This window comes from Terriglobus saanensis SP1PR4 (assembly GCF_000179915.2).
GTDB classification, from domain to species: domain Bacteria; phylum Acidobacteriota; class Terriglobia; order Terriglobales; family Acidobacteriaceae; genus Terriglobus; species Terriglobus saanensis.
The window spans coordinates 747,470-805,140 of sequence record NC_014963.1; the positions used below are offsets into that span (position 1 = coordinate 747,470).

General features: G+C 60.1%; 44 protein-coding genes (2 of these 44 running past the window's edge). 22 read left to right on the forward strand and 22 right to left on the reverse strand.

Translation table 11 applies throughout. The features are described 5' to 3' along the window. The 5 genes from mutL to ACIPR4_RS03105 all read left to right on the forward strand — a co-directional run. A protein-coding gene (gene mutL, locus ACIPR4_RS03080) for a DNA mismatch repair endonuclease MutL (protein ID WP_013567187.1) crosses the window boundary here: on the forward strand, positions 1-1,839 show its 3' portion. Its footprint begins 129 nt before the window's first position; 1,839 of the gene's 1,968 nt are visible here — the last part of the coding sequence; its start codon lies off the left edge, out of view; its stop codon occupies positions 1,837-1,839. A 94-nt stretch (positions 1,840-1,933) separates the two neighbouring features. After that, positions 1,934-4,414 (forward strand): hypothetical protein, encoded by a 2,481-nt coding sequence (locus ACIPR4_RS21385; RefSeq protein WP_013567188.1) that lies wholly within the window; start codon positions 1,934-1,936, stop codon positions 4,412-4,414. Beyond that, positions 4,411-5,100, forward strand: a complete 690-nt coding sequence (cmk, locus tag ACIPR4_RS03095) for a (d)CMP kinase (protein WP_013567189.1) — start codon at positions 4,411-4,413, stop codon at positions 5,098-5,100. The genes ACIPR4_RS21385 and cmk overlap by 4 nt, the downstream gene beginning before the upstream one ends. Positions 5,101-5,284: 184 nt before the next feature. Beyond that, a complete protein-coding gene (locus ACIPR4_RS03100) occupies positions 5,285-5,485 on the forward strand; it encodes a cold-shock protein (protein WP_013567190.1) in 201 nt (66 codons plus the stop codon). A gap of 151 nt (positions 5,486-5,636) precedes the next feature. Continuing rightward, positions 5,637-7,340: a hypothetical protein gene (locus tag ACIPR4_RS03105; protein WP_013567191.1), complete on the forward strand. Its 1,704-nt coding sequence runs from the start codon at positions 5,637-5,639 to the stop codon at positions 7,338-7,340. Here ACIPR4_RS03105 and ACIPR4_RS03110 read toward each other — a convergent pair whose 3' ends face one another. Further along, the gene (locus ACIPR4_RS03110) at positions 7,341-8,291 is read right to left on the reverse strand and encodes a hypothetical protein (RefSeq protein WP_013567192.1); all 951 of its coding nucleotides are present in this window, start codon (positions 8,289-8,291) and stop codon (positions 7,341-7,343) included. It abuts the gene before it with no gap. Between the two features lie 77 nt (positions 8,292-8,368). On the opposite strand from ACIPR4_RS03110, the gene ACIPR4_RS03115 reads away from it, so the two are divergent. Genes ACIPR4_RS03115 through ACIPR4_RS03125 form a run of 3 tightly spaced genes read left to right on the forward strand, consistent with a single transcriptional unit; the run spans position 8,369 to position 10,916 of the window. Then, positions 8,369-8,695 carry a phage holin family protein gene (locus ACIPR4_RS03115; RefSeq protein WP_013567193.1) on the forward strand — a complete coding sequence of 109 codons (327 nt, stop codon included), beginning with the start codon at positions 8,369-8,371 and terminating at the stop codon, positions 8,693-8,695. A 36-nt stretch (positions 8,696-8,731) separates the two neighbouring features. Beyond that, a complete protein-coding gene (locus ACIPR4_RS03120) occupies positions 8,732-10,411 on the forward strand; it encodes an MFS transporter (RefSeq protein WP_013567194.1) in 1,680 nt (559 codons plus the stop codon). A gap of 49 nt (positions 10,412-10,460) precedes the next feature. Next, positions 10,461-10,916 carry an MEKHLA domain-containing protein gene (locus ACIPR4_RS03125; protein ID WP_013567195.1) on the forward strand — a complete coding sequence of 152 codons (456 nt, stop codon included), beginning with the start codon at positions 10,461-10,463 and terminating at the stop codon, positions 10,914-10,916. Between the two features lie 6 nt (positions 10,917-10,922). On the opposite strand, the gene ACIPR4_RS03130 is transcribed toward ACIPR4_RS03125, so the two are convergent. From ACIPR4_RS03130 to ACIPR4_RS03145, 4 genes are all read right to left on the reverse strand, one after another. Continuing rightward, positions 10,923-11,951: a zinc-binding alcohol dehydrogenase family protein gene (locus tag ACIPR4_RS03130; RefSeq protein WP_013567196.1), complete on the reverse strand. Its 1,029-nt coding sequence runs from the start codon at positions 11,949-11,951 to the stop codon at positions 10,923-10,925. A 129-nt stretch (positions 11,952-12,080) separates the two neighbouring features. Continuing rightward, positions 12,081-12,959, reverse strand: a complete 879-nt coding sequence (locus ACIPR4_RS03135; protein WP_013567197.1) for a DUF3034 family protein — start codon at positions 12,957-12,959, stop codon at positions 12,081-12,083. A 304-nt stretch (positions 12,960-13,263) separates the two neighbouring features. Next, positions 13,264-15,021, reverse strand: a complete 1,758-nt coding sequence (locus ACIPR4_RS03140) for a family 78 glycoside hydrolase catalytic domain (RefSeq protein WP_013567198.1) — start codon at positions 15,019-15,021, stop codon at positions 13,264-13,266. Positions 15,022-15,224: 203 nt separating this feature from the next. Continuing rightward, complete coding sequence (locus tag ACIPR4_RS03145; protein ID WP_013567199.1) at positions 15,225-16,118, reverse strand: SDR family oxidoreductase; 894 nt, start codon at positions 16,116-16,118, stop codon at positions 15,225-15,227. A gap of 155 nt (positions 16,119-16,273) precedes the next feature. Between ACIPR4_RS03145 and ACIPR4_RS03150 the strand changes: the two genes are divergently transcribed. After that, the gene (locus ACIPR4_RS03150; RefSeq protein WP_013567200.1) at positions 16,274-17,281 is read left to right on the forward strand and encodes an AraC family transcriptional regulator; all 1,008 of its coding nucleotides are present in this window, start codon (positions 16,274-16,276) and stop codon (positions 17,279-17,281) included. A gap of 145 nt (positions 17,282-17,426) precedes the next feature. Next, positions 17,427-19,079 (forward strand): GDSL-type esterase/lipase family protein, encoded by a 1,653-nt coding sequence (locus ACIPR4_RS03155; protein ID WP_013567201.1) that lies wholly within the window; start codon positions 17,427-17,429, stop codon positions 19,077-19,079. Between the two features lie 93 nt (positions 19,080-19,172). On the opposite strand, the gene ACIPR4_RS03160 is transcribed toward ACIPR4_RS03155, so the two are convergent. Together ACIPR4_RS03160 and ACIPR4_RS03165 are read right to left on the reverse strand one after the other, a co-directional pair. Beyond that, positions 19,173-19,496, reverse strand: a complete 324-nt coding sequence (locus ACIPR4_RS03160) for a hypothetical protein (protein WP_013567202.1) — start codon at positions 19,494-19,496, stop codon at positions 19,173-19,175. A gap of 68 nt (positions 19,497-19,564) precedes the next feature. Continuing rightward, positions 19,565-22,096 carry a 2-oxoglutarate dehydrogenase E1 component gene (locus tag ACIPR4_RS03165; RefSeq protein ID WP_013567203.1) on the reverse strand — a complete coding sequence of 844 codons (2,532 nt, stop codon included), beginning with the start codon at positions 22,094-22,096 and terminating at the stop codon, positions 19,565-19,567. A 230-nt stretch (positions 22,097-22,326) separates the two neighbouring features. On the opposite strand from ACIPR4_RS03165, the gene ACIPR4_RS03170 reads away from it, so the two are divergent. Continuing rightward, a complete protein-coding gene (locus tag ACIPR4_RS03170; RefSeq protein WP_041585898.1) occupies positions 22,327-23,607 on the forward strand; it encodes a glycosyltransferase in 1,281 nt (426 codons plus the stop codon). Between the two features lie 71 nt (positions 23,608-23,678). Here ACIPR4_RS03170 and ACIPR4_RS03175 read toward each other — a convergent pair whose 3' ends face one another. The 4 genes from ACIPR4_RS03175 to pgm all read right to left on the reverse strand — a co-directional run bounded on the left by ACIPR4_RS03175 (position 23,679) and on the right by pgm (position 30,535). After that, positions 23,679-26,954, reverse strand: coding sequence for a TonB-dependent receptor (locus ACIPR4_RS03175; RefSeq protein WP_013567205.1), 3,276 nt, complete (start codon positions 26,952-26,954; stop codon positions 23,679-23,681). A gap of 268 nt (positions 26,955-27,222) precedes the next feature. After that, a complete protein-coding gene (locus ACIPR4_RS03180; RefSeq protein ID WP_013567206.1) occupies positions 27,223-28,332 on the reverse strand; it encodes a YeiH family protein in 1,110 nt (369 codons plus the stop codon). Positions 28,333-28,356: 24 nt separating this feature from the next. Continuing rightward, positions 28,357-28,545, reverse strand: a complete 189-nt coding sequence (locus tag ACIPR4_RS03185; RefSeq protein ID WP_013567207.1) for a hypothetical protein — start codon at positions 28,543-28,545, stop codon at positions 28,357-28,359. A 346-nt stretch (positions 28,546-28,891) separates the two neighbouring features. Further along, positions 28,892-30,535, reverse strand: coding sequence for a phosphoglucomutase (alpha-D-glucose-1,6-bisphosphate-dependent) (pgm, locus tag ACIPR4_RS03190; protein ID WP_013567208.1), 1,644 nt, complete (start codon positions 30,533-30,535; stop codon positions 28,892-28,894). A 228-nt stretch (positions 30,536-30,763) separates the two neighbouring features. Here pgm and ACIPR4_RS22895 point away from each other — a divergent pair, with 228 nt between their 5' ends. Further along, positions 30,764-34,168: a DNRLRE domain-containing protein gene (locus tag ACIPR4_RS22895; protein WP_222829258.1), complete on the forward strand. Its 3,405-nt coding sequence runs from the start codon at positions 30,764-30,766 to the stop codon at positions 34,166-34,168. A 44-nt stretch (positions 34,169-34,212) separates the two neighbouring features. Beyond that, a complete protein-coding gene (locus ACIPR4_RS03200; RefSeq protein ID WP_013567210.1) occupies positions 34,213-35,721 on the forward strand; it encodes a glycoside hydrolase family 88 protein in 1,509 nt (502 codons plus the stop codon). A gap of 179 nt (positions 35,722-35,900) precedes the next feature. Here the strand turns inward: ACIPR4_RS03200 and ACIPR4_RS03205 are convergent, their stop codons facing one another. Genes ACIPR4_RS03205 through ACIPR4_RS03215 form a run of 3 tightly spaced genes read right to left on the reverse strand, consistent with a single transcriptional unit; the run spans position 35,901 to position 38,367 of the window. Then, positions 35,901-36,248: an Hpt domain-containing protein gene (locus tag ACIPR4_RS03205; protein ID WP_013567211.1), complete on the reverse strand. Its 348-nt coding sequence runs from the start codon at positions 36,246-36,248 to the stop codon at positions 35,901-35,903. Positions 36,249-36,265: 17 nt separating this feature from the next. After that, positions 36,266-36,643: a response regulator gene (locus ACIPR4_RS03210; RefSeq protein WP_013567212.1), complete on the reverse strand. Its 378-nt coding sequence runs from the start codon at positions 36,641-36,643 to the stop codon at positions 36,266-36,268. Between the two features lie 26 nt (positions 36,644-36,669). Beyond that, on the reverse strand, positions 36,670-38,367 hold the full coding sequence (locus ACIPR4_RS03215) for a hybrid sensor histidine kinase/response regulator (RefSeq protein WP_013567213.1): 1,698 nt from the start codon (positions 38,365-38,367) through the stop codon (positions 36,670-36,672). A gap of 78 nt (positions 38,368-38,445) precedes the next feature. On the opposite strand from ACIPR4_RS03215, the gene ACIPR4_RS03220 reads away from it, so the two are divergent. The 3 genes from ACIPR4_RS03220 to udk are packed head-to-tail and all read left to right on the forward strand — an operon-like array spanning position 38,446 to position 41,209. Continuing rightward, positions 38,446-39,684, forward strand: a complete 1,239-nt coding sequence (locus ACIPR4_RS03220; protein WP_013567214.1) for a NupC/NupG family nucleoside CNT transporter — start codon at positions 38,446-38,448, stop codon at positions 39,682-39,684. Positions 39,685-39,731: 47 nt separating this feature from the next. After that, entirely contained in the window at positions 39,732-40,571 is an 840-nt protein-coding gene (locus tag ACIPR4_RS03225; RefSeq protein ID WP_013567215.1) for a purine-nucleoside phosphorylase, read from the forward strand. Then, a complete protein-coding gene (udk, locus tag ACIPR4_RS03230) occupies positions 40,571-41,209 on the forward strand; it encodes a uridine kinase (protein WP_013567216.1) in 639 nt (212 codons plus the stop codon). Before ACIPR4_RS03225 ends, udk begins: the two co-directional genes overlap by 1 nt. Here udk and ACIPR4_RS21395 read toward each other — a convergent pair. Next, on the reverse strand, positions 41,124-41,978 hold the full coding sequence (locus tag ACIPR4_RS21395; RefSeq protein WP_013567217.1) for a lysophospholipid acyltransferase family protein: 855 nt from the start codon (positions 41,976-41,978) through the stop codon (positions 41,124-41,126). The two genes, udk and ACIPR4_RS21395, sit on opposite strands and share 86 nt — an antisense overlap. A 6-nt stretch (positions 41,979-41,984) precedes the next feature. Beyond that, positions 41,985-42,809, reverse strand: coding sequence for a GNAT family N-acetyltransferase (locus tag ACIPR4_RS03240; RefSeq protein WP_013567218.1), 825 nt, complete (start codon positions 42,807-42,809; stop codon positions 41,985-41,987). Between the two features lie 182 nt (positions 42,810-42,991). Between ACIPR4_RS03240 and ACIPR4_RS03245 the strand changes: the two genes are divergently transcribed. After that, on the forward strand, positions 42,992-43,486 hold the full coding sequence (locus tag ACIPR4_RS03245; RefSeq protein ID WP_013567219.1) for a DUF2062 domain-containing protein: 495 nt from the start codon (positions 42,992-42,994) through the stop codon (positions 43,484-43,486). Between the two features lie 3 nt (positions 43,487-43,489). On the opposite strand, the gene ACIPR4_RS03250 is transcribed toward ACIPR4_RS03245, so the two are convergent. Together ACIPR4_RS03250 and ACIPR4_RS03255 are read right to left on the reverse strand one after the other, a co-directional pair. Continuing rightward, the gene (locus ACIPR4_RS03250) at positions 43,490-44,443 is read right to left on the reverse strand and encodes a S1/P1 nuclease (protein ID WP_013567220.1); all 954 of its coding nucleotides are present in this window, start codon (positions 44,441-44,443) and stop codon (positions 43,490-43,492) included. Positions 44,444-44,673: 230 nt separating this feature from the next. Next, the gene (locus ACIPR4_RS03255) at positions 44,674-46,059 is read right to left on the reverse strand and encodes a nicotinate phosphoribosyltransferase (protein ID WP_041585899.1); all 1,386 of its coding nucleotides are present in this window, start codon (positions 46,057-46,059) and stop codon (positions 44,674-44,676) included. A 132-nt stretch (positions 46,060-46,191) separates the two neighbouring features. Here ACIPR4_RS03255 and ACIPR4_RS03260 point away from each other — a divergent pair, with 132 nt between their 5' ends. The 3 genes from ACIPR4_RS03260 (at position 46,192) to ACIPR4_RS03270 (ending at position 48,052) form a co-directional block, all read left to right on the forward strand. After that, positions 46,192-46,614, forward strand: a complete 423-nt coding sequence (locus ACIPR4_RS03260) for a hypothetical protein (protein ID WP_013567222.1) — start codon at positions 46,192-46,194, stop codon at positions 46,612-46,614. Further along, positions 46,607-46,795 carry a helix-turn-helix transcriptional regulator gene (locus ACIPR4_RS03265; RefSeq protein WP_013567223.1) on the forward strand — a complete coding sequence of 63 codons (189 nt, stop codon included), beginning with the start codon at positions 46,607-46,609 and terminating at the stop codon, positions 46,793-46,795. The genes ACIPR4_RS03260 and ACIPR4_RS03265 overlap by 8 nt, the downstream gene beginning before the upstream one ends. 192 nt (positions 46,796-46,987) lie before the next feature. Further along, the gene (locus tag ACIPR4_RS03270; RefSeq protein ID WP_013567224.1) at positions 46,988-48,052 is read left to right on the forward strand and encodes a 1,9-bis(guanidino)-5-aza-nonane synthase; all 1,065 of its coding nucleotides are present in this window, start codon (positions 46,988-46,990) and stop codon (positions 48,050-48,052) included. Between the two features lie 260 nt (positions 48,053-48,312). On the opposite strand, the gene ACIPR4_RS03275 is transcribed toward ACIPR4_RS03270, so the two are convergent. Next, positions 48,313-49,638 (reverse strand): thymidine phosphorylase, encoded by a 1,326-nt coding sequence (locus ACIPR4_RS03275; RefSeq protein WP_013567225.1) that lies wholly within the window; start codon positions 49,636-49,638, stop codon positions 48,313-48,315. Positions 49,639-49,640: 2 nt separating this feature from the next. Continuing rightward, a complete protein-coding gene (gene cdd / locus ACIPR4_RS03280) occupies positions 49,641-50,057 on the reverse strand; it encodes a cytidine deaminase (protein WP_013567226.1) in 417 nt (138 codons plus the stop codon). A gap of 87 nt (positions 50,058-50,144) precedes the next feature. Here cdd and ACIPR4_RS03285 point away from each other — a divergent pair, with 87 nt between their 5' ends. Both ACIPR4_RS03285 and ACIPR4_RS03290 read left to right on the forward strand, forming a co-directional pair. Beyond that, positions 50,145-54,947 (forward strand): DEAD/DEAH box helicase, encoded by a 4,803-nt coding sequence (locus ACIPR4_RS03285; RefSeq protein ID WP_013567227.1) that lies wholly within the window; start codon positions 50,145-50,147, stop codon positions 54,945-54,947. After that, a complete protein-coding gene (locus tag ACIPR4_RS03290; RefSeq protein WP_013567228.1) occupies positions 54,940-55,845 on the forward strand; it encodes an Fpg/Nei family DNA glycosylase in 906 nt (301 codons plus the stop codon). Before ACIPR4_RS03285 ends, ACIPR4_RS03290 begins: the two co-directional genes overlap by 8 nt. 21 nt (positions 55,846-55,866) lie before the next feature. On the opposite strand, the gene ACIPR4_RS03295 is transcribed toward ACIPR4_RS03290, so the two are convergent. Beyond that, entirely contained in the window at positions 55,867-57,051 is a 1,185-nt protein-coding gene (locus ACIPR4_RS03295; protein ID WP_013567229.1) for an acyltransferase family protein, read from the reverse strand. 32 nt (positions 57,052-57,083) lie between these two features. Further along, on the reverse strand, positions 57,084-57,671 hold the final stretch of the coding sequence (locus ACIPR4_RS03300) for a transglycosylase domain-containing protein (RefSeq protein ID WP_013567230.1). The gene runs 1,944 nt beyond the window's last position; only the last 588 of its 2,532 coding nucleotides appear in the window; its start codon lies beyond the right edge, outside the window; its stop codon occupies positions 57,084-57,086.

Genomic DNA, 57,671 nt, shown 5'->3' on the forward strand with positions numbered 1-57,671 from the left:
CGGGTGGACGTCGAAGCCGGTGGCCGCAAACTAATTCGCATTGAAGACAATGGTTCCGGCATGGTGCGGGACGACGCGATGCTGGCCTTTGAGCGGCACGCGACCTCGAAGCTGCGGAACTCCGAGGATCTGCTGTCGATCTCCACGCTGGGGTTTCGCGGAGAAGCGCTGCCTTCCATCGCATCTGTAGCGCGTGTGGAGATGGAGACGCGGGCGGCGGAGGACGAGGTCGGCACGCGGATCGAAATCAGCGGCGGCAATATGCTGCGTGTAGAAGATATCGGGCGTCCGGTAGGGACGACGCTTGCGATTCGCGACCTGTTCTTCAATACTCCCGCGCGCAAGAAGTTCATGAAGAGCGAATCGACGGAGCTAAGCCACGTGGCGGCGTTGGTGACACACTACGCTCTGGCGCATCCGGAGAAGCACTTCGAACTGCACACGACGACGCATGCTCTGCTGGTGGCCCCCGCGGTTCGGGATGCAGGCGAGCGGCTCTTTCAGATCTTCGGTGCGGAGACGCACAAGGCGATGATTCCCGCTGTGGCGGAGGTGGATTTCTCGCGTGTCGGTGTACCGGAGCCCCCACCGTGGAAGCGGGGTGAGGACTATGAAGCGCCCGCGCCGGGATTCCTGCGCGTGCACGGGTTTGTCTCGAAGCCGGAGCTGCAGAAGCTCAATCGCAACTCGATGTACTTCTTTGTGAATGGCCGCCAGGTGCGGGACAAGCTGATCCTGCACGCCATGGGTGAGGCCTATCGGAATGTGATCCCACCGACGAGCTTTCCCGTCGTTCTGCTCTTTCTGGAGATGCCTCCGCAGGAGGTGGATGTCAACGTGCATCCTGCCAAGACCGAGGTGCGCTTTCGGCAGAGCGCGTTTGTCCATGATTTTGTACGAGATACGGTGCGGAATGCCGTGATGAAGGCGCGTCCGGTGGCAAGTTTTGCCATGGCGCTGGAGACGGCTCCGCGCGCGAGCGAGAGTCTGCTGCTGGATGTCGGCGCGATGAGCGTGGGCACCGTGCCGTGGAGCGAAGCGCTCCCGGTGAATGGCGACAGGCAAATTTCGCAGAGCGAAAGAATTAGGGCCGGAGATGCCGAAGAATTTTCGCTCCGCGAAATTCAACTCCCGGCGATGCCGGTCAGGCTGGATTTCTCCGCTTCGCCTGCGATCTCTCCCTCGATTGCAGGACTGAACGCGGAACAGGTCGCCGAAGAGATGCGCGCTGCGGAAGAGACGCCCGTTACGCTGAACGCGCTGGCGAACCTGCGGCCTCTCGGACAGTTAAAGGAGTCCTTCATCCTGGCGGTGAACGAAGAAGGGTTGTGGATCGTCGACCAGCATGTGGCGCACGAGCGCGTGCTCTTCGAAAAGATCTTGAAAGCGCGGCAGGTGGAGCATGTGCAGCGGCAGCGGTTGTTGATGCCACTTCTGATCGATCTGCTGCCGGAACAGATGGCGGCGTTTGCAGTGATGGCCGAAGAGTTGGAGCGGAATGGCTTTGAAGCGGAGCCCTTCGGGCCGCGCACGCTGGCGGTAAAGGCGGCACCGGTGGGTTTGGAGGGTCGGCATCTGGAGCTGACCCTGGGCGAAGTTCTGCAGGTGGACGAGCGCGAGCGGCAGGCGGAAAACACTGAGGCGCGGCGGATGCGCGTGGCGGCATCCATCGCCTGCCACGCTGCGATCAAAGTAAATATGCCCCTGGAACCGGAAAAGATCGCCTGGTTGCTCGAAGAATTGGGCAAAACGGAGAATCCTATGAGTTGCCCGCACGGCAGACCCATCGCCTTGAGGTATTCTCATAAGGACATCCAACGCGCGTTTCAGCGCATTTAAATACGAGCAGGCCCCAAAGCCTGCATCTCTGGCCGAAGTTCCGTTGCGGGTTGTCTCCGCGATGGCCGGCGAAGACCGAAGAAGGACACCCCCCATGAGCACGAATGAGACGTTTACGCCGCGGCAATTATCAGCCGCGCGCAAAGCCCTGTGGCATCAGGACGGAACCGCACTGTTGACCCAGGTTTCCGCACGCGAGTGGCTGGAACAGGCTGGCCTGGTTCCCTACATGCCCCACACGCAGCAGTTTCCCGGACCCTCGCCGAGCTTTGTCGAAGCGATCCTGGGACGCCCCGAGATCGGTCATCGCGTTCCCTATATCGATGAAAACGCAGAAGTAGCCGCTCCGTCCGAGGATGAAGCCCTGGCTGTCGAAGCCGAAGAGGCACAGGAAGACGAGCTGGAAGAGGGCGACACCTCCGCCACCGACTCCGAGATTATGGTCGTCGCAGAAGACGAGGCCGAAGAGGATGAGGGCGACGAGATTGCTGAAGTCGATGCGATCCACGCCGCGGCGGAAGAAGCCGCCGTTGAGCCTGTGAAGTCCGAGCCGGTGATGCAGATCGTCAGCGGATTTACGGCAGAGCAGAAAGAAGAAGCGCGCCGCATGCTGGCGAGACTCGTAGCTGAGGGCGCGGCAGTTCCGTTGAACCTGCTGGGCGGACCGGGCGAGCTGCCGGACTTTGTCTGCTCGGCGCAGGCGTTCTCGTTTGTCTACACGCTGCGTGGCGACAAGGGCTGGAAGCTGGCGCCTTCGACCTCGGGTGCTCTGCGGGTTTCGCAGCTGGCCCTGCATGCATGGGAGATTTTGAAGGAAAAGGGACCGCTGACGGCGATGGGGCTTGTGCCTGAGCTGGGACGTGAGGTCACAGAGGCTGCGGTTCTCCGCGCCATGACCGAACTCTGGGCGATCCAGCGCGTCATTCCTCTACCGCAGACGGATGGTTCCGCAACGGTTTGGGAGCTGGTAACGGGCAAGTTCATTCGTCACCTCAAGGCTGGGTCGAACGCCGGTCAACCGACGGCGTTGAGCGCTCTGCTCTCGCTCTACTTGGGACAGGTGGTTGCGGCAACGACGGAAGAGATGGAAGTCTTCCTCTCTCCGCTGGCGGCGCGTTCGCGCATCCGCGAGATCGTCGGCGGCCTGGGTGCGACCCAGCAGCTCGACGAAATTGTTCTGGAAGGAAAGACCCTGCACTATATCGCGGGCGATCTTCCCGAGTTCCCCGACGTGATGGAGCCGGTCATGGCTCCGGCTGCACAGCAGTTCTCTCGCTACGAACCTCGGGAAAAGGTGGTCTACCCCGTACGCAAGCCTGCGGGTGCACGTGCCGCTACCGAGGGTAACTTCGCCAACAAGCGCAGCGGTCCACGCAGCGACTCCGAGCGTCGTCCGTTTGTCCGTCGCGATGGCGCAGAGGGTGACGCACCCAAGCGCGAGTACACGAAGCCCTGGAACGACGACCGTTCCGCCGCTCCGCGTAAACCCTGGACACCGCGTGAAGGCGGAGATCGCAAGCCCTATGCACCTCGTCCTTCCTTCGGAGCAGGTGGTGGCGACCGTCCTGCGTTCAGCGACCGTAAGCCTTATGCACCCCGTGAGGGTGGCGAACGCCGTCCTTACTCGCCGCGTCCGTCCTTTGGCGGATCGAGCGATGGTGGCGAGCGCAAGTCCTTCGGTGACCGCAAGCCTTATGCGCCCCGTGAAGGCGGCGACCGCAAACCTTACGCACCTCGTCCCACCTTTGGTGGATCGAGCGATGGTGGCGAGCGTCGTCCTTACTCTCCTCGTCCTTCGTTTGGTGGATCGGGTGGCGGAGAGCGCAAGCCCTTTACGCCTCGCGACGGCGGCGAACGCCGTCCGTATTCCCCACGACCTTCGTTTGGCGGTTCCCGTGAAGGTGGCGAGCGTCCTGCGTTTGGCGACCGTAAGCCGTTTACACCACGGGAGGGCGGAGAGCGTCGTCCTTACACGCCTCGTCCTTCGTTCGGTGGATCGGGCGGCGGCGAGCGCAAGCCCTTTACTCCCCGCGATGGTGGCGAACGCCGTCCGTATTCGCCTCGCCCGTCGTTTGGCGGATCGAGCGATGGTGGCGAGCGCAAGCCTTACGGCGACCGCAAGCCGTTCACGCCGCGTGAGGGTGGAGACCGCAAGCCTTACTCCCCACGACCATCGTTCGGTGGATCGAGCGAGGGTGGCGAGCGTCGTCCCTACTCGCCTCGTCCTTCCTATGGCGGTTCGGGTGGTGGGGAGCGCAAGCCGTTCACTCCCCGCGAGGGTGGCGATCGTAAGCCTTACTCGCCGCGTCCTTCCTTCGGCGGATCGGGTGGCGGTGGAGAGCGTACGCCGTATGCTCGCAAGCCCTTTACACCCCGTGAAGGCGGAGGCGGCGGCGATTTCGAGAAGCGTTCCTTCGTGAAGAAGAGCTTCGGTGAGGGTCAGGACCGGTCTCCCAAGGCATTTGGCGAGCGCAAGTTCGCGGCGAAGAAGTTCGGCGGCAAGCCGGGCGGATTCGCGAAGAAGAGCGGATCGTTTGGAGCACGCAGCGGGGCACCGAAGAGGCGTCCTGAATGAGCTCTGGCGTTGAGCAGAAACGCGTAAAAGTAGTTGCTATCGATGGGCCCGCCGGTGCTGGAAAAAGCACCGTCGCGGCCCATCTGGCGCGTACGTTCGGTTTATTGAACCTGGAGACAGGAGCGATGTATCGCGCCCTGGCGCTGAAGGTCTCCCGCAAGGGCGTGAATCCAGACGATGCTGCCGCAGTGACCGGCGTGACGACGGGTACGAAGATCGTTCTAGAGCCGTCCGAGGCAGGGAATCGTGTCCTGCTGGACGGAGAAGATGTGACCACCCAGTTGCGTGCGCCGGAGGTGACGGCGTTGGCTTCGCGCGTCAGCGTTCACGCCGAGGTGCGGCGCTGGATGGTGGCGGAACAAAGGTCGATGGCTCTGGCTTCAGGCCGGGGAGTTGTGATGGAAGGCCGCGATATCGGGACAGAGGTCTTTCCCGATGCGATCGTGAAGATCTTTCTGGACGCTTCTGCGGAGATGCGCGGCGAGCGTCGGTTTGAGCAGAACCCTGTGGTCTCGCTGGACGAGACGGTTCGCGAAATGAAAAACCGCGACGCGCGCGATCGGAGCAGGACGGAATCTCCTCTGCGCCCGGCAGAGGATGCCGTGGTCGTCGATACGACGGGGATGAAGCTGGACGAGGTCATGGCGCGGGTGGACGACTTGGTGCGTGTCGCTTTTAGCCGTTAGCACAGGAATCGGTTCCAAATAGAGACGGCTGCGTCGAATTACGAAATAGGCCCAAGTTTTCCACGCATATTTTTTGAATCGTGCTAAGCTTACCGCAATCGATTGGAACAACTGGATTTTTTGCACAGTTTTTAGGTCAAAGCCATTTGTATTCAACGGCATACTCGCTCTGAAGGACTGCAAGATGGAACAGGGAACAGTGAAGTGGTTCAACGACGCTAAAGGATTTGGATTCGTCAGCCGGGCCAATGGTGAAGACGTTTTCGTGCATTATTCCGCGATCACCTCGAGTGGCTTCAAGAGCCTCCAGGAGGGTCAGGCAGTTCAATTCAACGTGGTCAAGGGTCCGAAGGGCTGGCAGGCTTCGGATGTACAGCCTCTGTAGACACTTCCAACCTGTTCCTGCGCTTCTTTAGAAGCAAAGGGACTTTTTTGACTAAAGGGCGACCTCGAGGTCGTCCTTTGTCGTTGTGGTTAAAGACGCCGCTCGCTGATTCGCTCGTTACACTGGTTCTTGCATGACAGCCGGAGTTGACGTGGCCTTAAGATTTGTTCCGCGCCGGTGGGTGGCGTTTCTGATGGTCGTGGGGGCGGCGACGGTTTTTGTTGCGCCGTTCGCGCATGCACCCTCGCAGCAGGTCGCTTCGGTCAGCTATGTGGCAGGATGCGACAACCGGATCGCGTCCATGGGCCTGGCGCTGTTAAGCCTGACGGTGATGGCGCTGGTGTGGCGTCTTTTTACCCCGGCAGAAATCCCCGGCGAGGGCCGCAGGCTACCCCCGGCGCTGGTGTTCTGGTCGATGGCGTTCACCGTGGTCTTTACACTGACCCTGGGCTGGGCCATCCATCGATCGGACGTGCGCTTCGCGGAGTCGAACTACTTTCTGAACCGCATCCAGAACATCCTCGATTTCCGGATGAAGATCTATCGCGATCTTGAGTTCCCTTATGGACCCATGCTGCTGTATCCGTCGGTATGGATGTACCGTCTGTTTGCGCCGCTGGGGATGTCGGTCGTGACGGCTTACTTCGCAACGCTGGCCGTCATGAACGTGGCGGGCATAGCGATGGTGGCCTACCTGGTCAATCGGTTGCCCATGCTCTATCGGTGGCGCGTCCTTCTCTTTGCAGCCTGCGTTTTGCTGCAGACGAATACTCTGGCCGGGCCGAATTACTCACTGTACAAGTTTGCGCTACCCTTTGCGGGAATGGTGTGGGCGTCTCGCAGGGGAGGATATTGGACGCAGTTTGGCGCGTTTGTTCTGGCGGAGCTCAGTGTTCTGCTCGTGTCTCCCGAACTTGGCGTGGGCATGACGGTGGGCGTAATGACCTATGCTGCTGTGCGTTTCTTCCGAGGCCAGAGAAGGGCGGCGGTGTTGCTCCTCGCTCCTGTAGCAGCGGTGGTCTTATTTCTGGCAGGGTTCGGGCGCGCGTTTCTGGACCGGTTGGGGCAGGCCTCCAATGGAGCTCTAAATCTAATTCCAGAGCCGAGTCCGCATCTCTTTGTCTTCATCTTCGCCATTGTCTTTCTAGTGCCCGTGATGATCGGGTGGATGTTGCGCGGGCGGGCGGAGAGCGCCGCTCTGATGGCTGGAGTCTATCTACTGTCGATGGGCATGCTTCCTGGAGCTCTGGGACGATGCGATCCGTTGCATGTCTTCTTTTATGGATTTGGATTTTTCGTCTTGACCTTCGTAGCGATTGGGGCCTATAGCCGAAGAGCGCAGGCGGTTTGGGCAACTGTCTTCGTTCTCTTTGCGGTGCAGGTTCAGGCAACGAACCTGAAGGTGGCTCAGCCTTCGCTGCGCGCGTTATCGCATGGCCACGGAGCGGATGATTCCTCCGAAATCAGTGAACTGCGTGCCGTTACGGGGGGAACCCCGATCAGTACGCCGGAGATCTACGCTGTGCCGGTGCGGTTGGAAGAGCAGATGCGCGCCGAGGGAATGTTCGTCCCGGACTACTACCCTGGCTTGGCGGAGGTATGGGATGCCGCGGGGGAGAAGCGGGCCATTGCTGCGATGCGGAGTGAGCGTTGGGCTCTGGTCGCAAACAACGATGGAACTTTCTCCGAGACCTTGCCGAATACGCCGATCAAGCTGGTGATGCGCTTTGGGTACCGGTACAAGGCAAGGCATACGCCGTTTGAACTGGGCACGTTGCTGCACGAAGAGCTGCGTACTCGATGGACTCCGGTGAAGACATTTGGTGGGTTGACGCTTTATCGCCAGCTGCCGTGATCAGGGTTGCGGTGTGGGCGGGGGCGTCGCGGCGTCCGGTGCAGGGTCGGGAACCTCGGTCACGCCCGGAAGAATTTTGCCTGAGCTTTGGAATTTGCGGTAGTCGTAGAAGGTCGCGTGGCCGCGGCCTTCGTAATGCACCAGCAGAAGGACACGGACGGAGCCCTGGCCGCTGATCTTTGCGGGCAGCCAGACTTCGTTGTTTACGAAGGTTGTCTCGTAGCTGAAGCTGGAGTCTTTGCGGACGTTGGCGACCAGACCGCCACCGACTTTGAAGTTGTCGAGAAAGTGGCCTTCGGCGCGGACGAGGTTGCGCGTCTTTTCATCGACCCATACGGTGCCGACGAGATCCTTGAAGACGGCTTCGAAGGAGGTACGGGACTTGGCTTTCTTGTCGCCCGCGTAGTCGACTACGATCGTCGGGCGATCTCGGTAGATCTGGCGACGCGGGTTGGAGAAGGTGCCGAGTTCGAGGATGCGTGCCGCGGAGAGCATCTCGTCGCCGCGTGCGTTCGTGGCCTTGCCTTCGGAGGCGGCTTTGGCACGCTTCTCCTTTTCTTTGGTAATTTCTTTTTCTACGCGTTCGTCTTCCTTCTCTTTTTCCTTGTCGGTGAGCGGCTTGCCGTTTTTCTCGATCATGCGTTCGACGAGGGCTCCCTGGGTGAAGAGGATTTCGCGCACGGAGGACTCTGTCTTCTTCACACGACCGTTGCTGTCGGTCTCTTCTGTGACAGAGGCTGCGCGATAGGTATATTTCTTCCGCAGTTCATCGGAAGCGCGCTGATTTTTTTCCACATCGTGCATGAGGGTGGAGATGTCTGGCAGCGGTGCGCTAAGGTCGACTGCCTCTGTGGCTTCTACCTGCTTTTTTTCTTCGGGCACGGACGAGGGCTGCTGCGCGCACAGAATGCAGGACAGGGCAAGCAGAGCAGCGGCTGTGGAACGCATCATACGGTCAACTATATAGAGGGTGTTTTTACAGAGGCGACAGCAGCTATGCTGGAGCTACCGAAAAAAGAGGAGGATGGATGCATTTTCTGATTGGTTTGCTGGTGAGCGCCATCGGTCTGCTGGTGGCGGCGTATCTTCTGCCTGGGATCGAAGTAGCGGATTTCACGTCGGCGTTGTGGGCCGCGTTTGTCATCGCAGTGCTGAATGTAACGCTGGGATGGTTGTTGAGCCTCGTGGTCTTTCCGTTGACGTGGCTGCTGCCAAACCTGATTTATTTTCTGATCGACGCGCTGATGATTTATTTCGTAGGTCGAATCCTCAAGGGCTTCAGGGTGAAGGACTATACGTCGGCACTGCTGGCTGCGCTGGTGTTGACGGTATTACATTTCCTGCTCGGCGCGTAAATCGTGCGTCGATTGATTGTGCATCCAAGGTAGTTCATGAACCCTGAAGTTGGAGCGGAAACGCCGGTCGAGCCGGTGAAGATCGGGCCGATCGGTGCGATCGCGGCAGACCGGAGCGGATTTGCGCCACTGCGCCTGCCGCTGTTTCGCAATCGGTGGATTGCGTCGACGGTAAGCGGCATCGGCACGTGGATGCAGGACACCGCAGGCACGTGGCTGATGACGGCCCTCACGGGGTCTCCGTTGCTGATCGCGCTGATGCAGACGGCGGCGAGCGCGCCGGTATTAATATTGGGACTCTTCGCGGGCGCAACTGCGGACATCTTCGAGCGTCGTCGGCTGCTGATCTTCTGGCAGATGTGGCAGCTCGTGGTGGTAGCCCTGCTGGCGGTGCTGGCGCTGTTCGGTGTGATCGGACCGTACATGCTGTTGGGGCTGACGTTCCTGATGAACATCGGTTCGGCGATGAACAATCCCGCGTGGCAGGCCATTGTTCCGGAGCTTGTGCCGCGCGAGCAACTGCCTGATGCCGTGGCGCTGGCGAGCGCGAGTAATAATCTGGCGCGCGCCGTGGGACCTGCCCTGGGCGGCTTGATGGTGGCGGGGTTCGTGAAGGCCTCCACCGGTGCGGGATGGGTGTTTGCACTGAACGCCGGATCCTTCATCGCGGTGGTGTGGGTGCTGTACATCTGGAAGCGTACGCCGCTCTTCAAGAGCGCTCTTCCGGCTGAACGGATCAAAGGCTCGGTGGAGACGGGGCTGCGCTATCTGCGGTACTCGCCGCCATTACAGGCGGTGTTTGCGCGGGCGTTTATCTTCACGTTTTTCGTGAGTGCAGTGTGGAGTCTGCTGGCGATTGTTGCGGCGCGCGATCTGAAGCAGGGGCCGATGGGATACGGCATCCTGAATGGTTCGCTGGGTTTTGGTGCGGTGGTGGCGGCGGTGTTGCTGGCCAAGGTACGCGCGCGTTGGAAGGCCGATCAGATTCTGATTGCGTCCAGCGTGATGTACGTGGGAACACTTGCGGTCCTGGCGTTTGCGCATCACGCGTGGCTGGTGATCGTGTTCCTGATGGCAGGCGGATTTGCATGGACATGCACGATGTCCACGTTGAATACTTCGGTTCAGCTGCTTGCTCCCGGATGGGTGAGCGCGCGCGCGCTGGGCATGTACCAGATGGTTTTTCAGGGTGGGCTCGCCCTGGGAAGCATCCTGTGGGGCGCGGTGGCGGAGCATAGTTCGACCACCGCGGCGCTGGCGGCGAGTGCTCTGGGCCTGGCGATTTCGATTCCTTTCACCACGCGGCTGCACGTGATGCGTGGAAAGATTCCAGACCATACGCCGTATCACTGGCGCAGCCCCGTGCCGCATCTGCAGAATGAGCCGGAGCCGGAGGACGGCCCGGTCCGTGTGCTTATCGATTATCGTGTGCCAGTGGACAAGTACGAGGAGTTTGTCGTGGCCATTCATAAGCTCCGCGCGGCGCGGCTCAGGTCGGGAGCGATTCGTTGGGGTGTCTTCCGCGATGCAAACGATCCGGAGAAGCTGGAAGAGACCTTTGTGATGGAGTCGTGGCTGGAGTATCTGCGTTCGCGCGAGCGTATGACGGAGGGCGATTTCACGCTGGTGCAGAAAGCTGTGTCGTTCCATGCAGGAAAAGAATCGCCGCATGTGACGCATCAGGTGTATGCGAAAGAACGTGCGCATACTGTGTAGCTCTGTTCTACGATTGCTAACGTCTAAGGGGTGGAGAGAAACTATCCTCATGGATTTACGCAATGACCGTGTTTTTTATGACCTGCTCGCAGAGAGTTTTGAACGGCTCACCCATCAGCCGTTAGTACTGCAAGAGATCAGTCCAGACGATGCGCCGCGGTGGCTTTATGAGGACGCTCCGTTCGGTATTCTCGCGCACAATACCGCGGCGGACCCTGTCTTTGTTTACGGCAATAAGACGGCCCAGAAGCGCTTCGAGTATTCGTGGGAAGAGTTGACGGCTCTGCCTTCGCGTTTGTCTGCCGAAGCTCCCGAGCGCAGCGAGCGACAGAGGTTTCTTGAGGAAGTGCAGCAACATGGATTTGTTGCGAACTATCGGGGCATTCGTATTGCAAAGTCCGGCAAGCGATTCTGGATTGAAGATGCGATCGTCTGGCAGCTCACGGATGCCGACGGGGTTTATCGAGGACAGGCAGCGTTTTTGCCGCGCACGTTGGACGTGTAAGGCAAACTACCAGCCCTCAAGAACCGTCTTTCCAATCGATCTGCCAGACTCCTGTTTCGTGTGGGCCTTCTTGAGGTTCTCCGCGTTGATGGTGCCGAGGTTTTCGGTCATCGTGGTCTTCAGCGTGCCAAGGTCGATCAGACGCGCGACCTCCGTGAGAATGTCGTGCTGGCGGAGGATGTCGGGCGTCTCCCAGTAGGAACGGGCGAACATGAACTCCCAGTGCATGGAGCCGCATTTGCGCTTGAGGGGGCGGATATCGACGGGGTTCTTCGGGTCGTCGATGAGACCGATCTTCCCCTGCGGTGCGAGCACCTCCACGATGGCGGGATACTGCTGGTCGGTGCCGGTGAGCAGAGCGATGTTGGTGACCTCCGGGATCTGCAGCTCTTCCATCTGCTGCTTGATCGGCCAGTTGTGATCGATGACGTAGTGCGCGCCGAGCTTGCGGCACCACTCCTGCGTCTCGGGCCGCGATGCGGTCGCGATGACGCCGAGCGGTGTGAGACGACGCGCCAGCTGGATCAGCATGGATCCGACTCCGCCTGCGCCACCGAGGATGAGGAGATCGCCACGGCAGGGCTCGCCGTAGGCTTTGCGGGGATCGACGTTCCAGCGGTCGAAAAGAAGTTCGTATGCGGTAAGCGCTGTGAGCGGAACGGCGGCGGCCTCCGCGAAGGAGAGCGTCTTCGGTTTGTGCGCGACGATGCGCTCATCGACCGTATGAAACTCCGCATTGGCGCCCTGGCGCGCGATGCAACCGGCGTAGAAGACTTCGTCGCCGACTTTGAACATGGAGACGAGCGGACCAATGGCGGTGACGATTCCAGCCGCGTCCCAGCCGAGGACTTTGAACTCTTTGCCTTCGTCTGGTTTGCTCTTGGCGCGGACCTTGGTGTCCACGGGATTGACGCTGATGGCTTTGACCTGCACGAGGATGTCGCGGTCGCGCGGCGTAGGCTTCTCGATCTCAAGGTCTTCGAGGGAGAGCGGCTCTTCGATGGGCAGGGGTTCGCGGTAGCCAACAGCTTTCATGTCTTGGATGGTAAACGACAGAAGGCGGAGGTGTTTGATCTTTGGTTTGTGTGTGCTGGCGGAAAGGGTGAATGGCGAGGAGCCTGGTGTATTGCGCAAGCCCCTCGCCGAGGGAGACGGAGAGGGGTTTTAGAACTTGTACGAGACGGCGAAGGCGGGTCGCGCGCGCGCCTGCAGATCGACACCAGACGCAATACGACCGGGGCCCTGGAGCATGCCGAAGTCGACATTCAAACGGAGCTTGGCGCTCGGGAGGACGCGTACGGCGTAGACCAGGGTGGTTGGCGTCACCGCTCCAGGAAGGTCCTGGAGATGATTGGGCTGCTGTGAGGCCTCGGCTGCAAGAATGACCGTGCTCTTTGCGGGACCGTGCAAGACGAAGGCCACGGAGCCGAATCCGAGTGCGGCCCACTCCGGAGCGTTGCCGGCGAGACCGAAGAGCTGTGCGTTGCTGCCGCGGATGCCGCCGGTGATGAGGATGGGAACTGGTTTGAACTGGGTGATGGTTTTGCTGGCCGCCAAGTAGATGTCGCCGTTGGTCGTGTCCTTTTTCAGGAGCGCACCGCCGACGTTCCGAACCTGTGAGCGGACGTTGAAGCCCAGCGAAACGGCCGGTACCCATTTTTTCTTCCAGCTGTTCTCCTTGAGGAGTGCTCCCTTTCCGTGAAAGGTATTGAAGCCATCGGTCCAGAGAGGACTGAGTGCAGCATTGCTTCCTGCAGCGTGGATGGTGCGTGTGTATCCAAACTCCACGCGGTTGGCGAAGCCACTGGTGATCGAGATCTGGCTGAAGGTGCCGAGCACGCTGCCGCCGTTGAGGTAGTGATAGGCGACGGTCGGCAGAGCGACCTTTCGCTCCGGGGAAGCCGCAGTGTAGGCGAGGGGCGTAACAAAGACGCCGGTGCTGCCTTCCCAACCGAGTTGCTGGGCACGACCGATGGAAGTGCCTGCAAGGATGAGGGCAAAGATTGCTAAGGAGATGGTTCTTGCTCGTGTGGATCTCATCATGATGTGCTCCCATTGTTGGAGATGAGCAGACGCAGCGGCCAGCTTACGAACTTCAAGCTGCGCGTCAGCGATTGACGCGTTCCGTGCGCTCTCCAGAGGAGCGCCTCTTGTTCCAACAGGCCGTCAGGGTGCATCCCTGGAAAGTGATTGCGAACTGCTCAACACTCTTTGTGAATTCAAAAATCGCTCTATTAAGAGCAACGCTAATTCATGGCTCGGGTGTGTTCGGTGACGGTGGTCACGGGTCACGCGAGAGCAAGTGTTCTGTCCGTCATTCGACTAGGCGGAAGGTACAGAGCAAGCATCATCGCTCTTCGATCATGACGCTTCCCGATAGGTCCTTTTCGAGAATCCACCATCGACCCTCGCGGTGCGCCTTCATTGGAGTGCCACCGACTCGCACTTCGCTCGAACCTTCCAGCGCAGGCAACTCTACCTTGGCAGTCATCCCACTTGGCAGGGTGAGTGCGAGGGTGAAGTGCTTGTCTCGCTTCCATCTCACTGACATCTCGCCGTGCGGGGTTGGCATGCGGCCTTCAGCGCTGGTCAGAGTTCCCGGATGTGGTTGAATCAGCGCTCTGCCCCACCCTGGCGTCAATGGCCGTGCGCCCAGCACGAAGCGTGGCAAAAGGTTCGCCGGAGCCGCTCCCCAGGCATGGTTCGTGTCCTGATTCGGTTTGTACTTCAAGTCCCAGGCTTCCCACGTAATCGTCGCGTCGCTGTCTACCATGTGACGCCAACTGCGATCTCCCGGGGCTGTGATCAAGGCAAGCGCGTCCGCGTCTTCGCCATTTTCGAAGAGAGCTTCCAGCAGATATTGTGCCGCGTAGACCGACCCCGCCATGCCGCGCGCGACAAGCCACTGAGCCACCTTCGGTCGCTCGTTGGAGGGTACGAGCCCAAAGGCCAGGGGAAAAAGATTTGCATGGAGCGAAGCATGCTCTGTTCCGACTCCATCACGATAGAGTCCCTGCACTGGATCAAAGAGCTTCTCTTGAAAGGTAGACTGCGCCGTTCTCTTTTGCTCCAGAAACTTCGCTGCCTCCTTTGCCTTTCCCTGCGCTTCGGCCAGTTGGCTCATCTCTTCCAGGGCGCGTAGATGGAAGGCGTTGACCACCGTATTGACGCTGGTAAAGACGTAGCCGTCGCGCTCGTGGATCGGCCAGTCTACGATATCTGCGTGACTGATCAACTGCGGCGTGCTCATCACCAATCCATCGGTGCTGACACGCTCCTCAAGCAGCTTGGTCTTGAGTTCCTCATAATGCGCTGCCAGCCAGACTGTGTCGCCCGTTTGCATCCAGTCGGCGTAGGCCATGAAGATCATCTGCGGGGCCCACTCGGAGGGCCATGTCGGAAACTTCATCAGGCGTTCGAAGGTGGCTCGCGCCATGCGTGGATCGGCGTCTCCGGCGTAGTAGCTTAGCTGCGTCAGATAGGCGTCCGCTTCATAGGCCAGCCGCTCCCGATCCCCATCCACAAAGACCCCGGCAAAGGTCGTCGCCTTGATGGAGTAGTGGCAGAGGTCCCAGACCCTATCCAGCATGGGGTCAGAGGAGTGAAACGTTGCAGCATCGTCGACCCATGTACTGTCGAAGACGGCACGGCGGCTGATCTCATCCGCGCGCAGTTCTCGCGGCCAGCCCAGCACCTCCACCCAGCGAAAGGGCATCAGCACTCCCCAGGATGGCGGAGTCAACACTGCAGGAGCCGTTGTATTCCGCGCATCCACTGGAGGGGCGACAATCATCGTCGTAGCCTGGTGCGTCGCAACTTTCACCTCGGCATAACGCACGGAGCCGGGCGGGTGCGTATCCACGCGACCATCTTTCAACGCCTCGCCAAAGCGGACCTCAACAGCCTTTGAGACAGTCGAATGCACGGGCGTGAGCGAAAGGTTTCCAAACGCGACACGGCCAAAGTCCACCAGGAACACTCCCGGCGCGATTTTGCGGATTGCTACCGGTGTCTGCTCTACCAGATGGGTCGGCGCAACATCCTGCCCCACCGCCGAGAGCAGGGTCACCCCAAACATCACCGCGCTTCGATACCACTTCCCCATACTTGCTCCCTGAATTCTGCGCTGTGACTAAGAAGCAAGAAACGCCCTATACGGTCATCTTCAAAAGGGGAGAACAAAGGGGCAAGTTAATTTACTGGAAGGTCACAGCTCTCTTTACTGTAAGAACGCGCGATCGACCAAAGTAAGCCTCGGTTATCGTATGCGTACCTGCGGATCCAAAGGAGCCGCAGGTACGCATACCTTCAAGCAGGGAAGTACTCCATCTTTTCGAGATCGGAGATCAGTCCGGGACCCGTCGGATGCCAGTCCAGTCGTTCCTGGGTCAGCGCGCTGGACGCTGGCATGTCGAAAGCGGCGAACTGCGCCAGCCAACCGAAGTGAGCTGGAGCTTCCTCCGGAGACAGGCTGACCACCGGCACCTTCAGGCCTCGGCCAATGACCTCGGCGATGTCCCGATTCGCTACTCCTTCTTCGGCGACCGCGTGATACCGGCTACCTGCCTGGCGCTTCTCGAACGCCAGCCTGTAAAGACGGGCAGCATCGAGAATGTGCACCGCTGGCCAGCGATTCAGACCGTCACCGATATACGCTGATACACCCTTTTCGCGGGCTATCGCGACCGAATAGGTAATGAGGCCCTGTTTCACCGGGTCGTGGACCTGAGGGAGACGCACCACTGAAACGTTGACTCCGCGTTCCAGCATCGACGCGCCTGCGAGTTCGGAAGCTTTACGAGGATTCGGGTGGTTGGGGTTGAAGTGGTCTTCGGTCGCGGGTTGGCCGGGAGCCTCGTTTCCCATGCCGGTCCCGGAGGTGATGACCAGAGGGCGGTCGGAGCCAAGAAGCACGGAGCCCATCGCCTCAATCGCGCGCTGGTCATTCTCGCAGTTCTCCATGAACTTCGAGAAGTCGTGATTGAAGCCGCAGTGGATGACGCCGTCGGAGTTGGCCGCTCCGCTGCGCAGGCTTTCCAGGTCTTCGAGATTGCCGCGATGCACCTCGGCTCCGGCAGCGAGGAGAGCCTGAGCACCCGCCTCCGAACGTGTGAGACCGAGTACCTGATGGCCCGCCTGGAGGAGCTCCGGAATGAGGGCGGAACCGATAAAGCCGGTGGCGCCGGTGAGAAAGATACGCATGATGAATTCTCCTTTTACTTCAGTTGAGGTCTGGATCGTTTTCTCTTTGCCGATGAGAGGTCGCACTCGCGCCCTGTGCTTAGGTAGATGGAATCCGGCCGGCATACGATCTACACTGAAAGTCCGCATTTCTGGTTCGATCGTCCGGAGGGTTTATGGATCCACTCTCAGATGTGTTGTCGTTGTTGAAGCCGCAGAGTTATGGCGCGGGTGGCTTCGCGGTGGATGGAGACATGTCCATCCAATGGCCGAAACACACGGGCATCAAGTGCTATGCCGTGGTCTCCGGCCAGTGCTGGCTCTCCGTGGAAGGCGTTCCCGAACCTGTGCTCCTGAAGGCCGGGGACTGTTTCCTTCTGCCGCGTGGCTTGCCCTTCTGCCTTACGACCGATCTGTCCCTCACGCCGATGGACTTTCACACGTTTCTCGCGGAGCGGAAATTTGAGAGCACAGTCCCCTGCAGGGAAGGGAGTGAGTGGTACATCGTCGGCGGCTACTTCGTCCTCACCGGCAGCCACGCCGACATCCTGCTAAAGTTTCTGCCACCCATCGTGCATATCCGGAAAGAGTCGGACAAGGCGACGATGCGTTGGTCACTGGAACGCATGAAGGAGGAAGTGCGCAATCCGCAGCCAGGCAGCTCTTTGATGGCACAGCAACTTGCCTACATGATGCTGGTGCAAGCTCTGCGGCTGCACCTGGCTGAGGGGGCAAAAGGTGGCGTCGGCTGGCTCTTCGCTCTGGCAGATCAACAGATGCGCACGGCCATCACCTGCATGCACGACGATCCGGGGCATCCGTGGACACTGCAGAACTTGGCGGAGCGTGTCGGCATGTCGCGTTCGGTCTTCGCTTTGCGGTTCAAAGCGACGGTCGGGACCACACCGATGGAGTACCTGACCCGTTGGCGGATGTTGCTGGCTGGCGACAAGTTAAAGCATTCCGACGATGCTATCTCCGTGATTGCCTCGTCCCTTGGCTACGAATCCGACAGTGCCTTTGGGAAAGCCTTCCGAAGGATCATGGGCTGTTCGCCAAGGCAACACAGCCGGGGAAGCATACCCCCAACGCACACTTCCAGCACGATAGAAACCAGCTACCGCGATCCCAGGGAACTGGCCGCTATTGGGGGCCCTTTCGAGCGGCATACAAATAACTCATAACAGAGCAATTCCAATTTGGGCGCACTCTACTGCGGAGAAATCGCGGGACGAGGGAATAAATCGCAGCCGTGGCTGTCGTTATCACACAGAGGCACGGTTGCTTGATTCTGCCTCATTCCCAAGTTTCAAGGAAACAGGAGGCGTTATGCGCGCGATCAAATATCTGAGCCCTTCCCTAAGAGTGTTAGCCGCAGCGATTGCTTTTTGCGGAATTCCTTCATGCTCTTATGCCCAAACATCGATACCCTGGACGGTCACCTATAGCAACGCTTTAGAAGATAATGGCCCCCTGACCTCAGACTTCGATAACTTCAACCAGCAGACTTTACGCCAGTTGTTTCGCACCAATATCGGTGGCACCGCCGTCCGCGTTGAACTCTCGAATCTTTTTGGCAGTCAGCCCTTTGTCGTGGCCGATGTCCACGTAGCCATAGGGATTCTGAATGCAGATGGCTCGCCTTCGTCATCCACCGTTCCAGGCACGGACCATACCTTGACCTTCAGCGGTGCAAGCACGGTAACGATTCCCGCCGGCCAATCGGTCTTGAGCGACGGAGTCGCCTTTAATTTGCCTGCGAACGCTGAGGTGATGACCAGCATTTATTTTCCCCAGGGCATTCCCGCGGGGATAGACTTGGCATTCAACAATGATGGCAGGGGACCTCTGTTGTTTCTGGCCCACGGAGACGTGAGCGCGGACACTAGCATCTCTCCCTATTTTCAGAGCACCAATCCCTTTATTCTTACAAGCATCCAGGTCCAAAATGCACAATCCCTGGGAACCGTGGTTGCTTTTGGCGCTTCCATCACGGCGGGTGACCAGGCCACCTACGATCACGGGTGGGTGCTCGATCTTGCCCAACGCCTGAGCGCCGCTGGACTGCCGGTCGGCTTGGCGAATAAAGGCATCAGCGGCAATGGCGTAATCGGTGGGGCTGGACCTCAAGCTGGCGACCGCTTTATGCGTGACGTTCTGCAGGTGCCGAATGCCAAAGCGGTCATCTTTTCTGATGACATCATCAATAGCCTTGGTGGCCCGAATCCTCCCACCTTCGATGCAATTATTGCTACCGTCACGCCCCTGATCCAACAGGCACATGCAAAGGGCCTTAAATTTTGGTGCTCTACTCTTACACCGAATGGAGGACGTCCTGCCACGGATTGGACTCCCGCAGCGGAAGCGGTTCGCGAGCAGGTGAATGCCTTCTATCTGAATCCTGCCAATGGTTGTGACGCTATTATCGACCAGGCAAAGGCCACGCAGGATCCTGCGATGCCCTTGCGGTACTTCCCAGCATTCGATTTCGGAGACCATCTGCATCCCAACGATGCAGGGCACGTAGCCATTGCCAACGCGGTCAACCTCGGCCTCTTTACTCCCACGGGCGTTCCGCCCATCACCCCGCCGTCCACGTGCGGAAAATTTCTTTCGGGGGAAGGGATGATCCACGATCAGCCACTTTTTTCCTGCAATGGTCAGAACGAACTCTATTTTCAAGGTGACTCAAACCTCATTTTGTATAACAACAACACTGAGGTTTTCTCCACCAGGACGGAGGGCCACAACCCAGGCGTGGCTACCTTGTTGGCGGACGGCAATTTCGTCGTCACGGACGCGGCCGGCAAAATCCTCTTTTCTACGAACACTGCGGGGGGTGCGGCGGGCGGACAGGCGCTTGTCGTAGAGGATGACGGGAATCTGAACCTTTACTCGAATGCGGCGGGTACAGGCACACCGATCTGGTCTTCCAACACTGGAGCTTCTGCTAAAGCTCCGAGAAAGCTCCTTACGTATTGAATGGACCGCGAACCTGGTTTGAGTTCGGTCCTCTGCTGTAGGTCAACGAGACCGAGCTTGTAACTAGGCATTACGGATCTGTCTCCGGAAGTGTTATCGCCAGAGAGAAACGATCAACCCGCCAGTCACGATCAGTGTGCCTCCCACCAAAACAGGAAGCGTAGGAGTGGCGCGGAAGAAGAGGTAGTTCGTTACCTGGAAGACGACGAATAGCGTTGCGATGTACATCCCCGTGACGGCTGCGAACTCAACGGGAGCCAGATTGAGAGAAGTGCCGTAGGCCGTGAGCAGTGCGCCTCCAAAGACGAAGAGAGCAATGCGTATCGGCAGCGAGGGATGATGCAATGCAACGCGCAGAACGGCATCCCCGGTTGCTTCGAGGATGGTTGCGGCGAGTACGAAGAGGAAGATCTTCATGGTAGGGCTCTCTTCTTAAAGTAGAAACCCTCGGCAGTTTCTGCCGAGGGTTTCCAGGCAGTGACTGGTTATTTGCTCGATGCACCGAGGGCGAGTTCGATGAGCGCTCGCTCTTCAAGCTCGTGCGCCTTTGCGGAGCCGGTTGCTGGTGAAGCAGCGGCGGAGCGCTTGATGGATAGGACGCGGCGGTTGCCAGCATCTTTTTTCAACAGGGGCAGAGCATAGGTGAGCGGACCCATATTGGCTGGCTCTTCCTGAACCCAGACGATCTCTTCCGCATTGGGGTACTGCTCGAGCGCGGCGGAGATCTCTTTTTCCGGCCAGGGGTAGAGCTGCTCGACGAAGACGATGGCGGTCGAGTAGTCTCCGCGCTTGGCACGTTCAACGCGGAGGTTGTGACCGATCTTGCCGGAGCAGACCAGGATGCGCTTCGGGTCTTTCGCTTCGTTGTCCGCGAGCACGTTCTGGAACTGCGGAGCGGCGAAGTCTGCGATGGGCGAAACAGCATCCGGGTGGCGCAGCATGCTCTTCGGTGTGAAGACGATGAGTGGTTTGCGGAACGGGGACAGCGCCTGGCGGCGAAGCAGGTGGAAGTACTGCGCGGCGTTCGAAGGCTGCGCGACGATCATGTTGTCTGTGGCACAGAGCTGCAGGTAGCGTTCGATGCGTGCGGAGGAGTGCTCCGGTCCCTGGCCCTCGTAGCCATGCGGCAAAAGCATGACGAGACCGGAGAGGAGATGCCACTTGGCTTCGCCTGCCGCGATGAACTGATCGATGATAATCTGTGCGCCGTTGGCGAAGTCGCCGAACTGCGCTTCCCAGAGGGTGAGCGTTTCGGGATAGTCGCGCGCGTAGCCGTACTCGAAGCCCAGGACTGCGGCTTCCGAGAGCATGGAGTTGTAGACCTCGAAGCGGCCCTGGCCCTCGTTGAGGTGCTGCAGCGGCGAGTAACGCAGCTCGGTCTCGGTGTCGACGAAGACGGAGTGGCGCTGATTGAAGGTGCCGCGCTGCGAGTCCTGACCGGAGAGGCGGACGGGCGTACCGGTCTTGAGTACCGAAGCGTAAGCGACGAGCTCGGCCATGCCGTAGTCGAAGGAGCGCGTTCCCGCGCCCATCTCTTCACGCTGCTTGAGGAGCGCCTTCACCTTGGGATGGATATGGAAGTCTGCGGGATAGCTGGTGAGCTGCTGCACGAGCGCTTTTACTGCAGAAGCATCGAGGCCAGTCTGCACGTTGTTGGATTCGTCGAGATAACCCCCCTTGTACGGCTCCCAGTAGGTCGGCAACTCGGAGAGATGCGGGATCTGCTCGGCTTCCTTGCCGCGGCGCTGGTCTTCGAGGAAGGAGTCCTGGATCTGCTTGATCTCGGCAGAAGCGTCGGTGCCGATGGTCTTCGCGTAGCTCTGGTAGAGCGGCGCGGTCTCCTTGATGCGGGCGTAGCGGCGCGGCTGCGTGACCGTGGGATCATCCACTTCAGAGTGGCCATGACGGCGGTACCCGACGAGATCGACGACGACGTCGGAGGCAAACTTCGCGCGATACTTCGCGGCGATCTCGGCAACGCGAACGACAGCGTCGGGATCTTCCGCGTTGACGTGGAAGATCGGGATGGGAAGGCGCTTGGCGATGTCGGTGGAGAAGCGCGAGGAGTTGGACTCCTGCGGCTCTGCGGTGAAGCCGAGGAGGTTGTTCACCACAACCTGGATCGTTCCGCCGACCTGGTAGCCGTAGATGGTGGCGAGATCGAGCGTCTCTGCCCAGATGCCCTGTCCGGCGAAGGCCGCATCGCCGTGGATGATGAGGGGAAGGATCTTACAGGTGCCTTCGTCGCCAATGCGCATCTGCTTGGCGCGCGCGCGTCCCATCACGACGGGATCGACGGCTTCAAGGTGCGAGGGGTTCGAGGCGAGATGCAGGCCGACCGTTTTGCCCGTGGGCGAGGTGTACGTGCCGGTCGCGCCCATGTGGTACTTCACGTCACCGCCGCCGAGGGTGCTGCGGGGATCGACGTCTTCGAACTTGGTGAAGATCTCCGCGGCGCTGCGGCCGACGGTGTTGACCATCACGTTGAGGCGACCGCGATGCGACATGGCAAAAGTAGAGCGCTCGACGCCGAATTCGGCGGAGACTTCAAAGGTGCGATCGAGATACGGGATAAGCGCCGTCAGGCCTTCGAGCGAGAAGCGCTTGGTGCCGAGGTAGCGCTGCTGAATCACCTGTTCGAAGAGGTCGGCCTTGATGAGCTGCGTAAGCGTATGCGCCTGCTGCTCTTTGGTCGCTGCGGTGGGCTGCTCCATCTGTTCCTGCAGCCATTGGCGCTTCTCAGGGGAAGCGATGTGCGAGAACTCCAGGGCGATGTTGCCGCAGTAATAGCCGCGCGCTTCCTGTGCGAGCTGGGTGGCTTCGTCGCCTTCGGGAACGTCGATGGGAAAAGGCTCAGCGGGGAGATATTGCTGGAGTGGATCGAGCGTGGCCTGAAGGTAGCCCCAGCGGCGGAAGATCTCGAAGACGGTCTCGCGCGTGGAGCCGGAGGGGGCCAGGGTTGCAGCTTTGGTTGTGGTTTTTGCGGACGGCTTCTGCGGCGGGGTTTTGATGGCCATACTTCCTCATCGGCATGATGCGGGAGGCCTGCAGGGAGGGCTCCGCTTGAGGGTCGATGCCGTTCTTCTATGGTAGCCGATTGAGAGCCGGGGCGTGGCGGTTAACGCACAGGGTGGGCGGTTAGCGCACGAGAAGCAGCGAGTCAGCGGCCAGCTGGTCAAACTCTCGCCTTGTCGCAATGTAGCAGGCGGCCATGGGAATATGCACTCGTTGCTCGGTATTAACCATCATGATGCGTATTCTTATGGCCGCTCACCCGTCTCCCGCCCACGTCAACGCCCTCGTCCGTATAGCGAAGTACCTCCGTAACCAGGGGCACGAAGTAACCTTTTTGACCTCATCGGTTTTTGAGGACCTGCTTGCCGGAAGCGGCGTCCGCTTCCTTCCCTTATCGGGGATCGCCAACCACGACTATCGCGAGCGGACCAAGCTGTTTCCGGAGCTTGCCGCGGAGCAGAGCTATCCACTTTCACTGAATGGTTATATGAAATTTGTAAGCAGCCTCATGCCGGAGGAGTATGAGAGTCTCAAACAAATTCTCCAGAATGATCCCATGGATCTCATCTTCGTCGATCCGATCTTCTTTGGCGCGCTTCCCTTATTGCTGGATTCCGGGTCCAGACGGCCATCTCTGATCTCCATCGGGATGGTGGCCCCACTCCTCAGTCTCCGGGAAAGTTCTCCTTTTACCGGTTATGACGCGTCTCCCGACGGGCTTCGCCGAAATGAAACCGAGAGACGGAAGTTTAACGATCTGACAGCGCCTGGACGGGCGCATATCGACAGCGCGCTGGCAGCGCTTGGATTGGAGGTGCCCGGAGGGTTTACCTTGAATCTTCTGTACACACTACCCGATGCGTTTCTTCAACTCGGTACAGCGGAGTTTGACTTTCCCTCCTCTGACTATCCTCGGAACTTTCGATTCATCGGCCCACTTCCTTCTGAGGAGGGCGGGACGTATACGCCGCCGGGTTGGCTGAGCCAACTGGAGGGCCAGAAACCTGTGGTGTTTGTATCGCAGGGAGGCATCGCTAATCTCGATCCTGACCAGTTGATCAGACCTGCCCTGGAGGCGTTGCAGCACGAAGAACTCGATCTTGTGGTGACCCAAGGCGGAAGGAATGGTCATTCTCTTCCGAATGGACCGAATATTCATATTGAGCGATATCTGCCTTACGAATCCATTCTGCCCAAAACGGATGTTTTTCTGACGAATGGTGGATTCAATGGTGTGCAGCAGGCCCTGGCGTTTGGCGTTCCCGTTATTGTGGCCGGTATAACGGAAGAAAAGCTAATCGTCGGACATCGTGTCGCTCAGTCCGGGGCGGGGCTCAATCTCGCCACAAGTAGCCCCTCGAAGGAGCAGATTCACGAGGCGGTGTTTACCGTTCTGAAAGAGAAGGCATTTCGGCAGAAAGCGCGAGAGCTGCAGGCGAGTTTCGCCCACTACGACGCTCTGCGGACGATCGGGGAAGTCGCGGAAAGCCTGGTAGCAAATTCAAAGAGGTAGTCTCGCGAGGTGCAAAAGAAAAACCCCATGTGCCGGTGAGGCCCATGGGGTTTTCCCTTTGCTTTAGAGAACTAAAACAGGAGTTTGAGGCTGAGCTGCAGTTGGCGGCTGGTGGTAGAGGTGGCTGTAATGACGCCAGCGGTGGGGGAGGTGGCTGCGATGACCTGTGCGGCGGTCGGCTGGGCCGTGGAGGCGGCGTAAGTTGGCGCGGAGGCCAGGATGACGGCGTTCGGTGTGGCGAAGTTGGAGTGGTTGAGGAGGTTGAACGCCTCTACGCGGAACTGGGCGCGGAGACGCTCGCCGATCGGTGTGGTGCGGGCCAGTGAAAGATCCACCGTCGTCAGGCCGGGGCCGATGAGTGAGTCGCGGCTTGCGTTGCCGACGGCGCCCGCGGTGACGGTCGTTCCCGAAAGCTTCGAGAATGGTGCGATGTAGGCGGTGGGGTCGAACCACTGCGTGACGGAGTGCGGGTAGAGATTGCCGTGGAAGTTCGGGTTCACGTTGGGGCGGACGGGGTTACGCGAGTCTCCTGAGCCGGTGGGGTTGTAGCCAAGCTGTGGCGAGAAAGGGAAACCGGTCTGTGCCGTGATGATGGTGGAGACCGTCCAGCCGCCGAGCGTCGTGGAGGCGAGGCGGTTGGAGTTGGCGAAGCGGCGGCCTTTGCCGAAGGGCAGATCGTAGCTGCCGTTGATCGCGGCGAGGTTGCGCACATCGGCGGCGGAGGGACCCCAGTCGAGGCGGCTGACGTTGGGCACGCTCACGAAGGCCGGGGTGTTGGAAGAGACTGACGTATTCCACGCCGAGCCGTTGTCGAGGTTCTTCGACCACGTGTAGACACCACGAAGCTGGAGACCGTTGGCGAAGCGGCGGTGCAGATCCACGGTGAGCGCGTTGTAGAGAATGTTGCCACCGGAGAACCAGCTGGTTGTGTTGGCTACGTTCGGGTTTGCGAAGACATTGGTCGGGTAATAAATGGTTCCGTTGGCGAGACCCGAGGGGCAGGCGCTGGACGGGCAGAGGACGTTCGCGGGTTCGTTGGTGTCTCCCGAGAGGATCTGGTGATTGCCGCGTGAGCCGACGTAGCCGATTGTGAGCGACGTTGTGGGCGTCAGTTGCTGCTCAAGGTGCAGCGTCCAGCTCAGGAGCGTTGGTGTCTTGAGGTCGGGCTGAGTGTTGGAGGGCGAGATCTTGCTGCCAGCAGGTGCGGGCGTGTTGGGCGAGATGGCGAGCGAAGAGACGGCGACGTTTTTCAACTGCACGGTGGTGTTGAAGGGGGCGGCCTGATCGAAGCGGTAGTTGAGCGTGTCGAGCAGCGAGCGGTAGACACCGATGCCTCCGCGCAACGCGGTGTGCCCATTGCCGAAGACGTCATAGGAGAAGCCGACACGCGGGCTGGGCAGGAACTTTGCGTTGTTGGTGGTGAGGCCGCTGGAGGAGACGGTGGGGTTGGTGTCGATCACGCCATTTGTGAAGAGATAGTTCGCGGCGCGGCCATGGGCTTCGTTCCAGCCGTTGGTGCTTTCGACGCGTACGCCGCTGCGCAGCTCGAAGCGGCGCGTGAGCTTCCATGTGTCTTCGACGTAGCCCGCGCCCTGCCACGAGCGCCAGTTGAGACGCGTCGGCGATGGCACGACGGAGAAGGTGGCGACGGTACCTTGCAGGAAGGTCGTTAAGTTGGTGAAAGCGGCTTGTCCGGCCTGGTTCTGCGCGAGGTTGTCGTTGGACTGCACCCACTGGACGAGGCCGCCGACTTCTATCTGGTGCCGACCGCGCGAGTAGAAGACATGGTCGTCGAAGGTATAGAGGTTGCGCGCGGTGGCGTTGTTGCTGCCGACGTTCGCGCCAGCCTGCGTGACCTGCGATTGTCCGTTGGAGGCGGTCGAGCCTGCGATGACGATGGCCCCAACCTGTTTTCCGATGACGAAGGGCGTCGGATTGCTGTTGTCATTCGTCGTGACGATGCCGTTGAAGAAGAAGGAAGCGCGCGAGAAGCCGAGGCGTGCGGTATTGAGGAAGTTCGGCGTGATGACGTGCTGCTGCTGCACGGAGACCACCTGTTCGCGGATCGTCTCGTAGATGGAGGAGAGCGGGTTTGCCGAAGGCGTAGTGGCGTCGGAGTCGTCGACCGTGTAGACGGCAAAGAGGAGATCGCGCGGAGACTGGTTCCAGTCGAAGCGCGTTGTGCCGAAGTTTTCGCGAATGTTTTGAATGGGCGAGGAGAAGGCCTTGGCGATACCGGAGCCGATGGAGGGACCGTTGGGTGTGGGCCAGAGGGCAAGCAGGGGAGCGACGGCGGGATTCACACCGACGAAGGTCTCTCCACCAGTGCCGTTGGGAAGAAAGCCCTGGCGTGCACGCGCGTCGGGAACGAGGGTGACATCGGAGAGGCCGAGGTTCTGGCGATAGCTTTCATAGTTCGCGAAGAGAAGGAGTTTGTCGCGCAGGATGGGACCGCCGAGCGAAGCGCCGAAGTTGTTGCGCTGGAAGGTGGGCAGGCGCTTGGTGGCATTGGGCTGGTCGAAGTAGTTGCGGGCATCGAGGACGGAGTTGCGGAAGAACTCGTAGGCCGAACCGTGCAGCTTATTGGTGCCGGAGAGGGTGACGATGGAGATCTGCGCGCCTTGGCGCTTGCCGTAGTTTGCACCGTAGTCGTCGGCGACGACGTTGAACTCGCGCACGGCTTCGACGCCGAGGAGTTGGCCGCTGGTGCCGCCAGGGGTGACGTTGATGAGCGAGGCCCCGGTGTACTCGATGCCGTTGAGGAGGAAGAGATTGTCCTGCGGACGATGACCGGAGACGGAGAACATATTACCCACGGAGGAGTTCGAGGTGCCGATGGAGCCAGCGCGCTGGCCGCTGTAGTTCACCGTGGCGGGGTTGAGCGTCATGAGCTGGTCGTAGCTGCGACCGTTGAGGGGAAGCTGCTTGATCTGGCGTTCGTCGACGAGACCCGAGGTCTGCTGCGTGCTGAGGTTGACGGCGGGAGGCGTGTCCGTCACATCGACCTGCTGCGCGACTTCGCCGGCGGCAAGCGAGAGATCGACGGTGATGCTCTGGCCGATGACCAGGCCGATCCCGGATCTGTGCGCCGTCTGGAAGCCCTGCTTTTCTACCGTAATGGTGTATGTCCCGACGGGGACGGAGGGCGCGTTGAAGTGGCCGTCGGCCCGTGTGGTGAGGTCGCGCTGGTTGCCGGTTTCTGTGTTGCGCACGTTGACGTGCGCGTCGGAGACGGTGGCTCCTGAGGCGTCGGTGACGGTTCCTTCTACGGAGCCGCCAACGACCTGGGCGTGGAGGCTGAGGGTGGTGACGAGTGCTGCGAGTGCGATTCTGGCTAAGGCTTTCATGGTGTTCCTATACGCGGGATGGTGCGCGCGGGTGTGCGCTTTTGAGGGCTTCTATTTTTTGTTTGTTGAGGAGTTGCGGGTTTTACTTAGCGACAACAGGGCGTCGTCGGGTGACAACAGGCATCCGTTTGTGCGCTCCGCGCGACCCCATTCTTTCGCGATACTGCCGCGAAAGAATGGGGCACGGGGTTACGCAGGTTTTTCGTGGCGTCTTGGGAAGGAAAAGCAGATCCCTTCGCTTCGCTACGGGATGACAAAAAGGTGGTCCTCATCGGCCAGCTCCGAGGGAGTGGTATGCCCAGAAGACGAGACCGAGGGTGATCAGCGCGATGGCGATCTCGCCCAGGACGCCGACGACGATGGGACGCCAGCCCTGTCCGACGAGGTCGCGTAGCTGGGTGCGCAGGCCGACACCGGCGAAGGCGGGAAGGAAGGCCCAGCGTGAGAGGTTCGAAAGGCTGGTGAGCTGCCCTTTGGTGAAGAAGCCTGCTGTGGCGAGGACCGAGATCGCGAGGAAGCCGAGGATGAACTTGGGGAACTTCTGCCAGAGAAAGAGCGCCTTGTTTTTAACGTTCGGTGCCTTGCCCTTGGACGACCAGTAGACCGCGTAGCCAAGGACGACGAAGCCGATGAAGGCCGAGCGGGCAGTCTTGGCGAGAACGGCAAAGCGTCCGGCCTCTTCGCCGTAGAGCGCGCCGGTGACGGTGGCTTCGGCGGTATTGTCCACGGCGAGGCCGGTCCACATGCCATAGGCCTGCTGGGTCATATGGAGCGCGTGGCCGATGAGCGGAAAGGTGAAGAGGGCGATGGCGCCGAGCATCAAGATGGCGGCGATGGCGGTGGAGGTGTCTTCTTCGTCCGGCTCGATCGCGCCCTGTGCGGCCATGATGGCGGTAACGCCGCAGATGGAGCTGCCGATGGCGAGGAGCGAGGTGAGTTTAGGCGGAAGACCGAAGATTTTGCCCAGCAGCGTCATGAAGCTCAGCGAGAGCGCCAGCTCAATGAAGACCAGGAAGAGCGAGAGGCCGCCCAGATGCAGGATGTCGTTGAAGAGAAACTTAGCGCCGACGAGGACGATGCCGAGCTTGAGCCAGAGTTCGTAGGTGGCAACGCCGGGGGCGAAGATCTTTGAAACACCGATGGTATTGGAGATCAGAAGGCCCAGGATGATGGCCCAGAGAACGTACTCCATGTGCGGGAAGTAGATATTGCGGGCCTGTAGATTGCGGCCGAGCGTCTCCATCAGTTTGCCGAGAAGACCGATCCCAAAGAGCAGAGCCATGCCGGGCAGAAGGCGAAGAAAGCCGCTCCCGCCCTCAGAGACATCCTGCGTAGCGTGGCCGTGTTGATTGCGCTCTAGTGTGGCGGAAGGGGACATGGTGGAGGAGCGAGTGTGCTCCTGTTAGAACCCGATGCTCGGGATGATGTTGAGGCGAATGAGGATCGCGAGGGTAAGCGCGATGCCGATCGCCAGCATGTCGATCTGCGCGGAACCGTACTTGTGGCCGATTGTGGCGACCTTGGGCTGGCTGACAGCGTCAAAACGCGAAACGCGTGCTGCGGTGAGATCGGCTGTGGTGGTGTAGGGCATTGCTGACTCCTGAATCCGAATGGGTGAGGCCTGTAACTGTGTGGCCTGCGGTGGGGAGGGTTCCAGAAAGAGAAAACCCACGCTGCCGTTTGGCTCTGTGCGTGGGTGGGATGCTCTTATGTCTGGGGCGAGTGTGTGAGGCTCGACTTACTACAGACAACAACAACCGACGCGACAGAGTGTCCCCGTACAACAGGGGCAACAGCTACAGATCGCGATGGAGTTGGTCAACACTGTAATAAAAATACCTTTGTGGAGTAGATGCGTCAAGATTGGGGAAGATTCCGGCGTGGGCGATTTTTCTTTCACAGGGCCGTGAAAGTGCGCGAACGGCAGCGCTGGCGGTTTAACCCGCCAGTGCTGCGTCCACGAGAGCCTTGGCTTCCGTCTGGATCTGTTTCAGGTGGTCTTCGCCCTTGAAGCTCTCGGCGTAGATCTTGTAGACGTCTTCCGTGCCGGAGGGGCGGGCGGCGAACCAGCCGCTCTCCGTGGCGACCTTCAGGCCGCCGATGGCCGCGCCGTTTCCGGGGGCGTTGGTGAGGACCTGGGTGATCGGTTCTCCGGCCAAGTCCTTTACCTTGACCTGTTCCGGCGAGAGCTTGCTGAGCTTGGCTTTCTCTTCGCGTGTGGCTGCGGCGTCGATGCGCTGGTAGACGGGCTCGCCGTACTTCGCGGTGAGGTCGGCGTAGAGCTGGCCAGGGTCTTTGCCCGTGCGTGCGGTCATCTCGGCGGAGAGCAGGCCCATAATGGGACCGTCCTTGTCGGTGGACCAGGGGCCGCCGTCCTTGCGGAGGAAGCTGGCGCCTGCGGATTCTTCTCCACCGAAGCCTAAGGAACCGTCCATGAGGCCATCCACAAACCACTTGAAGCCCACGGGAACTTCCAGGAGCTTGCGACCGATGCCAGCGGCGACGCGGTCGATCATCGAGGAAGAGACGAGGGTCTTGCCGATGGCGGCGTCCTTGCCCCATCCCGAGCGGTTGGTGAAGAGGTACTGGATAGCCACGGCGAGGTAGTGGTTGGGGTTCAGCAGGCCGACGGAGCGAGCGACGATGCCGTGGCGGTCGTGGTCTGTGTCGCAGGCAAAGGCGACGTCGAACTTGTCCTTCTTCGCGATCATGCTGGCCATGGCGTAGGGCGAGGAGCAGTCCATGCGGATCTTGCCGTCCCAGTCGAGGGTCATGAAGCGGAAGGTCTGGTCGACCTCGGTGGAGAGGACGGTGAGGGGAAGCTTGTACTGCTCGGCGATGCGCGGCCAGTAGTCCACGCCCGCGCCGCCGAGGGGATCCACGGCGAAGGAGAGACCGGAGGAGCGGATGATGTCGAGGTCGAGCACGTCTTCCAGATGGCCGACATACTCGGAGAGGAAGTCGTGCTTCTGCGTGGTGGAGGCGTTGATCGCCTTCTGGAAGGTGATGCGCTTTACGCCTTCGAGGTGGGCGCGGAGGAGATCGTTCGCGCGATTTTCGACCCACTTGGTGACGTTGGTGTCCGCAGGGCCGCCGTTGGGCGGGTTGTACTTGAAGCCGCCATCGACGGGAGGATTATGCGAGGGCGTGATGACGATGCCGTCAGAGAGGCCTGTCGCCCTGCCGTGGTTGTAGGTAAGGATGGCGTGCGAGAGGGCGGGCGTGGGGGTGTAGCGACGCTCGCTGTCGATGAGGGTGGTGACGCCGTTGGCTGCGAGGACTTCGAGAGCGGAGATGAAGGCAGGCTCGGAGAGGGCGTGCGTATCCATGGCGAGGAAGAGGGGACCGTCGATCTTTTCGCCCGCGCGGTGCTCGCAGATAGCTTGAGTAATCGCAAGAATGTGCTGCTCGTTGAAGCTGCCAAGGAGGGCCGAACCGCGATGGCCCGAGGTGCCGAAGGCGACGCGCTGCGCTGGCTGTTCCACATCGGGAAGGATGGCGAAGTACTCCGAGGTGAGGCGAGGAAGGTTCGCGAGCGATGCCGGTGAGGGCAATTTCCCGGCGTTAGGGTTCAGGCTCATGTTTCGTGTCTCCGTTTGCTTGGAAAGAATACGGCAAAGGACGGGCAAGCGGGACGGGCTGACTGTGATGGAAGATCGTTTTCGCGTAGTTGGGCTAATTTTTGCAATTACACTGCTGGAAGCAAAATCCGTCCATGGCACAGGACGGCGGCGTGCATCTCTGAGTAGCGATCGTTGATCAGGTAGGCCAAACTTTTGAAAGTAGCTGTCTCCAGGTGTTTGATCCTGGTGTCTCTGATAGGGTGCGCTCTGCGCGGAGTCGCTCAGCAGGCGACGCTGATTGCGGACGCAGAGGTCACGAGCGTTCACTCCACTACAAATTATGGCGCCCTCTCCAACCTGTATGTGGGTGGCGGAGCGACGAGTCTGCTCCAGTTCGATCTTGGTGCTCTTCCGAGTGGAACGGGAGCGGCACAGATTGCGCGGGCGACCCTGCGTTTGTATGCGAATCGCGTGGACGTTGCGGGGACGATCACCGTGCAGGCGGTCAGTGGGATGTGGACAGAGAGCGACGTGACCTTCGCTTCGATTCCTTCATTGAACTCTGTGGTTGAGTCTTTTCCGGTCGCGCAGCCGGAGCAGTTTGTGACCGCGGATGTCACGGCGCTGGTGCAGCAGTGGGTGGCCGCGCCTGCGAAGAACTTTGGGCTGGCGCTCTCCGCGGGTAGCGCGAGCGCGGTCTTCGACAGCAAGGAGAACGACGACACGGCGCATCCGGCGGTGCTGGAGATCGCCCTGGTGAACAGTGGGGCGACTGGCCCCAAGGGCGATCAGGGCGCGACCGGAGCGCAGGGGCCGCAGGGCATCCAGGGGCCTCGGGGTCTGGATGGACAGCAGGGTTTGATGGGGCCGCAGGGCCTTACGGGAGCGCCGGGTGCATCTGGGCCGGTTGGAGTGCAAGGGCCTGCCGGACCCATGGGGCTGCAAGGGGGTAAAGGAGATGCGGGGGCAAAGTTTCGTGGGGCGTATGACTCGGCCCAGAACTATGCCGTGAACGATGTGGTCACTTGGCTCAACTCCGCATGGATCTCGACGGTGGATTCGAACCATGGCAATACGCCTAGTTTTTCACCGTCGCAGTGGGCCGTGCTGGTTCCAGCGGCGGTCGGGGAACAGGGAGTTCCGGGCGCGACCGGACCTCAGGGCCTGCAAGGCCCGCAAGGATTTCGGGGAGAGACGGGTGCCACGGGCCTCCAGGGGCCGCAGGGTCTGACGGGTGCCACGGGGAGGCCGGGCTTTGTGTACCAAGGGACGTATCAGTCCACGACGAACTACACGGCGGGCGATGTGGTGCTTTGGGAGGGGGAGAGCTGGGCTTCGTTGACTGAGGCCAATCATGGCAACACGCCGAATTTATCCCCAGAGTTCTGGGGGATGCTGACGTCGACTGGACCGCAGGGTGTGCCGGGAGTGGCTGGAGCGACGGGTCCGCAGGGTCCTCAGGGCATTCAGGGGCAATTCGGTGCGCAGGGAGAGCGTGGTCTGCCCGGCCAAACGGGACCTCCGGGGGCGCAAGGGCCGCAGGGGATTCCGGGAGCAGAGGGAGCCCTGGGGGCGACGGGAGCAAAAGGAGACAGGGGCGAGCCGGGGCCGGTCGGGTTGACCTGGCGCGGAGCGTACGTGTCCGGCACGAATTATGCCTTGAACGATGCTGTGGCCTGGCAGGGGCAGAGCTGGTTGTCCATTGCGGCCAGTAACGCTGGCAATCCGCCGGATGCGAGTCCGCTGTGGTGGACGCTGCTGGCCGCGCAGGGAGCGCAGGGGCAGGTGGGCGAGATTGGCGCTGTCGGGCCGCAGGGGCCGCGCGGTCTGCAGGGCGAGGCCGGGTTGACCGGGTTGACTGGGCCGCAAGGGCTCACAGGCTCGCAGGGCGAGGCGGGGGCGAGGTTTATCGGGACATATGACGCGACGGTGAACTATGCGCTGCACGATGTGGTGACCTTTGGCGGCTCGAGTTGGATATCGCTGTTCGCCAGCAACCAAGGGAATACGCCGGGAGCGTCTGGTGCCACACAGTGGTCGTTGATGGCGGCGAAGGGAGATGCGGGAGTGGCTGGTCCGCAGGGACTTCAGGGAGTTGCTGGGGCGATCGGGGCTGTGGGAGCGACTGGGCCGCAGGGCGTTCGAGGAGATCCGGGACCACAAGGCATTGCCGGTCCTACCGGGGCAACGGGCGCGACCGGCCAGCAGGGGCCACAGGGCGCAAAAGGGGATGCTGGCGCAACCGGAGCGGTGGGCGCGCGCGGGCTTCAGTGGATGGGAACGTATGTCTCCGGGACGAACTATGCCCTGGGGGATGCAGTTGCTTTGGATGGTTCGAGCTATGTCTCGCTGGTGGATGGCAACGTCGGCAATACGCCTGGTTTTTCCGGCGTGACGCAGTGGGCTTTGCTTTCTGCGAAAGGGGATGTCGGGGCTGCGGGAACTGCGGGCGTCAACGGGTTGAATGGAAGCAACGGAACGGCAGCAACGGTGCAGGTGGGGAGTGTGAACACGGGGGCTGCGGGAACGCCAGTCTCTGTGCAGAATATGGGGACGGCGAGTGCCGCTGTGTTGAACTTTGCTATTCCGCAGGGAGCACGCGGAGCTACCGGTGATGCAGGTCTGAATTACAAGGGAGCGTGGAATGCTGCTACGGGATATGCGCTGCATGATGCGGTGAGCTTTGGCGGTTCGAGCTATCTTGCAGTCGCTGCGAATAGTGAAACGAATCCAGCCGACGATGTAGCTGCGGGCGGGTCGAACTGGGCGGTATTGGCTCAACAGGGAACTCCAGGAGAAGCGGGGGCTGCGACAGTGCAGATTGGAAGCGTGACGAGCGGTGCTGCCGCAAGCGTTACGAACTCGGGAACACAGAATGCCGCTGTGTTGAACTTCACTCTCCCCGCTGGCCCTGCTGGATCTGCGGGCGCAACGGGCGCGGTGGGCATGACCTATCGCGGAGCGTGGAGCGGTGCAAACCAGTATTCGGCGAGCGATGCTGTGACCCTCAATGGGACGTCGTATCTTGCACTGACGTCGAACACGAACGTGAATCCGGCGAGCGATGTGTCTGCTTCCGCGGGGCACTGGGCGGTGCTTGCGGCTGAGGGAACTTCAGGTGCCACAGGAGATGTGGGACCAGCGGGGCCGAGCGGAAGTGCGGCGACTGTATCGATCGGAAGCGTGACGACCGGAACAGCGGCGGTGACGAACTCAGGAACGTCTTCGGCGGCAGTGTTGAACTTCGTTCTTCCAGCAGGCGGCGGCGCGAGCGCAGGAGGTGCGGCGTACTCCTCGATCCATACGGTTACGGGCGGTGTGGGAGCCAATGTCTTCTACTCACCTATGGCAGATCTGAAGGCGAGTACCGAGACCTCGACCGTGCTGGGGTATCTCGGGCAGGCATGCACGGTGAACGCGGTGGATATCTACAACTCCGCAACAACGAGTGCCAGCGTAGACATCCGTACAGGCACTGCGCCGGGAGCCATGGCGCTCGCTTCAGGGGTGACGACCTGTACTGCGCTGGCCGGAAAGACGACGGCTTGTCCGGGACCGGGTGCGCTGCCTGCGGGGAGCTTTATCGACCTCAAGATTGTTCCGGGAACGAGTACCTCTACATTTGTGTGGAGCTCCTTTGTCTGCCAGTAGTTGGCAGAACGGCTATGCTGTTGGGAAAGTACAGGAGCAATGGAATGAAGGTATTGCGCACGGTGGCCTTGGGTGTTTTGTGTGGTGTGAGTGTTTGTGGAGTGGCGCAGACGGCCGAGGCGCCGGGGTCGGTGGCCGCGCAGGCCTTGATGCTGGATGGCGTGATTGCGGAGTGGCATGCTACTGCGGATGGTCGCGACTTCAAACTGGTGAAGCAGGCGGTGGACAAGCATCTGACGGCGGACGGCGTGCTGGATGTTACGGGTGCGGATGCCGTAGCGATGGGCGTTCCGGTGGTGACGCTTTATCGCGTGACGCTGGAGGCGAAGTACTGGAAGGCCGCGACGGCGATTCATGAGGGGCTTGCCGGGGCGAAGCCGGCGTCTCCGGAAGAGATGTATTTTGCGGCGACTTTTCTGGCGGCGTACACGGCCACGGCGCATGAGAATTATGCCGAGGTAAAGCAGGCTTTTGCGTCGGCTGACACCTCTGCGTGGCGGCTGGCTGCGCTGGTGGATGGGATCGACTTTCTACCTGCGAATGCGGCAGAGCGCGCGGATTTAATCTCCGCATTGCAGCGTGCTGCGGAGAAGACTTCTGCGTCCGGCGTCGTCGGCGAACGTCTGCGGAGCTATGCGCTGTTGAAGGCGGTAAGGATGGGGCTGCTGCCGCAGAAGATCGAGGCGGCTACATTGAAGTCGGCCACGAAGCTGCGCGGCGATGCGGGTGTGGATGCGAAGGGGCAGGACCTGCGCGAGGCGGGAGCGGCGATGCTGCTTTCGAGCGAGCTTGACCAGAGTGCGACCGCGCTCACGGAGCAGGGCAAGACGGTTGGGATCGATGCGTGGTTCAACTCGCAGATGCGCAAGGGACCGAATGGAGCGGACGGGTCGTTTCACTATAAGTGGGATGATGACGCGAACAGCGGCTTCTCGTTCTTTGGCCGCGCGTTTGAGCGTTATGGCGCGCAGCTGACGACCGTGGGTAAACCGACGGCCGAGAGTCTGAAGGGCGTGAAGGTCTACATCATCGCGTCCCCGGATATTCCTTCCAAGAATCCGAAGCCGAACTATGCGGATAGCGCCGATGCCGAGGCGGTTGCCGGATGGGTGAATGCGGGTGGCGTGTTGCTGGTGATGCAGAACGATGGCACCAATGCGGAGTTCGAGCACTTCAACGGGATTACGGAGCGCTTCGGGATTCATCTGAACGCTGTGCTTCGGAATACGGTCGAGGGCAGCAAGTACGAGCAGGGCAAGGTTGTGATTCCTGCGGGAACGACGGGTGTCTTTCGCGATGCGCACAACGCGTATATGAAGGAGATCTGCACAATCTCCACGCAGGCCCCGGCGGTGCCTGTGCTGCGCGACATGCTGCATAACTCTGGCGAGGTTTATATGGCGGTCGCCAAGTACGGCAAGGGAACGGTGTATGCCGTGGTCGATCCGTGGCTCTATAACGAGTACACGGATGGACGGAAGTTGCCTGCGGAGTGGGACCAGTTTGCTGCGGCCAAGGATCTTGCGCGGTGGGCTTTGGAGCAGAGTAAGTAGGCTTGGCACGGGTAAACAACAGATCCCTTCGCTTCGCTACGGGATGACAAAAAAGGCGATTTTGTCATCCCGCAGCGTTAGCGAAGGGATCTGCTTTCTTTCCTGACGAATCTGGTTTGTGCGCTCTGCGCGACCCCACCCTTTCGCGATAAAGCCGCGAAAGAATGGGGCACAGATCGTTAGTCTTCGAGGGCGGTGGCGAGGGAGGATTTCAGGGCGTCTACGTCTTTGCGGAGACGTTCGGGTTGGGGAAGGCCGGGGTTTTCCAGATCGAGTTCGATGCGGCGTGCGATCGCGGTGGCTTCCAGATAACCGAACATGCCGAGCGAGCCAGCGAGTTTGTGCGAGATCGAGGTCACCTCGGAGCGCAGGTCAGGATCGAGAGTGCGGGTCTCGGTGAGTTCTTCGGCCGCGCGATCGAGAAGGTCGAGGCGTTCGCGGAAGGAGGAGCGGTTTTCCTTCCAGATCGCGGCGATTTTTTGCGCGGCGAGCTTTTCTTTTTCGGTTTGGATTAGATTGCGGGTCATAGCGTCTGCCTTGGAGTTCAGTCGATCTTCCAGCCGAGGGTATCTGCGATCTGCTGGGCCAGGGTGAGAGGGTCAAAGGGTTTGAAGAGGACCGCAGCGACGCCAAGGTCTGCAAAGCGGCGCTGGTCCACTCCCTGTACCTTCGCGGTGAGCAGAATGACGGGGATGGAGGCCGTGGCGGGGTCCTTCGCGAGTTCGCGGAAAGTGGTGGGGCCGTCCATGCCGGGCATCATGACATCCATGAGAATCGCGTCGGGCTGTTCGGCGAGGGCTTTCCGGATACCCTCGGCGCCGGAGCTTGCGGTGGTGATCTTCCAATCCGCGGTTGTTTCGAGGCTGAGAGACGCCACCTCGCGGATGTCGTCTTCGTCGTCAATGATGAGTACGTGAGGCATCGGGGTCTTTCTAAGGCTTGAGATGCCTAAAGGGATTCAGGAGTCAGCGGGGGTTGTTGGGAAAGTGTCTGACGGCCCACCATGGCGAGCACAAGGGACTGGACCTCGTGGGGATGGACCCCGGCCTTGGTGAGGAAGTGGGTGGGGGCGAGGTGTGTGCCGGATTTTTCCTGGTCCGTAAAGTCGCGGCCGGAGTAGACGACGATGGGAAGGAAGCGCAGGTCGTCGTTTTCGCGGAGGGTGCGAATGAGGGAGAACCCATCGCCATCGGGAAGGGAGAGATCGAGCAAAAGCACGTGCGGGCGGCTCAGGGCACAGTATTCCACCGCTTCCTGAAGGGTGGAGACGTGGTGAACGTTGACGCCGGTGTTCTGAAATCCGATGCGGACGACTTCGGCGAAGTCCAGATCGTCCTCCACGAGGAGGATGCAGGGCACAGCGCTGGTGTTCTCTAAGACGCGGGAGAGTTCGCTGAGGAGAAACTCTTCATGAAAGGGCTTCTGGATCCAGCCCTGCGTAGGCGGGTCCATGGGGGAACGGGTCTCCGGGGGGGTCACGGTGAGGATGACGACGGGGATATGGGAGGTGGCGGGCGTGTTGCGCAGTTTCTGCAGGGTCTCCCAACCGGAGAGACCGGGCATGTGCAGATCGAGGAGGATCGCGCTGACGGGATGCTGCGCGGCGAAGGCGACCGCCTGTTCGCCACGCGCGGCTTCCACCACGATGTAGTCGTGCAGTTCGAGTTGCAGGCGAACAATTGCGCGAACGCTGGCGTCGTCATCGCAGACGAGCACCATGGCGCGACCGTCGGAGGTGGGCGGCATGGCGAGAGGTGTCGACTCGAAGACCGGCGGAGCGCTCTTGGATCTGGGAAGCTCAACGAAGAAGGTGACTCCCGGGCCTTCGTTCTGCTCTGCCCAGATGCGACCGCCGTGCTGCTGGACGATGCCGCGCGAGATCGTCAGGCCGAGACCGGTACCGCCTTTTTGCCTGGAGTCGGAGGGTTCCACCTGCTGAAAGCGGTCGAAGATAAGGTCGAGTTTGCCCTCGGGGATGCCGCGTCCGGCGTCGATCACACGCAGCAGAATGGTGGTCGCATGAATCTCGGTTTTGATGCGGATGGAGGAACCGGGATCGGAGAACTTGATGGCATTGGAGAGAAGGTTGGTGACCACCTGACCGATGCGGTCCGGATCGGCCTGGATGCCGCTGGAGAGATCTGCAGGGGCACTCAACTCGATGTGGACATGGGCCTCGGTGGCAAGAGGCATCAGATCATCCACCGAACGTTCCAGGATGGTCGAAAGAGAGCAGGCCGAGGTACGCAGCGGAGACCGTCCGGACTGAATGCGTTCCAGGTCGAGGATGTCGTTAATGAGACGAATAAGGCGGTCGGTGTTGGTAAGCGCAATGCGCAGTAGATTCTGGGCTTTTGGGTCATTGTTCCCAAGAAGACCGGCGGAGAGCAGGCCGAGCGCGCCGCGGATACTGGTCAGTGGCGTGCGCAGTTCGTGGGAGACAGTCGAGATGAACTCGTTCTTGACGTCGTCAAGATGCGTTCGGGAGGACATCTGTTCGATGTGCTCGTGTTTGGCGAGGTCGAAGGCTTCGAGCGTGGCACGGTGTCTCTTCTTTTCCCGCGACAACAGGAAGAGCAGGACCGCCGCTAAGGCAGCCAGGGTGACGATCGCGAAGAGGAGGCCAGCCCGCATAGATAGGAGCATGGTACCCCAGGTAGTTTGAAAGGGGAGGCACCGATATACACTTGCCACGTTCCCGAAATTATTTATGGAGGCGGCAACTTGGCCCGTTTTACCGGATTGATCGGACTTGCTGTCCTGTTGGCGGTTGCTTACCTGCTGTCGACCAACCGGCGCGCGATCAAGTGGCGGACCGTCCTCTGGGGACTGGGATTACAGGTTTTCTTTGCGATTCTGGTGATCAAGTTCCCTTTTGGGCAGTTAGTGCTGCAAAAGGGATCGGCGATCATCACGTCGCTGTTGGGGCATTCGGTAGACGGATCGAGGGTCGTCTTCGGCTACATGGGCGCACCGGGGCCGATGAGCGTGTTTGCGTTTGAGGTTCTGCCTACAATTATTTTTGTATCTGCTTTTTTTGCAGTGCTTTACCACATCGGCTTGATGCAGATCATCATTCGCTGGGTGGCGTGGCTGATGCAGTGGACGATGGGGACGTCGGGCGCTGAGTCCACGAATGTAGCCGCTTCGATCTTTATGGGACAGACGGAAGCGCCGCTGACGATCCGGCCTTTTCTGGATGGAGCGACGCGCTCTGAGCTGATGACGATCATGACCAGCGGTATGGCGCATGTCTCAGGCGGCATTATGGCGGCGTATATCTTCTACGGCATTCGCGCGCAGGACCTGTTGAGCGCCGTGATCATGACGGCCCCTGGAACGATCCTTCTGAGCAAGATGCTGGTGCCGGAGACGGAGGTTCCTGCCACGGCGGGAACGGTGACGATTCCGAAGAACGAAGAGCATAAGGAAGACAACTTTATCGGCGCCATTGCGCGAGGCACGATCGATGGTGGTCAGCTGGCGTTCAACGTGGCGATCATGCTGTTGAGCTTTCTGGCGCTGGTGGGTTTGCTCAACGGCATCATGCTGGGGATCAGCAACTTCAGCTGGGCGCATGGGGTGCGGTTTCCCCATTCGATCAATGCAGTGCTCGGATTTTTCTGCGCACCGGTGGCGTGGATGATCGGGATTCCGTGGAAAGATGCGCCGATGGTCGGCAACCTGATCGGCACACGCGCGGTCTTGAATGAGTTCATCGCGTATCAGCAGCTTGGAGCGATGGCGAAGGCGGGCGCGGTGAGCACGCGGACGTTAGCGATTGCCACGTTTGCGTTATGTGGGTTTGCAAACATTGGTTCGGTGGGCATGCAGATCGGCGGCATTGGAGCGCTGATTCCGCGACGCCGCAATGAACTGGCGAAACTGGGATTGCGCGCTCTGCTGGCGGGAACGATGGCGAACCTGATGTCGGCGAGCATTGTGAGTCTTCTGCTGAAATAGCGAATCAGCTAGTCAGCGGGTCAGCGATCAATATTGGATGGTGAGTGATGAGTTTGTATGAACGTGCGGTCGAAGCCGCGGAGTTTTTGAAGTCGAAGACGGCGGTGCGACCGCGTGTGGGCATCATCCTTGGGTCGGGGCTGGGGGAGTTTGCGGAGCAGGTGACGGACGTGGTTGCCATTCCGTATGCGGAGATCCCGAACTTTCCGCAGTCAACCGTGCAGGGGCATAGCGGGCGGATGGTGATTGGTTCGCTATGCGGTGTCGACGTGGCCGTGATGCAGGGGCGCGTGCATGCGTATGAGGGTTATCGCATGGAGGAGGTCACATTTCCTACGCGCGTGCTGAAGCTATTCGGTGTGGAGCAGCTGGTGGTGACGAACGCCGCGGGCGGCATCGACCCTCGCTACGGGCAGGGCACGATTGTGGGGATCTGCGACCACATTAATCTGACCGGCACGAATGCCTGCGTGGGACCGAATGAAGCCCGCTTTGGGCCGCGGTTCCATGACATGAGCGAGGCCTACTCTGAGCGGTTGCTGGAGATCGCGCAGGAGGAAGCGCAGAAGCAGGCATGGATGTTGAAGACGGGCGTGTATCTGGCTGTGCTGGGGCCGAGTTATGAGACGCCTGCGGAGATACGTGCCTTTCGTACGCTGGGCGCGGACCTTGTGGGTATGTCCACGGTGCACGAGGTGATCGTGGCGCGGCACATGGGCATGGAAGTGCTGGGGCTGTCGCTGGTGACGAACATGGCGGCGGGCGTGCTGGATCAGGTGATCGATCACGAAGAGGTAATGGAGATAGGACGCAAGGTGGCGGCCCAGTTCTCCTCTCTGCTGAGCGTAGTGGTGCCGCGCATGGCGGCGCTTGAGGCTGCGAAGTAATGGAGCAGTTGACGCTGGGTGGAATCGTTCGGCCGGTCATTGTGGGGATCGCGGGGTGTTCGGGTTCGGGAAAGACGACGCTGGCGCGTGAGCTTGCGCTGGAGCTTGAGGCGACGCTGTTTCCCTTCGATTACTACTATCGCGACCTTGCGCATCTTCCCTTGGAAGAGAGGGCGCACAGCAATTTCGACCATCCGGATTCTCTAGAGAGCGAGTTGTTGCTGGAGCATCTGGAGATGCTGGCGATGTCCAAGCCCATTTCGCGACCGATCTATGACTTTGCCACGCATACGCGGGTGCCTGGCAAGACGGAGAGGGTGGAGCCTGCTCAGGTGATCCTGGTGGAGGGGATCCTGGCGCTGCATTATGTGGAGCTGCGCGGGCTCTTTGATTTTTCTATTTATGTGGACGCGCCGCACGAGGTCTGCCTGATGCGGCGCATCCATCGCGATGTACGAGAGCGCGGACGGACAGAGGCTTCCGTGAAGGAGCAGTTCGAGGCGACGGCGCTTCCGATGGCGGAGAGGTACGTTTTACCGTCGCGCGAGTTCGCTACGCTGACGGTACAAGGAACCGATTCGCTGGACTGGTCCGTGGAGCAGGTGCTGAGCCGTCTGCATGCACGCGGCCTGCGCTAGGCTTTTCTTCGCTCGGCCTTTCCTTGTACGTTTGACGATACGCGTCGCGGTGCATGGCTTCGACGATCTCGTGGCAGCGGTGGGCTGCGACCTTGCGGTCGTGCGCGAGGACAGGCTGCTGGCTGTAGCGCAGGGTGCAGGAGACGTCGCGAAGCTGCAGCATGCCCATCAGGTGCGGGACGATATTCATGTCGCCCCAATAGCAGATTTTATTCTGGACTATCCAGTTGCTTCCTGGAGACGACGGCAGGCCGTAGGAGAGATGGGCTGGCCAGATGGGAACCGCGGCTTGGATGAGCGGTTGAAAGAGGGGCGAGCGGAAGGGCAGAACTTCTCTGCTGTCGCCGCTTGTGCCTTCGGGGAAGAAGAGAAGAAAGACCCCGGAGCGGACGGCTTCCGCCATCTGTTCGGCGGCGATGGCGGTAGAGGTTGAGCGCTCTCGTTCGACGTAGATGGTGCCGGCCCCGGCGGTGATCGTGCCGATGAGGGGCCAGCGACGGACCTCCGACTTCGCGACCATGACCGTGGGGCGCTGTGCGCCGAGGACGAGGATGTCCAGGTAGCTGAGGTGGTTGCAGACCATCGCTCCGCTCGCGGGCGCGGGGTGAGGGACGTCGACCTTCACCCCGACGTAACGCAGGAAGCGGATGCTCCACTTCTGCATCCAGGCCGCGCGCTGGGCGATCGAACGCGGCCTGCGGATCAGAAGATCGAAAATGACTACGCACAGGAAGAGCACAAAGCCGATGGTGCGGAAGAAACCTCGCATGACGCCCTAGAGAAAGCGACGCGCAATGCGCGGGTTGAGTGTTTCGAGATCGATCATGGTGAGCAGGTCGATGGTGCCGAAGGCCCGATCGATGGCCGGTGCGCCGCAGATCTTCGCGCCGATGGCAAGATAGGCGCGAAGAAGTTTTGGCGGAGGGACGGCGACGGCCTCACCCTCCGGGGCGGGCAGGGCATAAGCGGGCGTTGGTGAGGTGATGAGGCTGTCTTCGACCATGTAGTTCCGCAGGCCGAGGAAGACGCCAGCGCCTTCGTTGGCGTCCTGCGTGGTGACGGAGCAGCAGCCGACGAGGTAACGTCCGCCGCGTGCGAGGGCGTAGCGCATGATGCCGCGCCAGAGCAGGTTAAGTACTTCTGCCGAGCGATGCTCTTTAAGGATGCAAGCGCGTCCGAGTTCGATCACGGAGTCGCGAAGGTGTTCGTACGGCGCGAAGCAGAACTCTTGCTCGGAGTAGTAGCCGAGGTGGCGGGCGGCGTTCGGGCCGGTTTGCAGGCGATAGGTGCCTACGACGATCCCTGTGGCCTTTTCTTCTACGATGAGCTGGTCGCAGACCGGATCGTACGCGTCGGTATCGAGGCCAGTAGTAAACGCTGACTCCAAACCTTCGTGCATCTCCAGATTAAAAACGAGGAAGCGAAGCCTGTAAGCAGCCAGACGATCTTCCTCCGACTGAGCCAGGCGAGCCTGGTAAGGGCCGAATTCAGCCAGAATCTTCTGCGGCTCTGGGTAGAATTGAGGGTTTTCCCCGGTGGAGGGGGGGAAATAAAGCGGCAGAGCGACGGTGGAGCGTGGTTCCGTCAGCAGAGAAGCCATGTGCCTCCAGGTAGTGAGAAAAGAGCTACCTTGCCGCAAATATAACAAGGAAATTTAATTTGTAAAGTAATAACGTTAAATAGTTATGAATGTGAATTTCTTTTCACAATTGACCGTTTCGGAACCAGATCGTGACCAGCTTCTGACGTAGCCTTCTGGGATTTCGCGTAAGGTAGACGACGATGCAAGTGAAGCTGGAGCAGGACAGATCGTGGGTCTGGCGGAAGATTTTTCTTCCCGTACTGGGACTTCTGCGGATGGGCGTAACCCCGGAGCGGCTGGCGTGGAGTATTTCGCTGGGGATCGCGATCGGCATCAATCCGCTGATTGGAAGTACTACGGTGCTTTCCCTGCTGATGGCCTTCGTCTTGCGGCTTAGCGTTCCGGCATCGCAAGTGGGGACGCACTCGGCCTATCCGGTGCAGTTACTGCTGTTTCTGCCCCTCGTCCATGTTGGGGCGGTGCTGTTTGGGACAAAGCCCATCCCGCTCTCGCGTGCGGAGATTGTGCCGCTAGCGCGGCATCCATGGGAACTGACGAAGATGCTCTGGATGTGGGAGTGGCATGCCCTGGTGGTCTGGGCCGTGGTGGCTGTGATCTTTACACCAGCGTTGGCGCTTCTGCTGGGGCGCGTCCTGCGTCAGGCGATGCCCGCGGCGCACCCCAGCGAGGCTTAGTTTTTAGTCGCCCTTGTAAGGCGGCTCCGGCGTTGCGCTCTGCTCCCAGGCAAAGACGATGAGGTCGCGGAGTTCGGTGGCCCCGGCGGCGACACGCTCCACGGCGAAGGCCTTGCCTGAGGGAGTGCCTGCGCCGTCGAAGGCGTGTTCTTTATCGAGCTGATAGACCTTCTCAACAAACGTGTGCGTGTAGGTGATGTACGCCTCAAAGTCGGCGAAGATCTCCTTTTGCGGTGTGGGAGTTGCAGGAACGAGCGCGGCGACTTCTTTCTCTGTGATGTTGTGCGCGACGAACTCGCCTTCGAACTTGGCGTGGATCTTGTGGTCGTTGGAGTAGCCGTTGGGGTTGTCGCCCTCCCAGCCGTTGTAGCGGTAGGTGGTGTGCAGAGGTTGCGAACCGTCGGCGACGTAGTGCCCGAGCCAGCCGGCGTAGAAGATCACGAGGGCTTCGGCGGCGCGTGTGTTCTTGTGGTCCTTTTGGAGGGCGCGATAGTTGCGCATGGATGCCTTCAGACGCTGCCAGATCTCGGTGGTCGCGTAGGGAAGCAGACCGATGCCTTCGGCGCGGATCTTCGGGTTCTTCTGGATAACGGACTGTGCATCGACCTGACGCAGGAAGTCATAGCGCTGACGGATGAGCGGTTTGCCGTAGAGCCAGGCGTATTCGAGATCAATGAAGTGTTCGGGCGACTGTGCGACGACGAGTTCCGGTTCGCCCTTGAAGTATCTCCAGCGATCGGGCTCGGGGCCCATGTACTGGATCTGCTCGATAGCCTGTTTGGTGTGGAGGAATTTGGGCATGTCGGCGGGAAGTTTTTCCGCGGCGATTTTGTTGATCATCTCGTGGCCGGTGTGTCCCCAGGCGAACGCAGTGAGAGGTGTGAGGAGGAGAGCGGCGGCGAGGAGTTTGCGCATGGGGCAAGTATAAGGGGTGATGGTTACGGTCATGTCACACATGAGTTTCGTGAAAGCCGATACTCTGGGTGCCCTGTACATCGCGTTTTTGCGCTGTGCGGGTGGGATGTTTGTGTGGCTTTACGTCGTCGCGCGAACACCCACACATGAACGATAAAGCTGTTCATGTATGGGGCACCCATTCTGGGCTTCCTGACGAATCCGGTTTGTGCGCTCTGCGCGACCCCACCCTTTCGCAAGAAGCCGCGAAAGAATGGGGCACGGAGTTGTGATTAGACGAGGACGGGGATGTTGGCTACGCCGGCGATGCCGAAGACTTTGCGGTAGTGGGCGATGAGGGGCTTCGGGCCGGAGGCTTTCAGGTAGTTGTCCGAGAGTTTGACGGCGGGGTGGCCTTCGGCGCTCGTGAGTTTGCAGACGAGCGAGATGGGTTCGAGGCCGTCTTCGTTGCGCGGGTGGCAGTCGCGGAAGTCGTTTGTAAGCAGTGTCCCCCAGCCAGCGGAGAAGCGGATGCGGCGTTCCGGACGCCACTTGCGTTCGTCGGTGAAGTCAGCGGCGTTGCGGAAGTCGCGAGCGGAGATGCCGGGGAGGATATGTCCGCTGAAGTAGGCGTGGAGCGAAAGGATCTCCTGCACGTCGAGACCGTCGGAGGCGATGAGGAGTTTGCTCTTCGGATCTCTGCCGCGCGACTCCAGCCACAGGATGTATTCGTCCCCGGCGAGGAAGGGATCTTTGGAGTCCACGCGCTGGCCGGTCCAGTCGGCGACCCAGGCTGGTGCGCCTTGCAGGAACTGCGTGGTGCCGTAGGTGTCTGGCAGCATGACCTGCAGAGCGCCGCCGTAGGTCTGCGCCCAGAGGTCGAGCATCTTGTACTGCGAGGCCTTGAGCTCTTCGTCGGAGTTCGACATCGCCGCCATGGCCATGGGGATCTCGTGCGCGTTGGTGCCGATGGCTTCGAGATCGTGTTTGTAGGCGAGGAAGGTGTTCGAGGTGCCGGAGAAGTTTTTGCCCAGCTCGGCGTGCATGGCTTCGACGGCAAACTCCTGCCAGAGGAAGCTGTGACGGCGGCGCGTGCCGAAGTCGGCGACGGCGAGCGAAGGGACGTCGCGCAGCTTTTCGATCTTGCCCCAGAGCCGCGTCTTCGCGTGCGCGTAGAGGATGTCGAGTTCGAACTCGTCCATCGTCTTGAGCGCGGCGCGGGTCTTGAGTTCGTTGAGGATGGAGAGCGCGTAGATCTCCCACATGGTGACGGCTACCCAGGGACCTTCGAAGCTGAGGCGGAACTGGCCGTCCTCTTCGGAGAGCTGGTACTCGGAGAGGGCGAAGTCGTTTTCGAGCCACTCAAGAAAAGCGGATTCGAAGATGCCACGTGTGCCATAGAAGGTATTACCTGCGAGCCAGATGAGTTCGGATTTGCGGAACTTCAGTTTGCGCACGTGCTCGAACTGGGCGATGACCTCTTCGCGGTGGACCATCTCGCAGAGGCGGAACTTCAGGTTGCGATTGTGCAGGCCGAAGGAGACGCGCGTGGTGCGGAAGTGCTTCCAGATGAACTGCAGCATGAGGAGCTTGTAGAAGTCGGTGTCCAGGAGCGAGCGCACGATGGGATCGAGCTCCCAGTTGTGGTTGTGTGCGCGGTCTGCGAAGTTGACGATCATAGGAAGTTCAAGGGTAGCGAAGGTGGAGAGATGCTCCAAATGCTGCCTAAATCTTTTTGACAAGAAAGCTTGACATGACAAGTTTCCTTGTCGTAAGGTTTCCTTGTCACTGAGGTGCGAGGAGGAGAGAATATGGAACTCTGCATACAGAAGAGCCAGGCCGAGAAGCAGTATCTGAAGGACACGGTCATCGTGATGATCAGCTACCTGCTGGTCGTCTTTGGTACGACGCACTACGCACGGGCTTATCGTCCGCAGGGGTTACGACTGTATCTGTTGGCCTGCCTACCCATGTTTCCGGTGCTTGCGCTGCTGGCGACGCTGGCGCGTTATCTTCGGAATGAAAAGGACGAGTTCGAGCGCAATCTTAGAGTGCGCGCGATGCTCTGGGGAATGGCCGCGACGCTGGCTGTTTCGAGCTTTGAGAGTTTTCTGCGGAGCTTCGGATGGGGGCGTACGCTGCCTCCGTTTACGGAGTTCATCGTGTTTTTTCTCACGATGGGGTTCGCGAAGATGCTCTATGGCGTTGCGAACCGGGTTGTTGACCATGACTAACCGTATGCGCGAGTTGCGAGCGGAGCTAGGCTGGTCGCAGGCGGTTCTTGCGGAGCGCCTGGAGGTCTCGCGCCAGAGTGTGAATGCGATTGAGACAGGGAAGTACGATCCTTCGCTGCCGCTGGCCTTTCGGATCGCGAAGATCTTCGGAAAGAGGATCGAGGAGATCTTTTCGGAGTGATTGAGGCCCGGTCTGGAAATAGGTCTCGATGAACACTGGATGAATTTTGATGCAGTGCGAAAGAGCTCCGAAAGTAGACGACTGATTCTAAAAGGCCGCGGGGAATCGAGAACCGGCGGTGGATTTCTTCCTTGAGAAAGGCGAAGAAACCCGCGTCCTTACAGGCGAGAACGTTATAAACTAGCGGACGACATGCCTACGAAAAATGAACTTCTCAAAGACCCTATCCAGCACATCGACATCAAGCAGCACAACGTTGTCGCGCTGGTCGATGCCATGCAGCACATGGCCTACTCTTCGCGCGATCTAGCACGCGCGGCCACGATCTACGACATGATGCTGCGCGACACGGAGTGCGGCGTGATTCTGTGCCTGGCGGGATCGCTGATCTCTGCAGGTCTGCAGAAGGTCATCGTTGACCTCGTTCGGAACAACATGGTGGATGCCATTGTTTCGACCGGCGCGAACATCGTCGATCAGGATTTCTTCGAAGCGCTCGGCTTCAAGCACTACATCGCGGGTGACGAGTACAAGTACGGCGGCGGCGATGCCGACCTTCGCGAGTTGATGATCGATCGTATCTACGACACGTTCATCGATGAGGAAGAGCTTCGTATCTGCGACGAGACTACGGAGAAGATCACGAACTCGCTCGAGACTCGTCCTTACTCTTCGCGTGAGTTCATCCTGGAGATGGGACGTTACCTCTCGGAGAACGGCCGCACACCGAAGGATGGACAGGCTGACTCGATCGTGCTCGCCTGCTATGAGAAGAACGTGCCGATCTTCTGCCCGGCGTTCTCGGACTGCTCGGCTGGCTTTGGCCTGGTGGCGCATCAGCATGCGCGCCGCGGCAAGGCTGTGGTTTCGATCGACTCTGCGAAGGACTTCTATGAATTGACGCAGTTGAAGATTGCGAATCCGACGACGGGTCTTTTGATGATCGGCGGTGGCGTACCCAAGAACTTCGCGCAGGACATCGTGGTGGCTGCGGACATTCTTGGCGTCGAGGCTTCGATGCACAAGTATGCGATCCAGATCACGGTGGCTGATGCGCGCGACGGTGCTCTTTCTGGATCGACACTGAAGGAAGCTTCGAGCTGGGGCAAGGTCGATCTGACGTATGAGCAGATGGTCTTCGCTGAGGCGACGATTGCATTCCCGCTGATCGCGGGCTATGCATATCACAAGGATGCTTACAAGGAGCGCACGGGTAAGCAGTTTGCCCAGGTGCTGGAGCAGCCGGTTACTGTTTAGGTTTTGGACGTTGGTTTGGAAGAGGCCGCCTGCGATTGCAGGCGGCCTCTTTATTGAAGTAAGGCACTATCGTTTTGTCATCCCGTAGCGTAGCGCAGGATCGCTCTTCGAGCGAAAGATGCGCTTTGCGCATAACCCATGTCCCAAAAGCGGGACATGGGGCACCCGGTTTTGGTTTTCCTGAGGAATCTGGTTTGTGCGCTCTGCGCGACCCCATTCTTTGCGCAACAGAGCTGCGCAAAGAATGGGGCACGAGAGCGTTAGAGGGATTGTTTCGTGAAGATTTTTCGGATGAGGGGTTGGAGTGTTGGTTTCTCCGAAGAGATTTTCATGGTGTTGTGCAACATCGATTCGGCCGTGGCGAGTTGTTCTTCGCTGTCGCCGAAGAGGGTGACGAGTGGATCGCCTGTTTCGAGCGAGTCGCCCAGCTTGGCGTGCATCTCAATGCCTGCGTGGGCAGAGACTGGGTCATCAGGGACTTCGCGGCCTGCGCCGAGTCGTTGAATGGCCCAGCCGACTTCGGTGCAGTCCATGCTGCTGAGATAGCCGGATCGTGATGCTGTGAGAGTGAGTGTCACTGCGGGTTGGTGAAAGGCCGCGGGGTCTGCGAAGGGAGTAGCGTCTCCGCCTTGCAGCTTCACCATCTCCAGCCATTTCTTATAGACGCTGCCGTCGTGCAGGAGTTCGAGCGCGCGCTCGCGGCCTGCTTCGGGCGTGGGTGTGATACCGCCGAGTTGAAGCATCCAACCGGCGAGCGTGACGGAGAGTTCGATGACATCGGTATAGAGCGGGTGTGCGATGCAGCGCATGATCTCCACGCACTCCCAGACCTCGACCCAGTTGCCGGAGAAGCGGCCGAGGGGCTGGTCCATCGTCGTGAGGAGAGCGACGGTACGCGTGCCTGCACGCTCGCCTGTACCAACGAGGAGGCCAGCGAGGTGTTCGGACTCTTCGAAGGATTTGAGGAAGGCGCCAGAGCCGGTTTTGACGTCCAGCACAAGACCCTGCAGGCCGGAGGCGAGCTTCTTGCTCATGATGGAAGCCGTGATGAGATTGGGCGATTCGACGGTGCCGGTGTGGTCGCGGAGGGCGTAGAGTATGCGGTCTGCGGGGACGAGGTTCTCAGTCTGCCCGATCATGGAGAAGCCGCACTGCGCGGTGACTTCGCCAAACTCCTGCATGGAGAGCTGTGTGCGAAAGCCGGGGATGGTTTCAAGCTTGTCGAGTGTGCCGCCGGTGTGGCCGAGAGAGCGGCCGCTGATCATGGGATCGGCGAGGCCTGCTGCGGCGACGATAGGGGCGATCAGAAGAGAGGTCTTGTCGCCGACGCCGCCGGTGGAGTGCTTGTCGACGGTGAACTTGTTGAGGAAGGTGGAGTCGAAGGTCTCTCCGCTGTAGCGCATGGCCTGTGTCAGCGTTGCAAGCTCATGCGCGGTGAGACCGCGGAGGAAGATGGCCATGAGCAGCGCGGCGATGCGCGCGTCGGTGACCTCCCCTGCTACGACCTGCTGAATGAAGGTCTGGATCTCGGTGTCGGAGAGTTCATGACCGTCACGTTTACGGAGGATGATGTCGAGTGCGTGCATGTTTATTTTTTGAAGTGGAACGATGCAGGGAGTAGTTGGTCTAGCGTGGCATTGGTGGCCACGCCGTTCTCGCCAGGGTAGAAGATCTGGCATGTTTCCGCAGCGAACTCCAGAATGGTCTGGCGACAGGCTCCACAGGGCATGCACGCCACGGTGGGATCGGTGTTGGCGATGGCGACCGCTGCAATCTTGATCTGCGGACCGAGTTGCGCGACGGCGTGTACGATGGCGGTCTGTTCGGCGCAGGTCGTCAGACGATACGAGGCGTTTTCCACGTTGCAGCCGGTGACGGTTTCGCCCGTAGTGAGCAGGATGGCCGCGCCTACGTGGAAGTTAGAGTAGGGTGCGTAGGCGTAGTCTGCGGCGGCCTTTGCGGCGGCGAGCAGGGCTGCGGTCTGGTCTGGAGACAAAGCACTCATGAATAGGTGAGGTTAGTCGTGTTCCGGCGCGGATGCAAGGTGCTGGGTGGGCTTTTCCGGCATCCTATGACGGAGGGACGAGGCTCAATGGCGGCGAAGAGATCCGGCGGGTCGAAAACGGTGGTGGCTGCGCCCGTTGCGGATGCGCTGGAGCTGTTTCATCCGATCACGGCGGAGTGGTTTCGGGCGGTCTTCGAGGCTCCGACTGTGCCGCAGACGGAGGGTTGGCCCGCGATTGCGAAGGGTGAGTCGACACTCATCCTGGCCCCCACGGGAACGGGCAAGACACTGACGGCGTTTCTCTGGTGCCTGGACAGATTAATGCTCTCCGCACCTCCGAAGGAAGAAGGCTGCCGCGTGGTGTACCTGTCACCGCTGAAGGCGCTGGCGGTGGATGTGGAGCGCAATCTGCGGTCTCCGCTGGCAGGCATCGCGAACATGGCGCAGAGGGCGGGTGTGCCGTTTCATATGCCGACGATCAGTGTGCGCACGGGCGATACACCGGCGGCGGACCGGGCGCGGTTTGTGCGGCATCCCGGAGACATCCTGATCACGACGCCGGAGTCGCTGTACCTGATGCTGACTTCGAATGCGGGAGAAGCGTTGCGTTCGGTGGAGACGGTGATCATCGACGAGATCCATGCGCTGGTGCCGACGAAGCGCGGGGCGCACATGGCGCTTTCGTTGGAGCGGCTGGAGGCTTTGACAGCCCGCCTGTTGCAGCGGATCGGGTTGAGCGCAACGCAGAGGCCGCTGGAGGAGGTGGCGCGGTTTCTGGGTGGAGCGGAAGGGCTCAGCGAGTCCGGAGTCCAGCGAGTCAGCGGGTCAGCGGGTCAGCAAGTCAGCGAAGCCGCTTTGACCGATGCACGCGATGCTGCAGAGGAGAAGCCTGAAGCAGGTGTGGCGGGGATTCAGTTTCGGCCTGTGACGATTGTGAATGCGGGTGCACGGAAGGTGCTGCAACTGACGGTCGAGGTGCCGGTGGAGGACATGGCACGGCTCGGCGAGATTCAGGAGACGCCGAGCGGACCGGCTTCGCAGGGGCCGAAGAGGACTTCCATCTGGCAGTCGATTCATCCGCGTCTGTTGGAGATTATTCGTGAGCACCAGTCGACGATTCTGTTTGTGAATGCGCGACGGATTGCCGAGCGGATCGCGGGCGCGATCAACGAGCTTGCAGGCGAAGAGATTGCGCGGGCGCATCATGGGTCACTTGCGGCTTCGCAGCGCAGTGAGATTGAGGAGATGCTGAAGGCGGGTACGATTCGCGCGCTGGTGGCGACATCTTCGCTGGAGCTTGGCATCGATATGGGAGCGGTCGATCTGGTGATTCAGATTGAAGCGCCGCCTTCGGTTGCAAGTGGCATGCAGAGGATCGGGCGCGCGGGGCACCAGGTGGGCGCGCCCTCGAAGGGAATTATTTTTCCGAAGTATCGTGCGGACCTGATTGCATGCGCTGCGGTGACGCAGGCGATGCACGAGGGGCATGTGGAGTCGACGCGCTTCCTGCGTAACGCGCTCGATGTGCTGGCGCAGCAGATGGTCGCGACGATTGCGCATCCTCCGCTCAACGTGGAGCAGGCGGAGCGGAGAGCGAAGAAGCATCGCAGTGAAGAGGATGAGTCGCCCGGTATTTCTTATGACGCGTTGCTGCGTCTGGTGCGGAGTTGCGCGGGCTATGCGGGGATAAGTACGTCGGTCTTCGATGGTGTGCTGGACATGCTGGCGGGACGCTATCCATCGGATGAGTTTGGAGAGTTGCGGCCGCGTGTGACGTGGGACCGCAATCGGCAGTGGCTTACGCCGCGTCAGGGTGTGAAGAAGATTGCCGTCTTGAATGGTGGAACGATTCCGGACCGTGGTTTGTACGGCGTCTTTCTTTCGGGGGAACGTTCGAAGCCGATTCGAGTGGGCGAACTGGATGAGGAGATGGTCTTTGAAGCGCGTACGGGAGAGACGTTTATCCTTGGCGCTTCCACGTGGCGCATCGATGAGATTACGCACGACCGCGTGCTGGTGAGTCCTGCACCGGGTGAGCCGGGCAAGATGCCGTTCTGGCGAGGCGATCAGGCGGGAAGACCGTTGGAGTTTGGGCGGCGTATTGGGGCGTTGATTCGCGAGTTGCGGGACATGCCGCGGAGTGTTGCGTTGACAAGACTCACGCGCGAACACGATCTGGATGCGCTGGCGGCGGAGAATCTATTGCGCTACCTCGCCGATCAGGAAGTGGCGACGGGGCAGGTGCCCGACGATCGCACGATTGTCGTGGAGCGTGTGCGGGATGAGCTGGGTGACTGGCGTGTATGCGTGCTGACGCCGTTTGGATCGCGCGTGCATGCGCCGTGGGCGATGGCGGTCATGGGTCGGATTCGCGCAGCGGGTGGCGCGGAGGTGGAGGCGATGTGGAGCGAAGATGGATTTGTGCTTCGCTTTCCTGAGACCGATGCCGCGCCTGAAGTGGAGCAGTTTTTTCCTGAAGCTGCGGAGGCTGCGGATTTCGTGCAGCGGCAGTTGGGATCGACAGCGTTATTTGCGGCAAAGTTTCGTGAGTCCGCAGCGCGCGCGTTGTTGCTGCCTCGCCGCAGAGCGGATGGGCGCACACCGCTGTGGCAGCAACGGAAACGCGCGTATGACCTGCTGAGTGTAGCGTCACGCTATCCGCAGTTTCCGATGTTGCTGGAGGCGTACCGCGAGTGTCTGCGCGATGTCTTCGATATGCCCGCGCTGATGGAGATTCTGCGCGGCGTGGGGCAGCGCCAGATTCGTGTGCATACGGTGGATTCGCGAACGCCTTCACCGTTCGCTTCAGCGCTGTTGTTTTCGTACGTGGCAAATTACATCTACGACGGCGATGCGCCGCTGGCCGAGCGCCGCGCGCAGGCGTTGTCCATCGATCAGGACCAGTTGCGTGAGTTGCTGGGCGATGCCGACCTGCGTGAGTTGCTGGATCCGGCGGCGATTGAAGAGACCGAGGAGCAGTTACAGAATCTCGCGCCGGATTACAAGGCGCGGTCGATGGATGCGGTGCATGATCTGCTTCTGCGGTTGGGAGATCTGCGGCGTGATGAACTGCTGGCGCGCGTGACTTCACCTGAGGTGGCGCTGACGGTGGATCGTCTGATCAAGGCGCGGCGTGTGCTGGAGCTTTTGATCGGTAGAGAGAAGCGGTTGATCGCGGTGGAGGATGTGGCGCGGTATCGCGATGCCCTGGGGATACCGCTTCCGCCTGGATTGCCGACGGCTCTGCTGGAGGCCGCGCCGGATGCGGCGTTGGACCTGGTCAGACGATTTGCGCGAACGCATGGGCCGTTTATCACGCAGCAGGTGGTCGATCGATTCGGTCTGCCTGCAACTCAGGTAGAAGCGTTGTTGCAGCGTTTGATCCAAAGTGGACGCGTGATGGAGGGCGGCTTCCGTCCGGGTGGAGTCCATCGCGAGTGGGTGGACGTTGAGGTGTTGCGCACAATTCGCCGAAGGTCCCTGGCGAAGCTGCGCAAGGAGATTGAGCCGGTGGAGCAGCAGACGCTGGCGCGTTTGTTTACGCATTGGCAGGGCGTGATCTCGCCTCGTCGCGGCTTGGATGCTTTGCTGGACACAATTGAAAATCTTCAGGGTGCGCCGTTGCCTGCGTCGCTACTGGAGGCGGAGATTTTGCCTGCGAGAATCGCGGGATACAAATCTTCGGATCTGGATACGCTGATCGCGGCGGGTGAGGTGCAGTGGGCTGGCTTTGATCCGATTGGCGAGAAGGATGGTCGCGTTGGTCTGTATCTTGCGGAGAAGCTGCCTGCGCTTTGGCCGATTGCGCCTTCTGTTGTGAGTGCTGCGATTGCGGAGGCTTCGCCGTTGAAGGAGCGCGAGGACGCGGTCGTGGAGTATCTACGCGGACATGGTGCGACGTTCTTTCAGAATCTGCATGATGGTGTGGGCGGCGGATATCCGAATGACACGCTCGATGCGCTGTGGAATCTTGTGTGGCGCGGTGCGGTGACGAACGATGCGTTCCAGGCGCTGAGGGCCTACACGCAACGCGGCGCGGCGAAGGTGAATGGAAGACAGCCACGACGCGTGCACCAGCAGGGTGGGGGATTTCGTTCGCGTAGAACTACGCCGCCGACGGGGCAGGGGCGATGGGCCCTGCATCCAGCGTTGCATCTCGCACCGCGCAATCCTACGGAGTGGAGTCATGCGGAGGCGCATCAGTTACTCGCGCGCTACGGTGTGGTGTTTCGAGAGACGGCGCATGCGGAGAATCTGGCGGGTGGCTTCTCTGCGATCTATGACGTGATGAAGGCGCTGGAGGAGAGTGGAAAGATTCGGCGCGGCTACTTCGCTGCGGACTTAGGTGCGACGCAGTTTGCTCTGCCTGTTGCCGTGGATCTGTTGCGCTCTTTGCGCATGACACGCACAGAGGCGGATGAGGAGATGGTCGTGCTGGCGGCGACGGACCCAGCGAATCCTTACGGAGCGCTGTTGAAGTGGCCTGCTCCGCCCGATGCCACAAGTTCGCTGACGCGGAGCGTGGGTGCGCGTGTGGTGCTGGCGGATGGTGCATTGTCGGCCTACCTGCGCCGAGGCAATCCGAATCTGCAGGTGTTTCTGCCGGAAGAAGAGCCTGCGCGTGGAAAGAGAATGCAGGCGCTGGCGCGGTACTTCGTGATCATGGCGCAGCGTGGGTATGGGCATGAGAACGACGATGCGATGCAGGGCGAGCAGTCGCGCACGGGGATGTTGATTCAGAGTGTGAATGGCGTAGCCGTGGCGGAACATCCGATGGCGCGGGTTCTGCTGGATGCGGGATTCCAGGCGGCTCCGATGGGGTTTAATCTGCGTCGGAATCTGCCGCCGTTAATGACATCGGGTACACGCATGGAGCCGCCACGTGCCTGAGGGGGATACCTTATTTCGTGCGGCGCGGGCTCTGGCAAAAGTCCTTGAAGGCAGAACGGTGACTGCTTTTGAGACGGCGTATGCGAAGCTGGCGAGCGTGAATGATGATCGGCCAGTGCTGGGGCGTGTGATCGAAAAGGTAGAGGCGCGGGGCAAGTGGCTGCTAATACACTTCTCGGGCGATCTGATCCTGGTGACGCACATGTTGATGAGCGGCTCGTGGCATATCTATCGCACGGGGGAGAAGTGGTGGTCTCCGCGCAGCGCCATGCGTGTGCGCGTGGCGGTGGAGGGGGTCGAAGCGGTGGCGTTTAACGTGCCTGTGGCGGAGTTTCATACGACGGCTTCGTTGAAGCGCGATGCGATGGTGGAGAAGCTGGGGCCGGATGTTTTGTCCGCGAGTTATTCGGGCGATGTGGGATTGGTCGCGTTGCAGAAGCGTATGGTTTCGCATCCTGACGATGAGATTGCGAATGTGTTGCTGAATCAGCGCGTGCTGGCTGGGTTGGGAAATGTCTACAAGAGCGAGGTGTGTTTTGCGGCGCGGGTGCATCCGTTTCGTGCAATGCGGACGTTGACGGTCGACGAGATGCAGCAGATGGCGGATGTCTCGCAGCGGTACATGCAGGCGAATGTGCTGGATGGTGCAGGGGATGGGATTGTGACGTACTCGGGCAACCGGCGAACGACACGTTCGGCCAATGCTGCGGACAGGTTATGGGTGTATGGGCGGCGCGGTCTTGAGTGCCGGCGGTGTGGTGGGATTGTGGAGATGCGGAAGCAGGGGGTGGGCGCTCGGAGTACGTATTGGTGTCCTGATTGCCAGCCCTGGGTGGGTGAGGGGGAGGCGATGAAGGGATGGAATACGCCGATTCGGCGGACGCGGATGAGTTGCTAGCAGTTTTACTCCGTCATGCAGTTAAAACTCTTCGTCGGCTTGGCTCGGACGAAGGATCTCCTGCGAGGCTGGAATCAATCTGGTCTTTCGTTGTGTGGCGCGGTGCTCAAGATGAGCGATGACTTTGCGTCCCAGGCGGATCCCTGGTTCTTCCAGGAAGAACCAGGTGAGATAGCTCAGAGGAAGCGCGGTTAGAAGCAGAGTCACGACGACGGTGAAAAAACTGGAAAGAGGCGTCGTCAACCAACGCGAGTAGTGCCCATGAGTGGCCCAGTCAAACCAGCGGAGACGATCAATTCTGGCAACGATCACAAAGACGTGCCACAGGTAAAGACTGAACGATAAGCGCCCGAGCGCTCGAGTGATTGCATTGACGAAGAAAGACCAGGGGTTGAGGGCCAGGGCCAGAATAAACAAAAAGAAAATAAGCGAGGAGAGATAGAGGCGCCGATCCTCAAAGGGGATATTCAGATCGAAGAGCGCGGCTGCGATGAGCAGAAGAAGGAAAGAGATCTGCCGTGCAGCTTTGGTAGAAGTCAATCGTGACGGCACGACGTAGTCTTTGACAATGTAGTAGGCCACGATGCCCATGCCAAAGATACCGAGCTCCACTGGAATTCCAACGGATCGCAGATAGACGATGGTTGTGCCACTGGCTGATGGTAGATGTCGTAAGAGAAGAAGCGATCCGAATCCGAAGACAATTGCCGTGGTACAGGTGAATGCGATCGCTTTGTTCAGGGTGTTGATCCACCTGTGAAGGAGGGGCAACAACATGTAGAAAGCGAATTCTGTTCCGATCGTCCAGCCGGCGAGCGGGCCTGCAAAAATGGCTGGCGGATAGAGGCCGTTCAAAAAGAGCGCGGCGAGGACTATTTGCAAAGCCGGGGTTGGAACCGGGTGATAGGCCACGTACCGCAAGAGGAACATGAAGTAGAAGAGCGGCGCGATTCGAAAGACGCGGCGCAAATAGAAGTTCAGTGTTGGATGCTGCTCTACCTTTCGGTGATCGAGTGAAAGGTAAAGCGTGAAGGCGCTCACCATGAAAAAGAGCTGAACCCCGCGCCGTCCCCAAAAGGTAAGATCCCACTGCCAGTTTCCTGGAGGGTATGCGGTGCTTCCAACGTGCACGAGGATAACGGCAGCAACGGCCCATCCGCGGAGAGCGTCCAGATACCCTAAGTGCCACCGTTCGCGTTTCGCCATGGGATCCATTTCCGGTGATCGATGAATCCGTATCAGGGTTGTGGATTGGGCTGAGCTTCTGGTTTGTCCTTGCCAGCGCCAAAAAGTTTCTGGAAGAAGTTCCGTTTCTTCGGCTGTGGTTCGGCGGGGGTGCCGTCGGGATTCATCGTGGGGATGGCGGGCTCTTTGGGAGCCTCATTGTTACTGCTGCCTGCGCCGAAGATCTTGCTCAGGATGCCGCCCTCGTTATCGCCCATACGTGAGCAGGTGTTTTGCGGCTGGGTGCCGTTGAGGAAGGCGGCGGAGTAGTCGTTGGGACAGGTCTCGTCCGCGAGTTGGTTGGTGCCCTTGTCGATGCGGTAGACGCTGACGCCGTTGGGTGGCGTGAAGGGCTTCATGTCCGAGTACTGCGGGAGCTTGATGGCGCGGTTCATGAACTCGGCCCAGATGGGCGCGGCGGCGAGCGCACCGGAGAGCTTGATATCCGTATAGTCGTCGTTGCCGACCCAGACGATGCAGATGAGGTTCGACGTGTAGGCCGCGAACCAGACATCGTGACTGGTACCGGTCTTACCCGCTGCGGGAGCGGTGAATCCACGCTTCCGGACCTCGTAGCCGTAGCCGAAGTTCATCACGCCTTC

Excerpts from the sequence above, each read along its gene's own strand:
- ACIPR4_RS03245 (WP_013567219.1), top strand. The coding sequence starts at position 42,992 with ATGCAAGTGAAGCTGGAGCAGGACAGATCGTGGGTCTGGCGGAAGATT.
- ACIPR4_RS03215 (WP_013567213.1), bottom strand. The coding sequence starts at position 38,367 with ATGCTCCTATCTATGCGGGCTGGCCTCCTCTTCGCGATCGTCACCCTG.
- ACIPR4_RS03140 (WP_013567198.1), bottom strand. The coding sequence starts at position 15,021 with ATGGGGAAGTGGTATCGAAGCGCGGTGATGTTTGGGGTGACCCTGCTC.
- ACIPR4_RS03250 (WP_013567220.1), bottom strand. The coding sequence starts at position 44,443 with ATGTGTGACATGACCGTAACCATCACCCCTTATACTTGCCCCATGCGC.
- ACIPR4_RS03225 (WP_013567215.1), top strand. The coding sequence starts at position 39,732 with ATGAGTTTGTATGAACGTGCGGTCGAAGCCGCGGAGTTTTTGAAGTCG.
- ACIPR4_RS21395 (WP_013567217.1), bottom strand. The coding sequence starts at position 41,978 with ATGCGAGGTTTCTTCCGCACCATCGGCTTTGTGCTCTTCCTGTGCGTA.
- ACIPR4_RS03270 (WP_013567224.1), top strand. The coding sequence starts at position 46,988 with ATGCCTACGAAAAATGAACTTCTCAAAGACCCTATCCAGCACATCGAC.
- ACIPR4_RS03240 (WP_013567218.1), bottom strand. The coding sequence starts at position 42,809 with ATGGCTTCTCTGCTGACGGAACCACGCTCCACCGTCGCTCTGCCGCTT.
- udk (WP_013567216.1), top strand. The coding sequence starts at position 40,571 with ATGGAGCAGTTGACGCTGGGTGGAATCGTTCGGCCGGTCATTGTGGGG.
- ACIPR4_RS03285 (WP_013567227.1), top strand. The coding sequence starts at position 50,145 with ATGGCGGCGAAGAGATCCGGCGGGTCGAAAACGGTGGTGGCTGCGCCC.
- ACIPR4_RS03175 (WP_013567205.1), bottom strand. The coding sequence starts at position 26,954 with ATGAAAGCCTTAGCCAGAATCGCACTCGCAGCACTCGTCACCACCCTC.
- ACIPR4_RS03180 (WP_013567206.1), bottom strand. The coding sequence starts at position 28,332 with ATGTCCCCTTCCGCCACACTAGAGCGCAATCAACACGGCCACGCTACG.
- ACIPR4_RS03255 (WP_041585899.1), bottom strand. The coding sequence starts at position 46,059 with ATGATCGTCAACTTCGCAGACCGCGCACACAACCACAACTGGGAGCTC.
- ACIPR4_RS03275 (WP_013567225.1), bottom strand. The coding sequence starts at position 49,638 with ATGCACGCACTCGACATCATCCTCCGTAAACGTGACGGTCATGAACTC.
- pgm (WP_013567208.1), bottom strand. The coding sequence starts at position 30,535 with ATGAGCCTGAACCCTAACGCCGGGAAATTGCCCTCACCGGCATCGCTC.
- ACIPR4_RS21385 (WP_013567188.1), top strand. The coding sequence starts at position 1,934 with ATGAGCACGAATGAGACGTTTACGCCGCGGCAATTATCAGCCGCGCGC.
- ACIPR4_RS03200 (WP_013567210.1), top strand. The coding sequence starts at position 34,213 with ATGAAGGTATTGCGCACGGTGGCCTTGGGTGTTTTGTGTGGTGTGAGT.
- ACIPR4_RS03295 (WP_013567229.1), bottom strand. The coding sequence starts at position 57,051 with ATGGCGAAACGCGAACGGTGGCACTTAGGGTATCTGGACGCTCTCCGC.
- ACIPR4_RS03155 (WP_013567201.1), top strand. The coding sequence starts at position 17,427 with ATGCGCGCGATCAAATATCTGAGCCCTTCCCTAAGAGTGTTAGCCGCA.
- ACIPR4_RS03260 (WP_013567222.1), top strand. The coding sequence starts at position 46,192 with ATGGAACTCTGCATACAGAAGAGCCAGGCCGAGAAGCAGTATCTGAAG.
- ACIPR4_RS03100 (WP_013567190.1), top strand. The coding sequence starts at position 5,285 with ATGGAACAGGGAACAGTGAAGTGGTTCAACGACGCTAAAGGATTTGGA.
- ACIPR4_RS03265 (WP_013567223.1), top strand. The coding sequence starts at position 46,607 with ATGACTAACCGTATGCGCGAGTTGCGAGCGGAGCTAGGCTGGTCGCAG.
- ACIPR4_RS03135 (WP_013567197.1), bottom strand. The coding sequence starts at position 12,959 with ATGATGAGATCCACACGAGCAAGAACCATCTCCTTAGCAATCTTTGCC.
- ACIPR4_RS03125 (WP_013567195.1), top strand. The coding sequence starts at position 10,461 with ATGGATTTACGCAATGACCGTGTTTTTTATGACCTGCTCGCAGAGAGT.
- ACIPR4_RS03110 (WP_013567192.1), bottom strand. The coding sequence starts at position 8,291 with ATGATGCGTTCCACAGCCGCTGCTCTGCTTGCCCTGTCCTGCATTCTG.
- ACIPR4_RS03205 (WP_013567211.1), bottom strand. The coding sequence starts at position 36,248 with ATGACCCGCAATCTAATCCAAACCGAAAAAGAAAAGCTCGCCGCGCAA.
- ACIPR4_RS03185 (WP_013567207.1), bottom strand. The coding sequence starts at position 28,545 with ATGCCCTACACCACCACAGCCGATCTCACCGCAGCACGCGTTTCGCGT.
- ACIPR4_RS03160 (WP_013567202.1), bottom strand. The coding sequence starts at position 19,496 with ATGAAGATCTTCCTCTTCGTACTCGCCGCAACCATCCTCGAAGCAACC.
- ACIPR4_RS03130 (WP_013567196.1), bottom strand. The coding sequence starts at position 11,951 with ATGAAAGCTGTTGGCTACCGCGAACCCCTGCCCATCGAAGAGCCGCTC.
- ACIPR4_RS03150 (WP_013567200.1), top strand. The coding sequence starts at position 16,274 with ATGGATCCACTCTCAGATGTGTTGTCGTTGTTGAAGCCGCAGAGTTAT.
- ACIPR4_RS03170 (WP_041585898.1), top strand. The coding sequence starts at position 22,327 with ATGATGCGTATTCTTATGGCCGCTCACCCGTCTCCCGCCCACGTCAAC.
- ACIPR4_RS03165 (WP_013567203.1), bottom strand. The coding sequence starts at position 22,096 with ATGGCCATCAAAACCCCGCCGCAGAAGCCGTCCGCAAAAACCACAACC.
- ACIPR4_RS03120 (WP_013567194.1), top strand. The coding sequence starts at position 8,732 with ATGAACCCTGAAGTTGGAGCGGAAACGCCGGTCGAGCCGGTGAAGATC.
- ACIPR4_RS03145 (WP_013567199.1), bottom strand. The coding sequence starts at position 16,118 with ATGCGTATCTTTCTCACCGGCGCCACCGGCTTTATCGGTTCCGCCCTC.
- cdd (WP_013567226.1), bottom strand. The coding sequence starts at position 50,057 with ATGAGTGCTTTGTCTCCAGACCAGACCGCAGCCCTGCTCGCCGCCGCA.
- ACIPR4_RS03115 (WP_013567193.1), top strand. The coding sequence starts at position 8,369 with ATGCATTTTCTGATTGGTTTGCTGGTGAGCGCCATCGGTCTGCTGGTG.
- ACIPR4_RS03210 (WP_013567212.1), bottom strand. The coding sequence starts at position 36,643 with ATGCCTCACGTACTCATCATTGACGACGAAGACGACATCCGCGAGGTG.
- cmk (WP_013567189.1), top strand. The coding sequence starts at position 4,411 with ATGAGCTCTGGCGTTGAGCAGAAACGCGTAAAAGTAGTTGCTATCGAT.